This window comes from Alkaliflexus imshenetskii DSM 15055, assembly GCF_000517065.1.
Lineage (GTDB): Bacteria > Bacteroidota > Bacteroidia > Bacteroidales > Marinilabiliaceae > Alkaliflexus > Alkaliflexus imshenetskii.
Window position 1 is genome coordinate 1,041,005 of record NZ_KI912105.1, and the last position, 57,671, is coordinate 1,098,675.

Sequence of the window (57,671 nt, forward strand, 5' to 3'; positions counted from 1 at the left end):
ATGAATTTCCGGTTCATCGGGCACGTTCAAAAACTCCTCAAACACCGGGTCGAACCGCACCACATTTCGCCCATACGCCAGCAACCAGATAAAACCGTACTTATCTTCTGAAATGAAATCAATACGACTGCTGGTTTGTTGAATGTTATCACCGGGTCTGATTTTATAAGACTTAAAGTCGTACCCGTCAAACCGGCTCAATCCATCCCAGGTGGCAAACCACATGTAGCCTTTCTGGTCCTGAAGGATGCTCATAACCGAATTTTGCGACAAGCCATCCTCTGTGGTGTAGCGTGTCCAGATATAGTGCGGCCGGTTGGTTGCAAAAACATCTACCGACAACCACAACAGTGTCATCACCACTATCATCTTGATTTTATCACAAATCTGCATACCTAGTTCTACCTGCTGCGTGATGTGTTTCTTTTAAAATATAGATGTCAGATTATTAGATTTAAGATGGATAAACAGCTCAGATTAGCCAAAGAAGATATCTATTCATCTTTCCATCCCCAATAAACATCTCAAAACCTCTGATATGAAAGCGAAAATCTCACTGCTTTCGCATCATCTCATGCTCTTTTATAAAACAGCAATCTTTTAACCTACAACGATAAAGATAGCATATAGGGTTCAATTCCCGACTCAAAAATCAATTTGTGCCCCATGATAGACCAATTTTTACACATCGCAGGCAGAAAACCTATTACTACACATTTTTAGTTAATTAGTAGCCGATTGATTCTGTTGGTTCATCGTAAATTGCATCAAGATAAATTCCGAAATGGATTTTTAGCTCATTTTCAGAGTAGATATCTATTAACTAAACAACAACCTCAAAACGGGATAAAAAATGAACAGAACAGCAGTTAGCATCACACTATTTCTGGCGATACTGGTCTCAGCCTGCAGCTCCGGTAGTCAGGAAAACAAATATTACTGGGCCGAAAAAATGGCGCAGTCTGACATGCAAAGAAACCCGGAAGCATGGATGATAGATTTCAGGAAAACGCCAAAATGGGAATACACACACGGTCTGATGATGACTTCGATGATGGAACTTTACAGCAAAACCGGAAATGAAATCTATCTGAACTATGTGCAGGAGTTCGCCGATAAGTTTATTCTCGAAAATGGTGAAATCCTCACCTATAAACTTACCGATTACAACATTGACCGCATCAATCCTGGGAAATTCATGATTGACCTCTATCAGGTAACGGGTGACCCAAACTTGCTTGCGGGCATCGAAAAGCTGCGTGAGCAGATGCGCCATCATCCAAGAACCTCAGAAGGAGGTTTCTGGCATAAAAAAGTGTATCCTTATCAGATGTGGCTTGATGGCTTGTACATGGGCGCACCTTTTCTGGCGCAGTATGCACACTATTTTGATGAGCCGGAAATATTTGCCGATGTGGCCCACCAGTTCAGTCTGGTGGATAAAAACATGTATGACGAAGCCACCGGATTGTACCACCATGCCTGGGACGAAAAGCGCGAGCAGCGCTGGGCCGACCCGGTAACCGGTCTCTCACCCGGATTCTGGGGCCGCAGCCTCGGCTGGTTTGCGATGGGACTGGTAGATGCAGCTTCATGGTTTCCGACCAACCATCCCGATTTAAAAGAGATGGTGCGCATCATCAATAAACTGGCCGAAGGCGCTATCAAATATCAGAATCCCGAAACCGGCCTCTGGTCACAAGTGCCAGAGCAGCCCGGACGCGAAGGCAACTACGAAGAGGCTACCGCATCCGCCATGCTCACCTATTTCCTGCTTAAGGGCGTAAGATTGGGATATCTCGACAACAAATACCTGGCATACGGCAAAAAAGGCTATCAGGGCATTCTCGACCACCTGATTCGCGAAGATGCAGATGGCACCATCAGTCTGGAATCGTGCTGCGAAGTTGCAGGATTGGGCGGAAACCCCTTCCGCGATGGCTCTTATGAATACTATATTTCGGAGCCGGTGCGCGACAATGACCCAAAAGGTGTGGGACCGTTTATTCTGGCATCAATCGAAATGGCTGAATTGAGATAGACATATAGATGTTAGATGGTTAGATAATTAGATGTCAGATGGTTAGACATTAGATGAACAGAGGATTAGACATCTATTTAATTGCAACGATGCCTCACAATCGATAAGGCAAAGTGTCACGCATCTAACCAGCAGTATTAAGCAAATGGAATATCAAACTATATAAATTTTTTTGAGATGAAAAAAATCAAAGCATTACTGTTCCTGTTTTCAATGGCGGCAGTGCTCCTGGCACAAAAGCCGTTTGTTTCAAGCGTTTGGGTTGCTGACAATGGCGACGGAACCTATAAAAACCCGATTCTGTACGCCGACTACTCAGACCCTGACCTCGTGCGTGTGGGTGAGGATTTCTACATGACGGCTTCCAGTTTCAACGTAATCCCCGGATTACCCATTCTGCATTCAAAAGACCTGGTTAACTGGCAACTGATAAACCACGCACTGGAGCGTCAACCACCCTACGACCACTACTCCAAGGTTCAGCATGGTGCCGGCGTTTGGGCGCCAAGCATGCGATTCCACAACGGTGAATACTACATCTACTGGGGCGACCCCGATTTTGGCATCTACATGGTTAAAACCGATGACCCTGCTGCCAAATGGAGCAAACCGGTGCTCGTGAAAGCAGGCAAAGGACTTATCGACCCCTCTCCACTTTGGGATGAAGATGGCCGCGCCTATCTGGTGTATGCTTACGCCGGAAGCCGTGCTGGCATCAAAAGCATTTTGGTAGCGGCTGAGATGAGTCCCTGCGGTACACACATGCTCAACGAGGGCAAAATAATTTTCGATGGTCACGATGACCACGAAACTGTGGAAGGGCCAAAATTCTATAAGTACAACGGGTATTATTACATTTTTGCCCCTGCCGGTGGCGTAACGTACGGATGGCAGCTGGTATTGCGTTCAAAAAATGTGTACGGCCCTTATGAGCACAGAATTGTAATGCATCAGGGCAGCACCAACATCAACGGGCCACACCAGGGTGGCTGGGTTGAACTGGAATCGGGCGAACACTGGTTTGTTCACTTCCAGGACCAATTCACCTACGGCAGGGTTACGCACCTAAACCCCATGACATGGAAAAATGGCTGGCCTGTAATTGGTATCGACCGCGAAGGGAAAGGCACCGGCGAACCGGTATCATCCTACAGAAAACCCAACGTGGGAAAAACGCATCCCATAGCAACCCCACCCGATTCTGACGAGTTCGACAACTACGAACTTGGACTACAGTGGCAATGGCATGCCAACCCCAAAAACACATGGGCGTTTATCAATCCGGGCAAAAAGCAGCTGAGACTATTCTCTGACCTCATTCCGGAAGAGGCTGTGAGCTACTATCAGGTACCCAATTTGCTTATGCAAAAATTCCCTTCCAATGAGTTTACTGTAGAAACCAAAATGACTTTCAAGCCTAACGACCGGATGACTGGCGAAAGAGCCGGCATTATTGTGATGGGATACAGCTACGCCTCCCTGGCGCTGGAAGACCGTGAAGATGGCATCTATCTGGTTTACAACATTTGCAACAATGCCAGAAATGGAAATGCAGAAACAGAAGCGTTTGCCACCAAAATAAACAGCAACACCGTGCATTTCAGAATCACAGTGTCGGCCGATAGCATGGTAGAATTCAGCTACAGCACCAACGGACGCAGATTTACCAAAATGGATACCGCCTTCAAAGCCGATAGAGGTCATTGGATTGGTGCCAAGGTAGGTGTTTTCTGCACCCGTCTGCAAACTACCAACGACTCTGGATTTGCCGATTTCGACTATTTCAGGTTTTCGAAAAAGAGATGAGTTCTTAAAACAAAATAGAGTGCTAGATATTAGATGATTAGAGGGAGATATAAGTTGGGGGAGATAATTTAAACACTTAGAGAACGTATCACATCCTCTAAAAAACAACTCAACAATAAAGACAAGATAATCGGGGAGCAACATCAACACTGCTCCCTGATTTTACTAACCGATTTAATCACAATTTGCGCAGAAGGAAATGAAGAAGAGAAATATCAAGAATCTAAAACTGACCCTATGGTCAGCTACCTTGGCAGTGATGCTGTTTACGGCATGTCACTCGCCAAAAAACGCAGGCCCCGATTACTCATGGGTTTATGACAACATTGAGTTTGACATGCCCAAAGTGAAGGAGCCGGTGTTTCCAAACAATAGTATAAACATTACCGATTTAGGCGCCGTGGCCGATGGACAAACACTTAACACCGAAATATTTGCAAAAGCCATTGACATGATGGTGGCCAAAGGTGGTGGACGCGTGATTGTGCCCGCCGGAATCTGGATGACAGGCCCCATTGTGATGAAAAGCAACATCAACATCCACCTTGAAGATGGCGCGATGGTGCGCTTCAGCGACAACTTCGACCTTTATCCGTTAGTGGAGAGCTCATTTGAAGGCATCATGACCTGGCGCTGCCAGTCGCCAATCAGCGGTCGCGACCTGGAAAACATCGCCTTCACCGGAAATGGCGTGTTTGATGGCAACGGACAAGCCTGGCGACCTGTAAAACGCGGCAAAATGACTGCCAACCAATGGAGAAACCTTGTGAAATCCGGTGGCACACTCGAAGACAATGACTCCTACTGGTGGCCTACTGAGCAGGCCGCACGTGGCTACATCATCAGCAACCGCAACAACCTCCCCCAGCTCGAAACCTACGAAGAGTTCCTCGAAATAAAAGACTTTTTGCGTCCGGTAATGGTGAGTCTCATCAACTGCCAGCGTGTTTTACTGGATGGACTTACCTTTCAAAACTCACCGGCATGGAATATTCACCCGCTGATGTGTCAGGATGTAACCATCCGCAATCTCACGGTGCGCAATCCCTGGTATTCGCAAAACGGTGATGGTCTCGATTTGGAATCGTGCAAAAACGTGGTCATCTACAACAACAATTTTGATGTAGGCGATGATGCCATCTGCTTCAAATCAGGACGCGACAAGGAAGGTCGTGACCGTGCCATCCCAACAGAAAATGTCATAGTGAAAAACAACGTGGTGTACCACGGACATGGCGGTTTTGTGGTAGGAAGCGAAATGTCGGGTGGCGTGCGCAATGTGCATGTGTCCGATTGCACCTTCATGGGCACCAACATTGGCATTCGCTTTAAAAGTACGCGCGGTCGCGGTGGCATCGTAGAAAACATCTACATCTCCAACATTAACATGATTGACATCCCCACCGAGCCCATCCGTTTCAACATGTTTTATGGCGGCAAAGCGCCGGTACTCGACAATGGCGAAAGCAGCACATCACTGATAGAATCCGATGCACCGTCAGTGCCGGTTACCGAAGAGACGCCGCTATTTCGCAACATCCATGTGAAAAACATTGTTGCCAACGGATTTGGAAATGCCGCCCTCTTCATGGGATTGCCCGAACTAAAACTTGAAAATGTGGTGCTCGAAAACGCCATCCTTCAGGCGCCCAAAGGCTTCTCAATCATTGATGCGGAGGGTATTGTACTGAAGAATGTGAAAATCATCAGAGACAGCGGTCCGGCACTGACCATTTTCAACAGCAACAACATCACAATCAAAGATTTTGATTTCAACAAAAACGTGGCTGAGCCGGGACTTGCTGTATCAGGAAGAAGTTCAGGAAATATCGACATTCAAAAAACCGATTTTAACAATCCTGACAAAGATATCCTTCTGGTAAATGGAGCCACCAACGAAACCATTGGTTGGTAACAAAACCTGATAAACTTAAGTTGTTTGAGAGAAACCACGGACTTCACCATTTTTAGTGATATCCGTGGTTTCATTTTTATCTAATGATGAAGTGCTTTACTGCGGCCCTTTGATGGTCTCAATCACCACCACACCGTTTGCGCCGCGGCTTCCGTACATCGAAGCAGAAGAGTCCTTCAAAACACTAATTGAGGATATTTGACAAGGACTAATATGTCCAATGGTATTTACAACTACACCATCAACCACATAAAGTGCACAACTAGAGAGTGTAATAGAACCAATACCGCGAATAATCACTTCAGGCTCACGTCCTCCACCCACCACCTGAACACCTGGCAACCTACCCCTAATCAAGTCAAACACATTGCTATACTGGCAAAAATCGTTTCGTTTGCGATCCATCTGAGAGATGGAATTGATGATATCCTTCTCGTTCATATAACCATAACCCACGGCAATCTGACGATTTTCAGGTGAGTCAACAAACTCAATGGCAACCTTCAGGGTATCTGGCAATCGGTTATTAATGCGCACGCGTCGCTTCTTAAACACATCGCTGCTAAATTCCAGCACGTCACGTTCATTTGTTACGATAAAAAAAAAGCCCGTGCTATCAGTGGAAACGGCTGAACCGGCATTGCGCGCACTCACCTTTAAATTGGCTACATGCAAATTGCCAAGTGTGGTCACATATCCATTAACCACGCGGTTTTGACCGATAAGCGCAAAACCATACAATAGCATTAGTATTGCGATAATAAAATGTCTCATACATATTTCCTTTAAATTCAAAAATCATCTATAAGTACCTTCTGATAAAACTGGCATTCATGCGCCGAACTTTAACTGATGGCCAATCTACGCTTAAAAGACAAAAAGTTAACAAAAAACCCTTATCAGAAATCGGTAAAAATGAACTTTAATTTAAGAAATTATCTACATTTATCTGGAAAACATTAAAAACACTTAACCCATGACCACTATTCAAACCTTTGATGATGGCAGTGTTATCACATTTGAAAATGGCTCATTTGACAGCTGGTGTGTGTTACTGAAACGCCCCGGACAAACCAAATATGCACCTACCGACAGACAATATTTCACCAAACTTCAACAACTCGGTGAAATTCATGGACATCAAAGATTATATGGCGATTTTCTGAAATTTTACGCACTCACTTCCGTAAACATTGACCCTTATGTTTTAAATTTGATCCGCCAATTATCATCTGCTTATATTACCGACTCACTCGAAATCGAGATTCTTTTTACGATCCTATATGCAGGTATGATTGCCGAAGAAAACAAACAGTTTGCCATACTTAAAAAACGCATCAAACGTCTGGGAATGCACCAAACCCTCATTGAACTGAAACCACCTGAGTTCGCAGCCAGTTTCAGCAAAGGCCGCAAATGGCAGGAGTTAGACCAGATATGCAAAACAAAAGGATTTTAAAACATGACCATATCTGCTAAACCCTTTTTAAAATGGGCCGGAGGGAAAGGACAGCTGCTGCCTAAATTTCAGGAACTTTATCCTCCACAGCTTAAAGAGCATAAAATCAAAACATTTTATGAGCCATTTCTGGGTAGTGGTGCAGTTTTTTTGATGTTGTGCAAAAATACAATGTCGAAAGCGCAATGCTGTATGACATCAACCCGGAACTAATAATCACCTACAAATCAATCCAAAACAACGTATTCAATCTTATCGAAATACTTCACAGACTTGAAAAAAAATACTTAAAACTAGATAATGAAAAGCGTAAGGTCTTTTTTTATGCACAAAGAGCAGAATACAACTCAACACGATTTGATATTAACGCGCTGACAGAACCAGACAAGTGGTTAAACAGAGCTGCTGCGCTGATATTTCTAAATAGAACCTGTTTCAATGGGTTGTATAGGGTTAACTCAAAAGGTGAATTTAACTCTCCGGCAGGAGAATACAAAAAACCAACAATTTGTGACGAGCCAAATCTGAATAGTGTATTGCAAAACGACTAATAAGAAAGTAAAATTTAAGACTGTAAGCTACGTGTTCTTAATTTCAGCTTTCAAATAGACCATTAATAAGCTACCCTACTAAGGAATTAATTATTAGCTATGAATATTCTATATGAAGGAAAGAATAACTTAAAATTGTAAAAAGAAATAAATCAGAGGTAAATCGGTTAGTAGACAGGTTCAAAATTAAAGGTCAATGCCAAACATAAAATCCAAAATTAAGAGTTCGGTCGGTTTAATACGGAAAGCTTAGGATTTACAATAAGAGGATTTTGAGCTTACTCAACTGGTAACTAATTAAATAAGAAGCAAATAAGTATAAGATTTAAGAAAAAATGCGAAAAACTGTTAATCAAAATAATGGTATAGAAAATGAATTTCTTTGTTTGCATATTGGCTGTATGGTTTTAAATATGCTTAAACTTTGATTCAACAAGATTTCTGCTAGGAGACTACAACGTGCGGTTCAGAGAGAGGCTTGGATTGATATTTATTTTGTCAACTCAACAGGCACAATTACTACAAAAACAACAAAGGTAAGTTGATAAGACTTTAGTATTTTATTAAATTCGCATACTAAAATACAGTGATACTTAGATTGAGAAATGGCAAAAAACAACAAAAATAAACTAATTGCTCCGTTTTTAAAGTGGGTTGGAGGGAAAAGACAACTTTTACCGAAAATTATTGAGCATTTGCCAAAAAATATTCGAGAACTAAGATATTTTGAACCATTTATTGGTGGAGGTGCTGTATTGTTTCATTTACAACCCGAAAACGCAGTAATTAATGACTTTAATAAAGAATTAGTCAACGTATACAATGTTGTCAAAAATAACCTTAGCGATTTAATCTACGATTTAAAAAGACACAAAAACACCTCAGAATATTTCTATCATATTAGAGGTTTAGACAGAACAGACGAGTTTTTAAATTTATCTGAAGTTCAAAGAGCCTCAAGAATAATTTATCTTAACAAGACCTGTTTCAATGGATTATATAGAGTTAATAATGCAGGAGAATTTAACGCTCCATTTGGACGATATAAAAATCCAAATATTGTAAACGAACCTACTTTAAAGGCTGTAAACAAGTTTTTGAACAAAAACAATACCTTAATTAATTGTGGAGACTATTCTGATGTTCTAGAAGCAGTAGACGAAAATTCATTTGTTTATTTAGACCCACCTTATCATCCTATTTCTGAAAATTCAAATTTTACAGGCTACGTTCAAGGAGGATGGGATATGATTGACCAAATTAGACTAAGAGAAGTATGTGATACTCTAAACGAAAAAGGAACAAAATTCTTATTGTCAAATTCATCATCACAATTTATTAAAGACCAATACGATAAATACATAATTACAACTGTAAAAGCCACTCGTGCAATTAATTCTAATGGTTCCGACAGAGGTGAAATTGACGAAGTATTGATAAGGAACTATGAGTAACTCAAAAAACGATATAGCTTGGCAGTCAATCTTTGATAAGCACAAAATCATTGAAAGAATTTTGAAAGAAGGTCATTTTGAAATTACAGCTACGGAAATTAATAAATTCCGCGAAGCAAGATTAATGACAAAATTCGACCATAAATCGCAATTACCTAAATTATTCGTTGAAAACAATCTATCAATCCTACCTACTTCAAGAGGTGGCTATGTAATTGGAACTTTTGAAACATTTTGTGATTTTAACAATGATGAGATTCAAGTTACTCCAATTGAATTTCCTACATTCTTAGAGAGTCTAGATTACAGAGACATAACAAGCGAATCAACAGCAATAAACTGCGCATTTGTTGCTAAAATTTTGCACGATTTCACTGAAGAAGACAATCTACTACCTACTGTTAGTGGCAGAATGAGTTCTTCTACTTTTTCATTTGACATTAATTCAGCTAAAGGGGCATTCACAGTAAATGTTGAAAATTCTCAAGTCGAAATTGATGGAGGTTATGAAGGGGATTATTCTTTAAATCTAATTGAAGCTAAAAATTACATTTCATCTGATTTTCTCGTAAGACAAATTTATTATCCTTATAAACTTTGGATCAATAGAATTCACAAACAAGTTCGTCCCATATTTCTAACTTATTCAAACGGCGTATTCCATTTGCGTGAGTATTCATTTGCTAACATAAACCATTATAACTCTATAGTTTTAGTTAAGCACAAAAAATATTTAATACAAGAAGGCTGTTTCAATTTGGAGATACTTACAGAGATCATTGACAAGACAAAGAAGGTTAATGAGCCTAAAACTCCGTTTCCACAAGCCGACAGTTTTGAAAGAGTTGTGAATTTATGTGAATTATTAAGTCAACGTGATTTTATAACCAAAGAAGAAATTACTGAAAACTATGATTTTGATGCTAGACAAACAGACTACTACTCCAATGCTGGTAAATATCTCGGCTTGATGGAAATTGGTAAAGACCCTGTTTCAAAACAAATTGGTTGTTACTTAACCGATTTAGGGAAAGAAGTTTTTACCTTGAGTTTGTTTGACAGACAAAAAGAATTTATAAGACTAATTGTATCACATTCTGTATTTAAACTAACATTAAAATCCTTACTCGACAATGGAGAAATGCCTGACAGAGATGAAATTGTTCACATTATGCTAAAATCAAATCTTTATAATATAAATTCGACATCAACATATTTTAGACGAGCATCGACAATTGTAGGTTGGATAAATTGGATTATGAACCAAATCGAAGAATAGAACGCCAGTACCTAAAGATCACGCATTGAGCATTGAAATTTATAAGGTTGTATAAATATTTCTGTCACACTTGCGCGTTGATGTCGGCCGATAGTAAATCGTTCGCAATATCCGATTTTCATAGAAATAACTGATGCGTTTGTTTACTTTGATCCCCCATACCGGGCTATTAGTAAAACATCAGCATTTAAAGCCTACAGCAAAAATGGTTTTGAAGATGCAGATCAGGCGAGGCTTGCTCATACTTTTAAAAAACTAGACAAAAAAAATGTCTTCCTAATGTTGAGTAATTCAGACCCCAAAAATCACGATCCGAACGATCACTTTTTTGATGATTTATACAAAGGGTATAACATCCGTAGGGTTCCGGCAAAAAGAATGATAAACTCCAATCCCAGTAAGCGTGGCACCATCAACGAGATAGTAGTGACTAATTACGATGTTTAGGAAACCTCAATTTGAGCATGCGGCAAACATTTTTTCATCTTAGGGAAGCACATTGTTTGTATATTCCGACAAATAGTAATAAATTTGCGGCTCAAATAATTAGACACATTATATTATGTATTTGAATCAGGAAGTAAAAAAAGAAATCTTTGCTAAGTTCGGAAAGTCTAATACTGATACTGGTTCTCCCGAGAGCCAGATTGCATTATTTTCTCACCGTATTCAGCATTTGACTGGTCACCTCAAGTCAAACAAAAAAGATTATAGCACAGAACACGCCTTGGTTAGAATGGTAGGTAAGCGTCGTCGCTTGCTCGATTACCTTAAAAACAAGGACATTGAAAGGTACAGGGCGATTATTAAGGAACTTGGTATCCGTAAATAATCATTCCAAAGCTAATTTTTAGAGGCAGTTCCGCAGAGGAATTGCCTCTTTTGTTTTTTCAAGGCAGACTATAATAAAACCAAATATTGAGTTCCCCACATGATAAATGTGAGGATTGCCATTCAATAATTGCTAAAAAAGCCCTGATAGCCATCAAAAAAACTAACAATCAATTAATATCATTAATCATTCAAAAAAAATAATTGTACACATATATTAACTATCTTTGCGCCGATAAAAATGTTAAGAAAATTATGATTAAGCCAATTGAAAAAGTGATTGATCTTGGCGATGGAAGATCAATCGTACTCGAAACCGGCAAACTGGCCAAACAGGCCGACGGTTCAGTAATGTTAAGAATGGGTAATACTTACCTGCTGGCCACTGTAGTTTCTGCGCAGGACGCCAAACCCGGTACCGACTTTATGCCCTTGTCGGTTGAATACAAAGAAAAATTTTCCGCTATCGGTCGTTTCCCCGGCGGCTTTCAAAAAAGAGAAGCGCGTGCCTCTGATTACGAAATCCTGATTTCACGTCTTGTTGACAGAGCTCTGCGTCCACTTTTCCCCGAGGATTACCATGCCGATACTTTTGTTACCATAACACTCCTCTCTGCTGATAAAGAAAGTACTCCCGATGCATTGGCCGGTTTGGCTGCATCTGCTGCGCTTGCTGTTTCTGATATACCGTTTAACGGCCCCATCTCTGAAGTTCGTGTAGCCCGTATCAACGGCAAACTGATGGTTAACCCCACCGTTTCACAAATTGCCGATGCCGACATGGACATCATTGTTGCTGCATCATACGACAATATATTGATGGTAGAGGGCGAAATGAAAGAAGTATCCGAAGCGGAACTTCTGGAAGCCATGAAGCTGGCCCATGAAGCCATTAAAGTTCAGTGTAAAGCACAGATGGAACTGGCTGAAATGGTAGGCAAATTAAAAAAACGCGAATATTGTCATGAAACCAATGACGAAGAACTTCGCGAAAAAGTATGGAAAGAAACCTACGAAAAAGCATACACCGTAGCTAAAAAAGCCAACCCAAACAAACACGAGCGTATCAACGACTTTGCGCAGGTTCTCAAAGACTTTGTAGCAGCCAACTATTCCGACGTTGACGAAAGTGAAATCCCAATGGAACTCATCAAACGCTACTATCACGATGTGGAGAAAGAAGCCGTGCGCAGATTGATGCTTGATGATGCAATTCGTCTGGATGGTCGTAAAATGGACGAAATCCGCCCCATCTGGAGCGAGATTGACTACCTGCCAGGCCCACACGGTTCGGCAGTATTTACCCGTGGCGAAACCCAGAGCATCACCACAGTAACCCTCGGCACAAAAATGGACGAGAAACTGGTGGACGACGTGCTTAACAGAACCACCGACCGCTTTTTATTGCACTACAACTTCCCCCCGTTCTCTACCAACGAAGCAAAACCTTACAGAGGCGTAGGTCGCAGGGAAGTGGGTCACGGAAACCTTGCATTGCGTGCGCTTAAGCCAATGATGCCTGAGGAAAATCCCTATGTAATCCGTATCGTTTCTGATATTCTTGAGTCAAACGGCTCATCATCAATGGCCACTGTATGCGCCGGAACTTTGGCTCTTATGGATGCAGGGGTGAAAATCAAACGTCCTGTTTCAGGTATCGCCATGGGACTTATCACCGACACAAAATCGGATAAATTTGTGGTGCTTTCAGACATACTTGGCGACGAGGATCACCTTGGCGACATGGACTTCAAAGTAACCGGTACCGAAAAAGGTATCACCGCCACACAGATGGACATTAAAGTTGATGGACTTTCTTATGAAATTCTGGAAAAAGCACTCAACCAGGCAAAAGCCGGTCGTTTGCATATCCTCGGAAAAATCACCGAAACCATTAGCGAACCTCGTGAGGATTACAAACCACATGCACCGCGCATCGTAACCGTTCGTATCCCCAAAGAGATGATTGGCGCCATCATTGGCCCTGGCGGAAAAATCATTCAGGAAATTCAGGCTACTACCGGCACCATCATCACCGTGACCGAAGAAGGGCCTTTTGGAAATGTTGACATTGCTGCTGATAACAAAGAAGCCATCGACAAAGCCCTTGCAAGGGTAAACGCCATTGTTGCAGTTCCCGAACTGGGCAAAGTTTACAAAGGCAAAGTAAAATCGATCATGCCATTTGGCGCATTTATCGAGATTTTGCCCGGTAAAGATGGTCTGCTTCATATTTCTGAAATCGACTGGAAGCGTGTTGAAAAAACCGAAGACGTGCTGAAAGAGGGTCAGGAAGTTGAGGTGAAACTTATAGAAGTGGATGCCAAATCTGGCAAACTAAAACTTTCAAGAAAAGTGTTGCTTCCACGTCCCGGGAACGACCAGACTGAAAAATAGAAGTACATTAAACACCCCCATAAAAACGCCTGCTGATTTTTTCAACAGGCGTTTTTTTTACGACAAAACCTCTAATGGCCATATTCAACAGCATTTGCATACACCTATTATCTGCACTTTCTGGTTTTTCTTAAATAATTAAACTATTTTCGGGACGAATAAACTTTCTGAACCAAAACTCCCCAGTTTCTATCCAAAAAGGATTGAAAAAAGTGGGGAAAAACACAACACATTTACATTAGTCGCATTTTCAAGTGAAAGAGGATAAAAAAACATTGGCAGATTGGTACAGTGATCTGGAAATCAAATTCCGCGGAACTCCGCGTGAAGCAGCCAGATACTATAACCTGCAAATACTACCCCGGTTGATGTTCACCATTGATAAGCAGAAGGGTGAGTGCACACACTGTAGTTCGCGGTTTAGCACCTTGCAGCCAATGTTGGACGATGCCGCACAATGGATAAAAAATGACACGCCAGAAGCCGGAATTTTCCAAAAGGAACTTTCTCAAACCATGAAACACCTCTCATCGGCTCACGGCATTGTGCCCAAAGGACTTAACCTTTCAAAAATGATTGTGGCAGGCCTTATTTTCGGCATAGGAATTGCTTATGTTTTGCATCTGACACTGGCATCAACAGAGTTGCCCGGAACGTTGATGTCGGGGGCAGCTATCGGCATGATGGTTGGTTGGGTGTTGGGTAAGCTGAAAGAAAACAATCTTCGAAAAACCGGCAAGCTGTTTTAAACAAAACAATCAGCCAATAAACAATAAATAATATATCATCTATAAAAATGAAGATTCTTTACACGCCTTTTTTTCTGATTTTAATGTTGGTAGTATTTACCTCAGCCTGCAAACAAAAGGTAAACCCAACATTCTCTTATCCAATTACCACCAAAGTAGATACGGTTGACTTTTATTTTGGCCATGCCGTTGCCGATCCATACCGCTGGCTTGAGGATGACATGGCTGCCGAAACCAAAGCTTGGGTAAATGCGCAGAACAACGTGACTAACAGCTTTCTGAACAGTATCCCCTTTCGCGATGACATAAAAAAACGCCTCGCCGATGTGTGGTCTTACACACGTCAGAATGCGCCTAAACTAAAAGGTGATTACATCTTCTACAGCCGCCATGATGGAGTTAACAACCATGCGGTGTTTTATGCGAAAAACATAAAGGACGGCATCGAACGTGTACTCATTAATCCCAACCTCTTTTCAGAAGATGGCACAACTTCACTGGCTGCTACCTCCATCTCAAACGATGGCAAATATGTAGCCTATGCCATAAGCAAAGGCGGCTCAGACTGGCGCGAAGTATTTATAAGAGAGGTGGCCACCGGCATCGACTTAAATGACCACCTTAAATGGATAAAATTTTCGGGACTTTCATGGGACGAAGAGGGTTTTTACTACAACCGCTACGATGAACCCATGACAGGCAGCGAACTGTCGGCCAGTAACGAAAACCAAAAAGTGTTCTATCACAAGTTGGGACAATCTCAAAGCGAAAACAGATTGGTTTTCGAAGACCCTAAATTCCCACAGCGTAACTTTTCGGCTCAAACCGATGAAACAAACCGCTACCTTCTGCTGTCAACCCGTCAATCCACGCAGGGAAATACGCTTGCCATAAAAGACCTCAAATCTTCAGGTAAATGGATTGAAGCTGACAATGATTTCACTACCAGCAACAGCTACGTTGCCACCGTCAACAACCAGATTTGGGTGCTTACCAATAATGAAGCGCCCCGCTACAGGCTCATGGCAATCAATCCGCGAAATGCGGCAGTTGAAAACTGGACAGAAATCATTCCTGAAACCGGGGATGTGCTGAGCGCAGTGAACACTACAGCCAATTTTATCATTGCCCATTATATTGTTGATGTAGAATCGAAGCTAAAAGTGTTTGACAAAAAAGGCACACACCTGTTTGATGTTGAACTAACAGACTCAGGAACCGTGTCAGGATTGGAAACTTTCACCGATGACGACAAGATATACTTTAACTTTGCCTCCTACACTCTGCCCGACAAAGTGTATGCATACGAACTAAAAAGTCGTGCCTTGTCGGTTGAATTTGAACCGGATGTTGAATTTGATTCTGATTCATTTGAAACCAAAAGAGTTTTTGTGGAAGCGCAGGATGGAGCCCAGGTTCCTTTGTTTATTGTACACAAAAAAGGGATGGTGCTTGATGGCAACAATCCGGCTTTGCTATACGGTTATGGCGGCTTCAATGTGGTGCAGATGCCGAGGTTCGATGCAAGACTCATTCCATGGCTCGAGAATGGCGGCATCTATATAAGTGCCCATATACGTGGTGGTGGAGAGTACGGAGAATCGTGGTATCGCGCCGGCATACGCAAAAACAAACAGCGTGTGTTCGATGACTTTATACTTGCCGCAGAATATCTCATCAAATCAGGATATACAAACAGCACCAAACTGGCCATAATGGGTGGCAGCAATGGCGGTCTGCTTGTAGGAGCAGTGGCCAACCAGCGCCCGGAATTATTCCGCGTGGCACTTCCTGCTGTAGGCGTGATGGATATGTTACGCTATCAGTATTTCACCATTGGTTGGGCTTGGGCCGGCGACTATGGCCGCAGCGACGACAGCGAAGAGATGTTCAAATATCTTTATGCCTATTCGCCGCTGCATAACATTCCGCAAGGCAACATCTATCCTGCAACTATGGTAACAACTGCCGACCATGACGACCGTGTAGTGCCGGCACACTCGTTTAAGTACATTGCCGCGCTGCAGGAAAGCTACAGTGGGACCAATCCGGTAGTGATACGCATCGAAACCAAAGCCGGCCATGGAGCAGGGAAACCAATATCGATGCAAATTGATGAAGTGGCTGACAGATGGGCCTTTACGCTTTACAACATGGGTTTACAGTATAATTTGCCAACAGCAAAATAAAGAGCTTATAATCATCACATTACCCAAAACAACGTCATATTGGTGAAATATATTATTGGATTTTGCACAGATTATGTATTTCATATTCGAAAAAACACGATTTTTGCTGTCGGTAATAGGATTTTAATTAAATAGGCCGCCCTTTCAAACAAAATATCCGATAAGGAAAATTTGAAACGAAAGCCCCGAATCCCTATATTTGCAAATATTATGCTTTGGCTCTTTTATTTTTTGAAAACATTATTATATTTGTGAGAGAGTTCAGAATTAGTTCAAGAACAAATAATTAAGCTAACATTATGAAAAGAACAAGAATTAAACTTTTTGCTTATCTGGCGCTTGCCGCCGTTATGGCTGGTTGCTCCAGTCTTGACAAGATGAGAAAGAATGCTTCTGATGTAAGATATACCGTTACACCAGAGGTACTTGAAGCTCATGGAGGTAAAGTAGATGCCGCCATCAGAGTACAAATTCCGGCTGGCTATTTTGACCGTAAAGCTACGTTGGTTGCTACCCCTGTTTTGGTTTATGAAGGAGGCGAAACCGCTTTCCCAAGCTACAGTGTACAAGGCGACCGTGCTCCCGGCAATGCCCAGGTTATTTCAAGAGCCAATGGCGGCCAGGTAAACTACACCCAAAGTGTACCTTACAACGAAAACATGAGAGTTGCTGACCTTGTAGTGCGTATCAAAGCAACCAAAGGTAACAGCGAAATGGAGTTTGAACCTTTGAAAATTGCTGAAGGTGTAATTTCTACTTCTGCAATGGTTGAAGCAAAAGGTATTAAAGGCACCGTTGGTGCTGACAAATTCCAGAGAATCATCCCAATTTCAAAAACTGCTGAAATCCTTTTCCTTATCCAGCAAGCCAACATCCGTGGCACTGAGTTGACCAAGGAAGAAGTTCGCAAGCTGAACGACTTTGTGAAAGAAGTTAAAGCTGCTGAAAACAAAGAATTCAAAGGTGTTGCCATTTCTGCTTATGCTTCTCCCGACGGTCCTATCGACCTGAACACCCGTCTTGCTTCACAGCGTGAAAATGCTGCAAAAGGATTCATGGCTGGCGAGTTGAGAAAAGCCCGTGTTGCTGAAGCTACCAATGCTGATTTCTTCGACCTGAGAAATACTCCAGAAGACTGGGAAGGTTTCAAAGCACTTATGGAAAAAAGCAACATTCAGGACAAAGATTTGATTCTTCGTGTTCTTGCTATGCATACCGATCCAGAAGTACGTGAGCGTGAAATCAAAAACATGTCTAACACTTTCAAAGTAATTGCTGACGAAATTCTTCCACAATTGCGTCGTTCTAAACTGAGCGTAAACGTTGAAGAAATTGGCAAATCTGACGAAGAGATTTCTGCTCTTGCAGCTAGCAATCCTTCTGCTTTGAACGCTGAAGAACTGCTTTATAGCGCTACTTTGGTTGAAGATCTTGATGCACAACTTGACATTTACAAGAAAGCTGCTGCTCAATTTTCAAACGACTGGAGAACGCACAACAACGTAGGTTATGTACTTTACGCTAAAGGTGACCTGGCAGGTGCAAAAGTAGCTTTCGAGAAAGCCAACTCTGTAAAAGCCAACCAACCTGAAGTAATGAATAACCTTGGTGCTATTGCACTTCGCGAAGGTAACATTGAGAAAGCCGAAGAGTACTTTGGTTCTGCTGCAGGTGCTGGTAGCGCTCTTGACAACAACCTTGGTGTTGTAGCCATCAAAAAAGGTATGTATGACCAAGCTGTTCGTTACTTTGGCAACAGCGTAAGCAACAACGCTGCTTTGGCTAAAATTCTTGCCAAAAACTACGATGCTGCCCTTTCTACCTTGAATGCAAATACTCAGGAAGATGGTTTGAAATACTACCTGAAAGCTGTAGTTGGCGTTCGTACCAACGATAGCGACATGATGTTTGCCAACCTTCGCAGAGCCGTTCAGCTTGACAGCAAATTCAAAAAATATGCTGCTACTGATATGGAGTTTGCTAAATTCTTTGGCGACGCTACTTTCAGATCAATTGTACAGTAATCCTTTCGGATAAGATAATTAAAGAGCTGCTCCGCAAAGGGCAGCTCTTTTTAATTACAGGCTAATTGCTCCTTACTTAAAAAAATCACTATATTTATATATTGAAAACAGATTAGGCTTTTACAAACCGGGAGCCAAATAAACAAAAACATAATAAAACCCAACGTACACTACAACTCCGGTTTGCTTCTCACTACTACCGCGTACCCAAAAAATCCGATAATTTGTCAGAAAATGAAATACAGTTTCTGTTTGATATTGGCTTTTATGGTCGTTGTTTTGCAACCTGCTAAAGCACAACAAAGCAATGTAAAATGCTTCCCATCTGAATGGTGGACGGGGATGCAATACAACAAATTGCTTCTAACTTTTTTCGGGCACGAAATGGCTCTGAATAATGCGTCTGTCGATTATGGCGGAGTATCCATTATCAGGCAATTCCCCGGGGAGAACAAGTCTTATCTTTTTGTTGAAATTGAAATCTCGCCCAGCGCTTCAGCAGGCACGATTCCAATCAGATTTACCCGTGCCAACAGAAATGTCGCCACACACAACTTCAGATTGTTGTCCAGAGCAACTCCACACACTGTATCAAAACTCAACAGCAGCGACATCATCTATCAGATTGTACCAGACAGGTTCATCAATTCTGATATGAGCAATGACAACATACAAGGTTTTTATGAAAGGATGGACCGATTGAATCCATCGGGTATTCATGGAGGCGACATACAAGGCATTACCAACGCCGCCAATTATCTGGAACAACTGGGAGTTACAGCCATTGAACTCACCCCCTTGTACGAATCAAATCAACTGGTACTCTCCTACGAGCGATTTGCTCCAACCAATCACTTTGCTATGGATCCCCGACTTGGCAGCCTGATTCATCTAAACAATCTGATATCGGTTTATCGGAGCAAAAACATCAAAGTGATACTGACCATGGTGCTTCATAAAATTGGAAACCAGCATCCATTTGGCTTGAATCCGCCATTTCAGGATTGGATTCCGCCGCGCGCATCTCACTCATCAGATGGTAGCAATTTTACGGTATTTGCCGACCCTTATGCATCCAAAGAAGACTATAGACGCCATACACTGGCATGGGAAGCTTTTGACACACCTTCGTTGAATCACGAAAACAAAGAGTTGAGAAGATATCTTATTCAACATGTGATTTGGTGGATTGAAACCACTAAACCTGAAGCCATAAAAATAGAGAAGACACACCAGAACCATCCACTCCTTTTGCATGAACTTACAAGTGCCATCATACAGGATTATCCTGAACTAAACATCATTAGTGCGCCAGAAACAGCAACTGCCGCTCTCAATCAATACTGGCTAAAGGGAGATACGCTGCCGTTCTATTTTACCCATGTTACCGACATGCCACTGTACAACTCCTGGGAGGATGTTTTTACCGAATTCAGGAGAAGTGATGCGATACTCAATAACATTTATCAGACATTTGCCAGCGACCGTGTGTATAAGACCGATGTGGCCGACCAACTTATTTTTTATGGAGACAGGCACAATTCAACACGCCTTTTCACTTTGGCTGAGAAAGACTTGAATCTCTTCAAAATGTATATGAGCTTTCTTTTAACAGTGCGCGGCGTTCCGGCCTTTTTGTATGGCACGGAAGTATTGATGGAAGGCTATGCCCCGGAAGGCAATGGTTTTGTGAGAGGTGGATTTCCAGGCGGCTGGCCTGGCGATCAGGTAAATGCGATGAACAGAGCCACCTTATCGGCGAATCAACGTGAGGCAGTTGATTATATCCGAAACCTCCTCACCTGGCGAAAAAACAATCCTGAACTGATGCAGGGTAGAACCATACAGTTTGAACCAACAAACCACGTTTATGCCTTTTTTAGAACCAGTAACAATAAAAAATTAATGGTGCTAATCAATAACCACCCCGATGCACCCCGAAGAATTGAACCATCACGGTTTGCCGAAACGTTAGGCCCAATTGGTCAAACGCTTAATGTGGTAACAGGTGAAACCGCATCAGGATTGGGCAATCTCATCCTTAACCCAAAAGGTATACTGATTCTGGAGATTCAAAATCGTTTACCAGACAGATAATGGCAATTTCGACTAATCAATGGCCGGATGCTAAACTACCTGACCACAATGCATTGTAGATAGCTCCTTCGCGACTTAATACACTCTCATAGTAAACAACTTTGGTAAGCGAGCAATTCACCTTATTGGAAAATCCGATTTGATTAAATGCAGCTTTGAACGATTTCGGATAAATAATATTTCGCACCCGTGCCAGAGTCACATGGGGAACAAATGGCCTTGCCTCCAACACAATTCCCATTCGACGAAGCTCCTCGGCCAATTTGTTGCGTATTGTCTCCAGTTGCTGAGACGACTCAATCCCAATCCAAAAAACCTTGGCCATACCTTTATCTGTGAACCTGCCGAATCCGGATATAGTAAGGTCAATGAGCTCAAATACAGGAATTAAATGAGTGAGAACTTGCTTTATTTCAGCTTCATTTTCAGTTGATGTATCACCAATAAATGCCAAAGTAATATGCCATTGTTCAGGCTCAACCCATTTCATGGCAGCTCCTCAGTCTAAGGTATGCATATCCTTGACTATCTGAAACCACTCATTGTGAGGCTCAAACGGAATAGCAATAAAAGTCCTCTTCAAAACAATGTCAATTACTTTGTTAATAACTACACCAACACACGGAACCTTGTCATTAAACAATCCCGAATAAAACGGTTAGCAGGGCTTATATTCAGGCTCATTTGCGTTTACAGTCCTATTTAGTTAAATTAGCACATAGAAAACCAAAAATCAATATAACGATGACAAAAAAGAAAATTGCCGTTGTTTTAGCTGGATGTGGCGTGTATGATGGCGCTGAAATTCACGAGTCGGTGCTTACGTTGTTGGCCATTGCACAGGCCGGAGCCGACTATGACATTTACGCGCCCGATGTGGATCAGCACCATGTGGTGAATCATCTTACCGGGAACGAGATGCCTGAAAAAAGGAATGTCCTCATTGAGTCTGCCCGGATTGCCAGAGGCCACATCAAACCACTAACCGAATTAAAAGCCACCAAAGCAGATGCGCTGATGCTTCCCGGCGGATTTGGAGTAGCTAAGAACCTCTGTACATTTGCCATTGACGGAGCCGGTTGCAAAGTAAACCCTGACATAGAACGTGTAATAAAAGAGTTCCACTCATCGGCCAAACCGATTGGTGCATTGTGCATCTCACCCGCTTTAATCACCAAAGTTCTGGGCAAAATAGAGGTTACCATTGGCCAGGATGAAGGCACCGCCGCCGGCATTAATCAAATGGGCGGAACACATGTAAAATCAAACCACGGCGAGATAGTTACAGACCATAAAAACAAAATTGTCACCACCCCATGCTACATGCTCGATGCCAATATTATGCAGATTGCAGAAGGTGCCAAAAACATAACTGAGGCCGTTATTAAAATGATATAGAGACTGTTTGAAATTTGTATTAAATCTGCTTTGAAGATTTTTAGATGTTAGATATTTAGATTGACAGATATGATTGCACAGAATATAAGATAAATCTAATCATCTTTCTCAACTACTATATCTGTCTAAAATATAACACTCTTCGCATCTATAGCGTGTTTTACAAACATTATTGTCCGGCAAAAAAACAAACCTTCTTTTAAGTGCTCTAGCCGCACGGGCTTTTACTTTTTTTCAACAGCAAAAAAAAGTAAACAAAAAATGCCGCCGCTACAAGTAATTTCCTAAAAATCAATTCTATTGTCTGAAATTCGGAAACTCGCTACGCTCAAACAGTCCGAATTTCTGACGACAATAAAATTGATTTTCTTAACGGAAATTCCTTGAGGCGGAAAGAAAGCCCCATTGAAGCTTAAAACTCTCTGAAGCTTCATGAATAAAGACTTTTTTGTTTAGTATTAAGTTTTAACAGGACACCAATGTTTTACAAATTAAATTAAAACAGTTATTTAATCGATTATTGAAGTTGGTTTACAAACATGAAAAAGCCGGCAATGAAAAACGCCGGCTTTTGTTATTTATCATTATTAACTGGTAAGAAAAAACAGATCTTTTTAAGGGCTCTGCCGATGAATCGGGATTCCTTTTTGGCTAGAGCCCCAATATAATAAAAAGTTATTAGCAGTGAGAACATTGGCTTAATAACTACAGTGAGTTTATTTTTTTCGAATCATTAAGTATAACTACAAAACGCCCATATCAATTAAACTTATAATATGTTCTATCATTTTATCATTAGTTTCAGCGTCATACTCATCCTTTAAATTTGCGCCGAACAAACGGGCTATTCCTTGCCAGAAAAATGCCGATACGCCCCCTTTATATTCACGTATCAGGTTATAACTGGTATCACCTGTTTCCCTGTCGATAAGTTTTATTAAAAGGCGGCCTTGAGTGAATGAAAGTCGCCGAAGGGGTTGCTCAAACTCGGCAAACAACTGTTTTTCTGCGTCACGCAGATAGCGTCTTCGTTCGCGATCATCCTTAATACGCTCCATTTCGGCATTCATATGCGCCAACCTTTCGGCTGCAATGCGGGCATAAGGCAAAGTAGCTTTGATGTTGCGCACCAGGCGTTGATATTGATTATACTCCCTGCGACTTGTAAAATTCCAGGGCGGGATGATGGTGACTTCGTTAAGCAAAATGTGCGGAACGGTATCGCCATCCATTATTTCAGGCTTCAGATAGTACTGCTTTGGACGGTTGGCGGGTGCCTCCTGAGCCGAGGCAGAACCCGCAGTCAGGATGCCAACCATTACAAAAATGAAGACCCATGCACATTTCATAAATCACATAAAAATAATTCCACATGGATAAGCATCAAAAACCATTCCGCTAAATTAAAGTTTGGCCTCTAAGCCATGCTATCTCACCGGCCCATTTATCTTCATCGGGCGTTTCAAGTACGATGGGCATATTGTCGAATCGGCTGTCCTGAATGAAACGGCTAAAAAATGGTTCACCCATAAGCCCCAAGCCCAGACTATCGTGCCGATCAACTTTTGAGCCAAGCGGCTTTTTACTGTCATTCAAGTGAATGGCCTTCAGATACGAAGCACCCACAATCTCATCAAAAGCTTTCCAGGTCTCAACGTAACCTGCATCGTCCACCAAATCATAACCGGAAGTATAGGCATGGCATGTATCGATACAAACCCCTACCCTGCTCTTATCTTCAACTTTGGAAATGATGTGTGCCAAATGCTCAAACCGATAACCTACATTGGAACCCTGTCCGGCAGTATTCTCAATTACAGCCATCACACCAGATGTTTTATCGAGTGCAATATTAATTGATTCGGCAATTTTGTCAAGACATTCGTCCTCGGAAATTTCGCTGAGGTGGCTTCCGGGATGAAAATTTAACATTACCAACCCCAACTGTTCACAACGCTGCATCTCATCGAGAAAAGCTGCACGCGACTTCTCCACACCGATTTTATCTGGATGCCCAAGATTAATCAGGTAGCTGTCGTGTGGCAGGATATACTCAGGTTTAAATCCATGTAATTCACAATTTTGCTTAAACGCCTCAATACTCTCATCTGAAAGAGGTTTAGCCACCCATTGCCGTTGATTTTTTGTAAACAACGCAAACGCATTGGCACCAATGGCAGCGGCATTGATGGGTGCATTCTCTACCCCACCCGAAGCACTCACATGCGCTCCGAGAAAAATGTTTCTACTCACAAATATGATATTTATCGGTTCCTAATTGAAATAACAGGCATTGTCACAATAAATCACCTTTAGGCCACATGGCGGTTCACAAGATCGGCAGCTTCTTTTAATGTGATGGCCGAATAAACTTTGAGACCTGAGCCATCAATAACGGCCTTTCCTTCTTCGGCATTGGTACCTTGGAGACGCACAATTACCGGCACTTTGATGTTGCCCAGTTTCTTATAAGCCTCTACCACGCCATTGGCCACCCTGTCACAACGCACGATTCCTCCAAAGATATTGATTAAAACCGCTTTCACATTGGGGTCTTCAAGAATAATTTTCAAGCCTGCCTCCACAGTCTGGGCGTTTGCGCCACCACCCACATCCAGGAAGTTGGCAGGTTCACCACCCGATAACTTGATGATATCCATGGTTGCCATTGCCAGACCTGCGCCATTCACCATACAACCCACATTGCCATCCAACTTAACAAAATTCAGATTGTGCTTTCCGGCTTCGATCTCATAAGGATTCTCCTCGCTAAAATCGCGCATGGCAAGAATTTCGGACTGGCGATAAAGGGCATTGTCATCGATATTCACTTTGGCATCAACAGCCAGAATGATGTCATCGGTGGTTTTTAACACCGGATTGATCTCAAACAATGAAGCGTCAACCGAGAGGTATGATTTATAAAGATTTTCGACAAATGAGACCATCTTTAAAGCCACAGAGCCGGTTAGCCCAAGGTTGTATGCAATGCGTCGTCCCTGAAAAGGCAATACGCCGTAGGCCGGGTCAATTTCTTCGCGGAAAATGCGCTCTGGAGTTTTAGCTGCCACCTCTTCGATATCAACCCCACCATCGGGTGAATAAACCACCACGTTACGGCCTGATTTGCGGTCGAGCAGTATGCTCATGTAAAACTCCAATCGGGAAGTAGGTCCGGGATAATAGACATCCTGAGCAATCAGCACTTTGTGTACCCCTTTTCCCTCGAGCCCAGTTTGTGGCGTTACCAGGTTCATACCTATTATTTTCTCGGAGATGGTGCGCACTTCATCGAGACTTTTAGCCACTTTAACGCCACCGCCTTTACCTCTGCCGCCGGCATGAATCTGTGCCTTTATAACCCAGAATTGTGAACCAGTCTGGCCTTGAATGGTTTTTGCTGCTTCAACAGCTTCGGCAGGTGTAGAGGCCACAATGCCTTCCTGAATGATAACGCCGTGACGCTTAAGAATGGACTTTGCTTGATATTCGTGAATGTTCATATGATTTGAATTTAATGTCAGGATATTTTTATGTATCGTTCTAAATTTAAAATCAACATTTTGAAAGACTAAACAGTCTCATTTGGTATTTTTATAAAATAATAACAATAATTCGATGCAATATGTTTTCGGATACATCAAAGTAGTGCACTCTCCAAGATAATCATAATATTCTACTTTCGTAATCATTCTTGTGCGGTAAAAACAGATTCATCTTTAAAGTGATCGCCCGACGAATCGGGATTTCGCGCCAAAGGCTGCCGCTGCAAATAAAATCGTTATAGTTATGGAAGTTTTGGCTATATAAACACCATTCATAATCATTCACCGAACAACGATGTTTCGGAATGAAAAAGATGATTTGTTTTTTGATTATTAACACTCACAAATCAGGTCTATTGTTTATCGATTCTTTTCTATTTTTACAGCCTAATCGTTATGAGATGCGAAAATTAAAGATTACCGAGTTAAACCGCTTATCAGCAGAAGAATTTAAATCCGCAACAAAGAATAAGGTTATAGCGGTGCTTGACAATGTCAGAAGCCTTCACAACGTAGGAAGTGTATTTCGTACTGCGGATGCGTTTTGCATGGAAGCGGTTTATTTGTGCGGCATTACCGCCACCCCACCTCATAACGAGATACACAAAACAGCCTTAGGAGCCGAAGAGAGTATGCATTGGCACTATTTTGAAAACACAGAGGATGCCCTGCTAAAACTTAAAAGTGACGGTTACACGCTAATTGCCATAGAGCAGGTAGAGAAAAGCGTTATGTTAACTGACTTTGTGCCAGATTCAACTCAGAAGTATGCTCTTGTGTTTGGCAATGAAGTTAAAGGTGTGCAGCAAAGCGTAATAAACCTATGTGATTTTTGTTTGGAGATACCTCAATATGGCACAAAACACTCGTTAAATGTTTCGGTATCAGCCGGCATTGTAATTTGGGAAGTTACAAAGCGTATTTCAAAACAGTAGTTTTCATTCTAGTATCCAGCATTTCTATCACCGGAATATAGGTAGGCTAATTAGGGAAGTTTACTCAAATAAGAGAAACATCCCAACAGATAAAAATCGAAAAAGGTCCCGTTAATAAGAGCTATTTATCCTTTTATCTGTGATACTGGCACTTTCATCAACACAAATCAAACACCTGTAACATATTGGTTGACAATTACACAAACCGGTTATAAATTCCGGTGGGAAAAAGCTTTAAAGTCAAAGCAAGGACCTGTTGTAATATTAAAAACAATCCGTATGAATTACAAAACGATAATCCTTAGTTGCATTATGCTGACAGGCATGTCGGCACACACCCTGTATGGTCAGGGAGGGATACTCGAACGTGCTGCCAGACGAGCCTCAGAAAGACTTGAACAAAAGGCAGAGGAGCGCATAGACCGGAAGATAGATGAGAAGATAGACCAAAGTCTCGACAGCATAGAATCGTCCATGGAATCGGAAGCCGGTGAAACTTCTGCAAAACCAGCAGCTGCCCGAGAAAATGCGTCACAAAGAAGAATGGAGAATCTGCTTGGCAGCATAGGAATTTCCACCACACCCGTTGCGCTGGAAGATAAATACACGTTTGACTCTTACGTGAAAATGAACGTAAAGTCGTACGATAAAAAAGGCAAACTCAAAAGCGATGGCGACATGGTTACCTATGTTGCAAACGATGGCAATTGCCTGGGCTACGAATTTATATCAGGAGAGTTTGAGGCCAACAAAACAGGCGACAAAAAGGGTGTTTTTATCATGGACTATAAAAATAAAGCCACCATTGTGCTTTCGGACGATGCAGGTAAACGAACTGGCATAGCCTATGGTTTGGGCGACCTGAACGAGTGGGCTTCTGGAGTAGATGATGAATATGAAAAAGATGAATCAGAAGACACCATGGTTTTAAACCCAAAGTTCACCAAAACGGGCAGAACCAAAACCATATTAGGCTACCGTTGCGAAGAGTATTTATATGAGGATGAAGAAGGGCGAGCAAACATTTGGATAACAAACGAATATAGGGCGCGTACGCACGATGCCTATTCGACCATATTTAACACAATGGTTTTAGCACATGGCGGAACGGGTATGATGCTGGAAAGTGAATCTGTAGACCTTAAGAGTGGCGAAAAAACCGTCATGCGAGTCACCGAACTAGATGCCAACAAAAAGACGACTTTCAACTTAGGTCAATATGAAATAACAAACCTTGGTTCAATTGGACCAAAACAATAGTGGCCATTATAGTTTGCTGATTCTATTTTTTGTTACCTTTCGCGGAATGGTGTTGTAATGCAGCAATCAGAATGAAACATATATGGATTTTAAACAAGTTATGATGAAATTACATGCAATTATCGGCTTAGTATTACTAACAGGGATAACCCTCGTTAATGGTCAAAACCCAATTCAATTATTCAATGGCAAGAATCTGAACAACTGGGAAGTTGTGCTACAGTCGGAAGCCAATCCCGATACGGTATTTTTTATAAAAGATGGTGTGCTGAATGCGGGAGGGGCACCCTTTGGTTACATTCGCACCCGCGAAAGCTTCGAAAACTATGAACTGACTCTGGAGTGGCGATGGACAGGCGAACCCACCAACAGCGGTGTTTTGCTTGCCATATCAGGTGAAGATAAAGTTTGGCCCCATTGCATCGAAGCGCAGCTCAGACACGGCAGTGCAGGCGATCTGGTTCTGATGCATGAAGGTTCCAAAGCCACAGTACACGGTGTGGAATACGCTGTGAATCCCGAAGAGCGATGGGTCACTGTGGTTCCAAAACAGAGTGCTTCAACAGAGAAAGCACCAGGAGAGTGGAACACCTATCGCATCCGCTTTGTAAACGGCGAACTGGAGTTCTGGGTAAACGGCCGACTACAGATGAGTGCCACCAATGCCAAGCCCTCAAAAGGTTTTATTGGTCTGCAAAGTGAAGGCTCCGGCATCCAATTCAGAAATATTGAAGTGACGAAGATGTGAAAAAAAAATCTTTGTGCGTGACTTATAGAATCATCATGCACGCACAAAGACTACCGGATCATTTCTTTAAACATTATTTTATGGGCGGTTTTCGAGACCAACCCCAAAGACATCAGAAGGATGTGAACCCATAAAAAACTCCAGGGTTCCACCTTCTTTGATGGTTTTATGATTGATAAATGATTTGGTGTAATTTTTACCGTTAAGCTTAATACTTTGGATATACATATTCTCGTCGCTGTTGTTATGAGCAACAATTGACAGTTTCTGCCCATCCTTAAGTAGTATATCTGCCTTATTAAACAAAGGTCTGCCAAAAATATACTTACCTCCAGCGGGTTCAACCTGATAGAATCCTAAAGAAGAAAGTACATACCAAGCTGACATCTGTCCCACATCTTCGTTACCACAAAGCCCCGAAGGTGTATCATCATACATGGTGGTAAGAATCTCATGAACTCGCTGAGCCGTTTTCCATGGTTGTCCCACATAGGCGTATAGGTATGCCACATGATGACTTGGCTCATTGCCATGTGCGTACTGACCAATCAACCCAGTAATATCAGCAGAGGCGTCCTCACCCATATCACCATCAACAATAAACAATGAATCTAATTTTGAAACGAACAAAGCTTCGCTTCCGAAGAGATTAACAAGTCCTTTGACATCATGCGGCACCAGCCAAACATATTGCCAGGCATTCCCTTCGCAGAAATCATCGCCCATGTGTACCGTTCTAAAAGGGTCAAACGGTGAACGAAACTCACCTGCCGATGATTTTCCGCGCATAAAACCGGTAGATGTATCGAACAAATATTGATAGGCCTTACTTCTATTCTTAAAATAGTTATAATCATTATCATATCCGAGCTTATATGCAACCTGTGCAGCAGACCAATCTGCAAGAGCGTATTCAAGGGTCATAGCAGCCGTTTCACGCTCTATGTGTTTGTCGAAAGGAATATATCCATATTCTTTATAGAGGTCAAGCCCCCGTTCATCAAGCATTGAGGTATTAAAGATGGCCTTATATGCCTCTTCAGCGTCAATGTTGAAACCTTTAAGAATTGCATCTGCCAGAACAGGAATTGCAGGATTACCAACCATACAATCTGTTTCATTACCCATCAAATGCCACACAGGTAGTTTACCCTGCTGCTTATAGATATTTATCATTGTTTGAGCAACATCTGACACCATTTCAGGATGTATAATAGTCATGAGCGGATGCGCTGCCCTATAAGTATCCCACAAAGAAAGAGTTGTAAAATTCTTATACGACTTATCGTTATGAATCTTGAAATCACTGCCATGATAATCACCATTTACATCCTGAAACACAGAGGGTGCAACCATTGTATGATAAAGAGCTGTATAAAAAACCCTTTTATACTCATCATTATCAGTTTCTATTACAATCTTGTTTAATTGCTTATTCCATTCATCATCAGCCGATTTAACAGCAGCTTCAAAGTCCCAACCTGGGAGTTCAGCGTTAAGATTCATCCTGGCGTTGTCAATACTAACTGGAGAGAGTCCAACTTTAACCAACAAAGATTCACCCTGGGCAATTTCGAAAAAGGCGTGACCGTAAACTTTCTCTGCATTTAAGCTTTCTCCCTCCACTTCCTGAGTACTGTTAAATACTGCAAAGTCTTTCATTGGTTTTGAGAAAACAGCGGTAAAATAAACAACCTGATTACGAGCCCAGCCCATTGACCGTCGATAGCCTGAAACTGTAGAATCATTATCCATTACTATGTAACTATCAATGGAACGATCCCAACCTATACCATGTTCTAAATCGATGATCACACCTGCCTCATCACTCGCAGGGAAAGTATATTTATGAAACCCTACCCGTTTGGTGGTTGTTAGTTCAGCATGAATACCAAAACGATCTAACGTTACAGCATAGTATCCGGGACTGGCTTTTTCAGTCTCCCTTCTAAAATATGAATATATCCCTGAAGCTTCATCGGGCAGTTCACCACGCGTTGTTTTAACACGACCAATCACAGGCATAAAGGACACGTCACCAAGATCTCCAATGCCTGTTCCACTGAGATGTAAATGTCCGAAGCCAATTATAGTTGAATCAGAGTAGTGATAGCCCGAACACCAATCCCAACCTTGACTGTGCTGAGTAGGCCCAAGTTGCACAAAACCAAAAGGAACATTGGCTCCTATAAAAACATGACCATGTTCACCTGTTCCTATATATTGATCTACATATTGCATAAGATTGAGAAGTTTCCCATTTTCGGATGGAGAATCACACCCGGTGTATAGTAATAACGAAAGCGTTATCCCTATAATTAGTCCATATAATCTCTGCATATCAATTAAAAATTTACTATTCAACAACCAACTCATCACTCAATAAAATATTATCAGAAGCTGAACCAATCATTATTGTGAATTTTCCTGGTTCAATTACTTCATTGTAGTTAATATCCACGATGGTTAGATCATCAGGTGAAATACTAAACACAATCTTTTCCTGCTTTCCTTTTTGGATATGAAGCCTTTTGAAATGCTTTAGCTGCATCATCGGCTGTACAGTTGAGGCAAATTGCCTTCTCAGATATAGCTGAGCTACTTCCTCTCCATCATGCTTGCCTTTATTTTTCACAATAAAAGAGACCTCAAAATGATTGTTTCCTTTATCAACTACTTTCACATCAGAATACTCAAACTTAGTATAACTTAACCCATACCCAAAACTATATAGCGGAGACAAAGACATATCCACATAATCATGTCCTTTGGGATTCTGACTATTATAGTAAAGAGGAATTTGTCCTACATGACGGGGAATAGTAACGGGCAAGCGGCCTGCAGGATTATACTTACCAAATATAACATCTGCAATTGCATTACCACCTTGCTGACCTGGATACCAGGCAGTGAGCAAAGCATTGGCATGCTCAGAAGCCCAATTCATATCAAGTGGGCGTCCTTGAATATAAACCACCACTACAGGTGTACCTGTGGCTTTAACGGCTTTAAGCAGTTCCATTTGCTTTCCGAGTAAATCAAGTGTTGCACGATCAAAACCTTCACCAGCATCCATATCGCTCAGGTAGCCATCTTTTACAATAGCAGCACCAGTATCAATATAGCTGGTTTCGAAATCGCGAGCACTTGAACCGCCAACCACAACAATGGCCACATCGGCATTTTTAGCAGCTTCGACCGCCCTGTCAATTTCGTCCCATGAGGTATCCCTAATGGCACAGCCTCTCACATAGTTTACTTTAGATGCCCCCACTATAGAGGTAATACCATCCAGTACTGTAATAACATTACTATCTTCTTGCGGAGCTGTATAGTCACCAAGCATATTATACCGATTGTGGGCATTAGGGCCTATAACAGCAATATTCTTCACCTTTTTGGGTGACAATGGTAAAATATTATCCTTATTCTCCAATAAAATAATAGATTTTCGTGCTGCCTCCAATGCCATATTTATGTGCTCCGGACTCCTTACAACAGCCATAGCTTTGGAAGGGTCTACGTATGGATTATCGAAAAGTCCCATTTCAAACTTTAACCGAAGAACACGACTCACAGCCGTATCAATTACAGACATCTGTAACTCACCAGTATTTACAGCATCAATTAAACGCAAAAAAGCATTTCCGCCCAAATCTACATCAACACCAGCATTTACAGCTAATTTGGCAGCATCATGAATAGTTTCAGCCACATAATGATTGCTTCTCAAACCTTCAATGCTAAATAAGTCAGAAACAACAAAACCCTTAAAACCCCATTGACTACGAAGTACATCAGTAAGTAAATATTTATTTGAGGTACAAGGAATTCCATCCACAGAATTATATGCAGTCATAACTGACAATGCACCAGCCTTGACCGCCTCTCGAAACGGAGGCAAGAAATTAGTGTGTAAGTCCCTCATTCCTATCATGGCAGAACTTCCATTACGACCACCTTCTGGTACTCCATAAGCAACAAAGTGTTTCAAAGTAGAAATCACGCCATTTATGCTATCAATTTTGCCTGCTCCCATGCCACGTACCATTGCAGCACCAAGACGACCAGTGAGTACAGGATCTTCGCCATAAGTTTCTTCTACACGTGACCATCTTGGGTCTCTAACCAAATCCAAAACCGGACCATAAGCAATATGACCACCTTGAACACGTACTTCACGTGAAATAACCGAACCAATCTTTTCAATTAGCTCAGGAGACCAAGTCGCAGCTAAACCAATTCCTGTAGGGAAAACCGTTGTGCCTATGGCCATGTGTCCATGTTGAGCCTCCTCCGCAAGAAACACAGGGATTCCGAGACGAGTGTTTTCAATTACATAGCGTTGAAGTTCGTTACCTGTTTCTGCAGCCAATTTAGGATTCAATCCTGTTTCGAGAGTCTTTTCTGTCCATGGGTCTGCTCGGTAGGCTCCCCACATCATTCCAATTTGACGCTGCTCAACATACTGTTGATATTTATCTGATGGATAAATATTTGCACCTTCTTTAACCCACATTTCCCATCCAAACGGAGATAACATTTGTCCTACTTTCTCTTCCAAAGTCATGTGGTGTAACAAATCTTTCACTCTCTCTTCAACAGGAAGAGCCAGATTGCGAAATCGAAAAACTTCCTGGGCTGACACCATAGAGCTCTTTGTAAAAAGAATCAACAGAAATAAACAAAATCGGAATTTCATATTATTTAATTTTCAAATTATTTGCACTTAAAATCACTCCTTACAAAATCGACACATCAATTACCTGCTCATTTTAATGAGATCATCGATTTCCTGAGTAGCTACAGGAATAAACATAAATCCGTATTCATAATCCCTATTGGGTTTTAGCATGTATTTATCCACTGGTTTAGCATCCCAACTGTTTATACTTCCAAGACCACGCTGACTGTAGTCAATGTTCCATCTTACAAATTCACGTGGTATCACATGCGCTATGTTCTTTTGCTCCAGATGAACCGGCCCATAATCATATCCATCGCGGGCGTCAAAATCAGAGGTAGTATATGGCATAGCAGTCATTTCCAAACCTTCCCCTTCATGTTGAAGATTTACCACCATTAAACCTACGCCATTTGAATTTGTAAGGGACGCCCAACGAATCCCTGTTTTGTTCCCGTTCTCCTGGGGGCGGATGTACGGTACCATTTGATCAGCCACGTTGCTTCTGTATAAATCTACAAATGAAGAAACATTTCTATCAATATAATTTTCCCAAGGGCCACGTCCAAACCAAATAAAATTCTCAAACTCGCGCCCGATTAAAAGATTTAATCCAATTCGAGGAATATCAGACTTCTCCGTTGAGGAAGCCTTAAGGCGATTTAAAACCGAAATGCGGCCATCGCCATAAACAGTATAATCAATTGAGAAAGTTGAATTTACCTCTCCAAGTTTAAAAACCGCATCTACCTTTATAGAAGAAGTGGATAACCGGGTAGATTGAAGTGATAATAACTGGCTATTGTTCGTAGCCTTTTTCCAATTAATATTTTCAGTGTGCATACCTGAACCAAAGTCATTGTCGGTTACAGCCCTCCACAAATCAATTTTTGGACCCTGTCCATTGTAAAGAAACTCCGTATCGTTTACCTCATAACCCACCATTTGACCTGATTCACGGTCAAAAACAACCTTGATTAAGCTATTATATAATGTGATATATTTGGACGTTTCGGTTACGAAAAGTTCATCATTTGAAGATGTTACCCTTTCGGATGATTTATAAAAATTCCCAAGTTTCAATTGCTCATTTGCCACGCTATGACCTTCAGGAACCAAAAAAGTTGATTTTTTTGTATACACCTCAATATGAAGAAAATACTCTACACCAGGGAGAATTTCAATTGGAGTCAACTCGATATCTAAGACCTGTCCAACGTGGGGTTTAGCATTTATATCAGGAATTTTTAATGTTTGTACTATTTTTCCATCAGCTTTAATATGGCCTTTAAATTCGAAATTACTTAAACAGGTAAAGTCATACAGATTCTCTACCAGAACACGTACATTGGTACTGTTATGATGTAACAATTTAAACCTCACAGATTCATGAGCCTTTTTAACTTCATGTAAACCTGGTTGTATGGAACGATCTGGAAAAACAATGCCATTGAGCAGGAAGTTCCCATCGGTAGGCATGTTTTCACCATAATATCCGCCATAAGCAAAAAGTCGCTTGCCTGACTCTTCAACCTTCCACAACCCCTGATCAACCCAGTCCCATATGAATCCACCCTGTAGTTGGGGATACTTATTGATTACATCCCAATAATCCTGAAAGTTTCCGGTACTATTACCCATGGAATGTGCATATTCTGAAGGAATCAATGGTCGATCGAGTTTCATCTGGCCCCAAAACTCAAGCGTTGAAGGGGCTGGATACTGTGGCACAATAAGATCTGAATTCCAATCAAAACCAAGCGCATACCGAGAACCGGTTTCTACCCTTTCATATTGAACAGGACGATTAGAACGATCTGCCTTTTTTGCTTCGTGATAGGCAGTATAAAATATAGGGCCATTCCCCGCTTCGTTACCCATAGACCAGAGTATAACCGAGGCGTGATTTTTTGTTCGTCCAATCATTCGAATAATACGATCCACGTGGGCATTTTCCCATTCGGGATAGTTGGATGGAGAGCGCTCCCCATAATGAAACCCATGCGACTCCACATTGGCTTCATCGAGCACGTATAACCCATGAATATCACAGAGTTCATACCATCTTTCAGGGAATGGATAGTGACTCAGACGTACTGCATTTATGTTGTACTGTTTCATTAATTTAATATCCTGAAGCATCTGCTCTTCGGTAAGGTAGTGGCCTGTTTCAGGGCTATGCTCATGAATATTGACACCCTTTAAAGTAATGGCCACACCGTTTACCAAAAGCTGACCTCTATTTATCTCAACACTTCGAAATCCAATATGAGATGCGGTGCTTTCGAGCACACGTCCACGACGATCCTTCAAAGTTAAAAGAAGAGTGTATAGATTTGGGTTCTCAGCACTCCATGACTTTACCTTTGGTATTTCTGCTTCAAAACTAACCGTTTTCTGTCCGTTAGAAGGCAAATCAACACGAGAGGATCCACCTACAACAATCTGATCTCCCTCTAATATGGAATATTCAACTGATAGCCGCTGACCATGTCGTAAACTATTACTAAGGTCAACAAACAGTGAAAACAGACCATTCTCATAGCCTTTATCCAACGTAGATACTACCTCAAAATCACGAATTCTGCTTTTTGGCTGACTATAAACAAAAACAGACCGTGAAATTCCGCTAATACGCCAAAAATCCTGACATTCAAGATAACTGGCATCACTCCAGCGATACACTTCCACCGCTAACGTATTCTCATGTCCAGGTCTTACGAATCTCGTAATATTAAACTCTGATGGCAATTTGCTGCCCTGACTGTAACCAACCATCTCTCCGTTAATCCAAAGATAAAAGGCTGATTTCACGGAGCCAAAATGAATAAATATCTCTCTATTATCCCAGTTTTGTGGCACAAAAAAGCTGTGTTTGAAAGAGCCAACCGGATTGTATTCTGTGGGTATTCTTGACAAATCAGGTCCATCTTTAAGTTCCGTTATAGGGGTACGTGGATCAGCAAACTCATACGGCAAATTCACGTAGATAGGATAATCGTATCCTTGAACCTCCCAGTTTCCGGGTACATCAATAAGATTCCAAGTACTTACATCATAATCCGTTTTAAAAAAATCAATCGGACGAGTATCAGGATTTGTGGCCAAATTAAACCTCCACTTACCGTCAAGCAAAATATAATAAGGTGATTCAGAGGCATTCATTCTCAAGGCCTGGTCTGAAGACTCGTAACTAAAAAATATTGTTCTTGCCTTTTCCTTATTTCGTTCTATAATCTGTGGCGTTTGCCAGTCGGCTTGAGCCAACACGTTCAGATATAAACCAAAAGACACAAAAGCTAATAGTAATATACTTTTCACAGCCGTTTCATTTTTCAGATTAACAATACAAAGAAGAGACATTCGAGTCTCCAATAAAGTTTACTCTACAACAATCTCATCAACAAACAACCAAGTAGGCTGTCCTTCACCCAAATGACCCGGAGGGCAAACGCCATGATTGGCAGCAGAAACCCTTACAAATTGAGCCTTGCGTGATGAAAACTCAGAAAGATATTCAACCGTCTGATGGTTTTTGTCATTCGGATGAACAGGATTATTCACAACGCCAACATCCACAAAAGAAACCCCATCAACAGATAATTCAAACTTTACCCATTTGGGCAGAAAAATCCAGTCTACTTGTTTTTGTAATGCGCCCAACATTAACCGATTAATACTTTTCACTTCAGCCAGATCGATGGTTGCCACCATATCCCTGCCATTGAAGCCATGCCAATATTTTGAAACAACGAGTGTGCCGCGAACCCCATCGGTTAATGAATTGGGGCCATCGGCCATGTAGTATCTGCTGACTGGATGATCGTAGATTACATCTCTGCCAATGGCTAGATGTACATTGAAGGTTTGCTCAGCGGGAATCAGACCTAACACCTGTCCATCTTTAACAGAAACTGCCTTTAATACTATTGAGCGATTTACTTCGATTGGAGTAGTATATTTAAAGCTGCTGAGAGAAGGCAAAGAGCCATCAATGGTATAATAGATATCGGCGCCAATCACTTCCGTATCTAGTTGCACAAAGAGTTTTCCCTCTCTCGACATGGGAGTGATTACCACTTTTGTATTACCACGGCTGTAGCGCAAGCCCTTTTTATCGAAACAACGGAAATGATAACCACTTAAGCGGCGGTTAAAATCTTCCCAATTTCGATTCTCAGATGGAGACCAAACCACTTCGGCAAGTGCCAACATACGGGGCAAAATCATGTACTCAAGATGCTCAACAGTTGGAATAAACTCAGTCCACACATTGGCCTGAGCACCTAGCACAAAACGCGCCTGCTCCTTTGCAAGTTCGACAGGAATAGGCTCATAGTCATACACATTTTTGAGCGTGTTCATTCCGCCAATTGCCACCGGCTCACCTTCCGGCCCTGCCTGATAGTGGTCAAAGTAACAAGGACTTCCGGGCGTCATCACCACGTCGTGACCCATTTTTGCAGCAGCCACTCCACCTGACTCTCCCCTCCAACTCATCACCGTGGCTCCCGAAGCCAATCCGCCTTCAAGAATTTCGTCCCATCCGATTAAACGGCGGTTATGCGATGCCAGAAAGGCATCCATCCGACGAATCATATAGCTTTGCAGTTCATCCTCATCTTTCAAGCCTTCTGCATTCATCCGTTGATGACAACGGTCGCACTTCTTCCACCAGGATTTGTCTACCTCATCGCCTCCGATGTGGATAAATTCAGACGGAAAAAGCTCCAGAACCTCCAGAAGGATGTTTTGCAGAAAAACAAAAACCTCCTCGTTGCCCGGACAATAGCTTGACTGAATGGTCTCGGGATACACTCCACCAGTATTTACAAACTGCGGTTTTTGCGTACACGAATACTCCGGATAAGCAGCAAGTGCAGCCACAGAGTGTCCTGGCAACTCAATTTCGGGTACAATGGTTACATTGCGTTGACGGGCATAAGCCACAATGTCCCGAATCTGTTCCTGAGTATAATACCCTCCGTAGGTGGCAGGTTCGCCCTCGCGAGCGGGCTCCCTTTCACTCCAAACCTTGTCGAGCCTGTCAACTCGCCAGGCGCCCACTTCGGTTAATTTCGGGTATTTCTTGATTTCAATTCTCCAGCCACCATCATCAACCAAATGCCAATGAAACACATTCAACTTATAGGAAGCCAATAAATCGATGAACTGTTTGATAACTTCCGGCCCAAAAAAGTGCCTGCTTACATCAAGCATCATTCCGCGCCACTTAAAACGAGGGTAATCTAACACCTTCATTCCCGGCACAATGAGCGCTTCATTGGTACGAACAGGCGTCACGGTCTGAAAAACCGACTGCATGCCCCAGAAAATACCCTTGCGGTTGTTTGCACGTATAACTATTTCTGATGACCGAACATTCAACTCATAACCCTCATCGCCCAGACGGGCCTCATTCACAAGTTCAAAACGAATTGTTTTTGCGGTTTTTTTATTATGACTCAGAGAGTATTGAGAAATACTGCTGATATAGGAAGTAAAAAAATCGGCCAACTCTTTTAAATCCTTGTCAGATTTTCGATAGCTGATGGATGTCTGCCCATCAATTACAAACTGCTCATCTGTCAACTGTAAACTTACAGGTATGGGGATGATTGAGGGATTTAAATTGGCAAACAACTTACCAATCCCCAAAAACAATAGCAGAAATAATACTGAATATCTCATAATTAAATAGATTACCTATTGCATGTTAATCTGAATCAGGCGTCTCTGTTAATACGGTTACGGTGCATTAAAACACCATCAACATAAATCTCCACGATATATCTACCGGGATTCAACATCCCAAGATCAAAGTTTACTACTCCTTCCTTAAACTGATTAAAGATATGCCTAGCCATTAATTCACCATCGGCAATAAAACGTACTTCCAGAATAGATTCATTTACAAGCCAAGCGTCAAGCTCAATGTTACGCTTTGTTCTGCGTGGATATAAAAAAAACGCATTTTGAGTATCTGATAAATCCAGCATTGCATTAGCCGTAGCATGAAATGCTAAAAATTGTCCACTACCGCAATCACTTATAAAATTGTGCAATATATTTCTAGAGAAATCTAAAAATCTCAAATAACCATATCCACTTTGAGGTTTAGCCCAGAACTCCAAACCATCTCCGGCGCTGTCGGTTAAGTAAAACTCGTATTTACCAGGTTTCAAGGATAACGTGTCTGAGTATATAGAATTTGGAGACACTGATTCCGGCTTTCGATGATACACAGTATCTTTTTTACTGTCAAGTATGTAGAGCAAATTCTCTTCCGGATGGTTATTTGTTTTATAACGAATGAGAAAATTTAATGGGAGTTCCTTTGGAGAGGTAAACTCAGACTTCATTGAATTATCAAGAACCCACTCATCTTTCTTCCCGTTCGGAGCATCCAAAAAAACTTCAAAAACATTCAAGCCTTTTTTAAAATCTACTTCTCCAGGCAATGAAATAACTATCGACTCACCATGATTTAACAAACCTTGCCATGTGTAGGTACGTTTTTTAAACCCAGCTACACCATAGCTGATTCTGAGACGGCGCAGAGCTTCGGAACCATTATTCTTAAATTGAATCTGAGGTGTAAACGATGCAGGATTCAACCTGGAATATAACTGATTGTCACTAGGAACCAATATCTTCTCAATTGTGACATCATGTTTGTGTGTTGGAGATGCATATTGAATCAAATAAGCACCTATTACCTCTTCAGCTTGAATATTTTCCTCGGCCTCATAAGGCTCCATTTTGAAACGTATGACTTGCTCCCCTTGATAATAAGGAATATCTATAATGTCAGGATCTTGCAATTCGCCAGGACACCAGTATCCCCTATCATACACCCAAGTACCACCCTGCGGATAAAGAGGGTTGGCACCGCATTCTTTCCATAAATCCCGTCGGTCAATCACGTCATTGTTAATCCAAACCTCACGCCAGCGGCTGCAAAACTCACTACAATATGAAGGGCGATCGGCTCCATGACCAGTATGTTGAATTCTTAATCGTCCAAAAGCAGCCTTATCATTAAAAGCGAAAGAATAAGGTTTTAAATGGTTCTCAATGGGATCTCCAGAGCGGCCATAGGGATACTTACCCAGATATACTTCAGAAATAGATATTGGTAAGGCCACTGGTGGGCCAAAAAGAATATCAAACTCTATTGTTAACGACCAGCCCAATTCCTCCGGCTCATACCCTGAATGAAGGTAATCTATCTCAACACTATCACGCAAAAACATGGCAAAATCTGTCACATCTACCTCCCAAGTAAATGACCAGTCATTTTTAAAACTGCTCCCATAAGGAGTTATCATTCGACCAATTTCCACATTAAGCGAATCCGCGTTCTTTCCTCCGACACGTCTCAAATAGATAAAATCCAAGTAGTCCCAATGGGCAATGTCCATTGTGTCGGGGTGTCCAAGTGTCAAAAACATTGTTATATTACGAACATCCGTATCACGGTTAGGGAAAACTGCCCATGACGAAAAAGATTTTATCCCTTCAGATGCATCGGTATTAATGGTTACACGATCGTGGGAACGTATCACATTTCGACTTATCCCTTTGGAGAACAAACAAATGGGCACAAAGAATAAATAACAAAATGAAAGAATGCTTATAACTTTTACCATCTCAGATTAATCAAAACTAAAAGACTCAAATTTTTGAAAGAGATAAAACCTTAGTTTTATTACACCTTCAAGATTACATGCTTAATACGTTTTCTTTGCCAGGTATAGGTAATGTGTACTAATCCTTTAGAATCCTGTACAACGGCAGGGTAACTATACTCTCCCTCCTCGTGATTTTCCAGGGTGTAAATATCGGTCCAAGTGACTCCATCATCAGACACCGCCACTCTTAATACATTTCGACCAAGCCACCATTGCTCTCCACTTTCCGAAGGATTATAAACCAATAATTGCCTTCCATCATGCAATGTTACTGCATCGGTTCCAGAATTTGGATTCCTAACCTCTAAGAGACTCATCGGCTCCCACGTATTGCCTCCATCAATAGACCAGGACTGGGCAATAAAGTCCTGACGGCTACGACACAAAAGTTGCATTCTGCCATCCCGATGTACAACAACAGACGGTTGGATGGCACAAATCTCATTTTTGTGATCAATTTCTATCTTCCGAATAAATAAACCATCGTTCGAGAATATCTCGAGATGCGCAATCCATTTGTTGTCCAATGTTTCAATGCTTGATGGGGCAAGAAAAGTACCATTCTCAAGTGATATGGGTTTGTTTTTTATCGGTCCCAGAACACCATCAGATAACCTGGTGTGGTTACTCCAGTTTTTGCCGCCGTCATCAGAATGCTTGACCATTCCCCACCACTCTCGGGGATTTGGCCCCTGCTTATAAAACAAAAGAAGCCTGCCAGTCTCTGTCAAATAAAGCACAGGATTCCAACAGGGCATCGACACAGTATCACTAACATGAGATTTGGCAATCACAAAAGGCAATCCCCAACTATCTTCAGAGTAAAAAGCTCCCCATATATCCACATCACTGGCACCTTCATAACTTCCGCCAAACCAGGTAATCAGAAAGGTATCTTTATTTAGTTCCACTATAGATGAAGCATGGCATTGGCCGAATAAATCATCATCAAAAACAAAACTTTCGGTGACTAAACCAGTAACTCTGCACGAGGAGAAAATGATTACTGTTAAAATTAAAAGATGGTAATTCTTTAGCATGTGAGAAGAGAATTAATAACCTGACAAAACTTAGAAAACAGTTTTGCCAGGTTTAAAGACAAAAACAGCAGTATCTATTTCACCTGCGAAACCTTAACCACCCATGCATATTTAGATGGCGGGGTTCGACGTAAACGTGAAGGTATGTCGACAACAAATCCATTGCCTTTAGCCTTCCATGAAAGAGGCATATCAGAACCGAGCAATTTCACCTCAGCTCCAGCGGCTGGCTGATGTGTTTCAATAAATATTTGAGAAGGCATACGCACTTCATCCTTATCGGCCATATAAATAAAATACACTTCTTTCTCATTCTTCTGTGTAAGCGCTACCTTATTTTGTTTATAGGGAGCAATGGGGCGTGTTTCATAAATAGCTTCGCCATTTACGCTAAGCCATTCTCCCATTTCTAATAGCAAATCATAGGCTCCTTGTTGCCACTTTCCGTCAGGTCCCGGAGCTACATTCAACAACAGATTACCACCTTTGGCTACAATATCAATTAAAAGGTGAACTCCCTCTTGACCAGATATATATTCGGCATCAGGAGTATAAGACCAACCGCCTCCTGAAATGATGCATGATTCCCATGGATAGGGAAGAATATGCTCAGGGACACGATTCTCAGGGGTCAGATAATTTTGATTTTTTCCGTAGACAGCTCTATCCACTACAATTAGCCCAGGCTGTTCTACCCTGGCCTTATCTACCAGTTCATCCATGCGGATATCCTGATTTATAATCTGAGCTTTGATAAAACCTGATTTATTCTCCTTTAATGCATCATTATACCATTGATGAATAAATTCAGGTGTCTTCTTTGCCACCCATCCGCCATCTAGCCAAAGAATATCGATGTCTCCATAATCGGTCATCAGCTCCATAATCTGATTATGGGTAAATTGCACAAAAGCTTCCCAACGTTCAGGGTATGCTTCAGGATCATAGTTCACGTTTCGGTCGGGTGTTGCAAAATTTGGCCACCAATAGTTCTCATTGTGCCAATCGGGTTTTGAAAAATAAGCACCAGCCCAGAAGCCCTTGGCGCGAAAAGCATCAAAAACCTCTTTGGTGACGTTGGCGCGAGGGTTTGTATGAAAAGGACAATCCGGTGAAGTAATTTTATAATCGGTATATTTACTATCAAACATTGAAAATCCATCATGATGCTTGGTAGTAAACACAACGTACTTCATTCCAGCATTGTGCGCTGCTTCAGCCCATTTTTCCGGATTAAAATATTCAGGGTTAAAAGTGGTCATCAAGTTATGATACTCTTTTTTGTAAGCCATGTAATCTTCGTACGGTCTGCGACACCAATCCTCATCTTCAGCACAGATACTCCATGATTCAACAATTCCCCATTGACTATAATGCCCCCAATGCATCAATAAACCAAATTTTAAATCTTGCCATTGTTCCAGTTTTTCCAACACCAAAGGGTCAGTTTCAGGAACATATCTTTCATCTTCATAGATTGCCTGAGAAAAGGATAATTGACTCAGAATTATTGTGACAAATAAAACAAATAGTCTCTTCAACATAATATATTATTTTTTGAAACTACCTAAATGCATTTATAACCGATGCATGAAAGTTGACATGAAATTAAAAGAGTAATAATTATAAGGGCATCCAATTATGAATGCCCTTATAACAAAAACTTAACTATTTAGGACCTTCCCCGTAATTCGGGTTGTTTTTATCAAACCACAAACGCTCAGTATTCAGCGTTCCCGGGTTGTTTGTACCAGTAGTGAAGCCTTGAGCCTCAATACCTGCCTTACGATTAGCATAGTTCAAATCATCCTCAGTGGCAGCTTGTACAACAAAACGTCGCGGCATAACCATTTCAGCTCCTCCAGCAGTAACAGTTTGCCATGAAAGATAGTTGCTATTTTTCTTTGGCACACCTGAACGACGCACAGTTGCCCATAAATCACCTGGCGTGTTCATGAAATTAATATACTGTTGAAGGTAAACTTTCTCCAAAGCATCAACAGAAAGATCGTATGCCGACTGTGTCAACAAAGCAGCGATTTCACCAGTTCTTAATTTGGTTGCAGCAGCTTCTGCTTCCATGGAATTGGTATAAACTGGATCAGAATTGTAATATGGTAATTGATTGTTGTTTGCCAATGCATCAGCACGACGAATCGACATTTCAACACCCTTATTAAAATAGTCCTGAGCACTCTCTGGAAGGTTAGCACCTAAAAGTTTAAATTCAGCAAAGTACAAATACGTTTCAGCAGCAGTTCCAAAGATCGCTTGTAAACCAGGAGGATTATCTCTAAGTTGCAATACTCTGCCACCCGGACGTGTAGGGTATGTATACACATAACTTGTTCTAACAACTTTCTCATTAAATAAGGAAGTAGACAAATATGTTTTTTGAACACCACCTATGTCAATGCGGTTAAGCACTGCTTGGTTAAAATATATGGCATTTTCTCCAGCTAACACATCGTCAGGTGAAATAGGTGCACCATGATATCTGACCCAAGGCTCACCAGGCGCTTTCCATTCAGAAAAATTACCATCACCATCCAACTCAACAAATTGTTCAACATAAGGAGGTAGATCCTGCCCTGCCTCAATAAATGCCTGAACAACTTCTGCATTGAAATGGTTCTTCTCGAAATGGAAGCGTACACGTGGGTCTTGATTTTCAACCATAAAATCAATCAAGGCTTGGCTTCCATAACCTATCCACATTTCATTACCTGTACCATACCAACGAATACCCCTTTTATAAATAAAATCATCGGCAATATCGTTCATGTAGCCAACCGGAGACGTGGCAACTTCTTCAACAATACTAATTGCCTTTTGACGATTTACATTAACAAGACGTGCTGCAATTTTCAGTTTTAGTAGATTACAGAATTTTGCCCATTTGGTATAATCACCGCCATATACTAAATCCTGGGTTCCAAGGGTGATTTGCCCCGATGTGTTAGATAGAATACCTATCGCCCAGTTTAACTCACTTAGCCACAAATCAAACAATTCTTCTTGACTATCCATCTTTGGGGTCAAAAGATTTGTAAAAGGACCTAATGCTGCCTCTGAATAATAAATTGAGCCAAAAAGGTCGATATTACTAAACGCAGGTTGAATCTGAATTGGATAAGTAATTGCTTTCAAAGCCTGGTAAGCAGCTTTATCTTCAGCACTCATGGCGTCCACACGAAACTGGATATCTCTTGTTTGTCTCATTAGGTCGCGATACAAACCCTGACCTCCACCCCAAGCGCCCATCTCATTGAATCTGGGGCCATTGCCTCCGCTAAGAGAAGACACTTGTGTCCATGGGTAGATATACTGAAAGTTATCGTAGAACCAGTTTGTATACTCATTGTTATACATATTCTCAATAGCCTTAGTGGCTGAGAATCTAAGATCAGGGCTAGAAATTACCGAGGGATCAGTATTTAATTCGGCAAAATCATCTTTATCACAACTCCAGATAAAAAGAAGTGAAAATGCGAGTAATATACTTGATATGTTTTTCATACTACTTCTTGTTTAATGATTAAAAATCAACAGCTACAGAAAAGGTATATGTGGCTGTGTAAGGGGTAAATGATCTCTCGCGGTAACCTGTGCTACTTGCAGTACCCCTGAAACTCTCCGGATGTATATTATTTGGCAACGAATTGTAGAGATACATTAGGTTACGTGCATTAAATGAAACATATACATTCTGTGCACGAATTTGCTGAGCTAATGTACGCGGTAAGTTGTAGCCAACAGTGATGTTCCGCAATGCAATATACTTTACCTCAGAGAACCAGTCATCATTCACTACGCCTGTTCCCCAACTGTTATTAAGGAAGTGGAAATAACTTGCATGAGTAGGCTCAACATAACCTGCTTCGTAAGCTTGCTGGAATGTCATACCACCAACCTCTACACTCTGTCCACCAGGCGTGGTAATTACTTGACCAGCTTCAAAAACGCCATCCGGAATTACACCTTCTCTGAACGTTTGTCCGGCTCTATCAGCATATTGCGACGTCCAAACAATTCCACCATGACCATCTCTTCCCTTTAATGAAGTCTCTAAGAATCCATAAGTAGTACCGTATTTGTTGCTATATGAGGCAAGATGACCACCATAACGAGCATCAATTAAAACTGACAATGTCAGGTTTTTATATTTGAATTCATTATTCCATGAACCTTCAAAATCGGGCTGAAGCTTACCAACCTCCTCAATTTCATAGCTACGGGTATAATAAGCCTGTTTATCAGTATTGTTGAAGGTGAGAATTTTCATGCCATTGCGAGGATCGTTAGGATCATCAGACTTCCATACTTTAGGCTTGCTGTCGCTCATCAAAACACCATACTGACCACCATTATAAGCTACAGAACCAATTCGGTAGTTGCCATAATCAGGATCCCCATCTAATTTCCTATACTCACCATAACTTTCGTGTAGATCTTTTACGAGTGTAGTATTATCCCAATAGTTGAAAGTAGATGTCCATTGGAAATCATTGGTTCTAACAGGCACTACACCTACAGAAAGTTCGAGACCTTTATTTTGTAATGAACCAACATTGGTAATCAGTCCTCCATTTAAACCGCTTTCGTTTGGCAAAGGCACTGAACCGATCTGATTCTTAATGGTTTCATCATACCACGCAAAATCAAAAGTCAAACGACCACTAAATAATCTTGCATCAAGACCTAACTCAATAGAGTTTTTACGTTCTGGTTTGATATCAGGATCTACACTTGAATCGGCCATTGCGTTACCGTAAACATTGCCATTAGATAGTTCATAATTGGTAATTGAATAACCTCTATTAATAAAGTAGGGAGATGTATCATTACCAACCTGAGCCCAAGAAGCTCTAACTTTACCAAATGTTAACCAATGAGGCATTTCAAAGGATTCAGTGAATACCCATGAGCTGCTAACAGAAGGATAAAAATAAGAGTAGTTCCCAGTTCCATTGGTGTAAACAAGAGCAGAAGACCAGTCGTTACGTCCTGTTATGTCAAGATAAAGTTGGTTTCTCCAACCCAAATTGGCCATAAAATAGAGGGAATTAATCTGCTTGGTGCCATTTACGCGGCCTTCAGAACCTCTGGTTTCTTTTGAATTTTCGAGGAAGAATTGACCGGGCACAATTAAGCCACCATTTGTCCAAACACGTGTAAATGAACGTGTCTGATCCCATAACTCACCACCAACAATCAGACCAGTTGATAACTCTTCATTGAAATTCTTCTTAAGATTGAAGACGAGCTTACCGGTTCTACTCACATCCTTTTCGTGTCTTAAAGAATAGTATCCACCTTCATTGGCGTACCCTCTACCCAATTCTTTCTGATCTTGATCGGCAGTAAAGTAATTCATATTACCTTCAGCTGTAACAGAAATCCAATCTGCTAAATCAGCAGTTAACCTTACAACCGGACGTGTTACATATTCTTTTCTAATGTTTTCATCCATGTTATAAATAAACCACAAAGCAGTCATCGGAACATAAGCATATTTATCTCCATATGCTGCACTTGGAGTACCACCGTGTGGTGCTTGCCATACTTCTCTTCTGTTCCACTTTTTAGTGTCATACCAGTTGGGTATAGCACCTGATAGGAAATACTCTCCTATGTCATTACGAGGGTTCTCTGAAGTAGACGTACTGAAAGAAACCGAAGCATCAGCACGCAACCAGCTAGCCAAATCATAAGAACTCGAAAACTGAGTAGAATTACGGGTAAATTCATTACCCGGCATAATACCTGTTCTTTTGTTATAGGAATTAGAAAGATAAAATGACCCTTTATCATAACCACCTGTAATAGCAACAGAGGTATTTGAATTTACACCGGTATTAAATGCATCCTTAAAGTGATTTTTTGCACCGCTATAGGTAGTCATTTCGCCATCGTAACCAATAATAGCGCGATCGTCAAAGCGTGGGCCCCAAGCACGGTTAGCATTTGGATGGCCAATCATAGTTGGAACACCGGCTGAGTTGGTAAAAAATTGACCTGTATCAAATCTGTAGTAGTTTCCATTGGCATCTCTTTCGCCATAACCAATTGCTCCTGCTCTTACGCCAGGACCGAATTGATACTGAATATCTGGTTGCTTATACACATGATCAATACCAATGGATTGTGTAACCTTAACACCCAAACCTTTTTGGCCTACACCACTCTTTGTGGTAATTACAATCGCACCATTTATACCTCGCGAACCATATAGTGCAGTTGCAGCAGCACCCTTTAGAACTGATACTGATTCAAAATCATCAGGGTTCAAGTTCTTAAGCATATTACCAAAATCATTCGATGTGGCATCCCAGTCTGCAGAAGCATTAGAGATGGAATTATCCAGAATCACACCGTCAATAACAAAAATTGGATTGTTATTATCCTGATTCATTACAGACACCCCGCGAAGCTGGATTTTTGTGTTTCCGAATACACTACCGTCAGACATACCAACACTAAGGCCTGCAGACTTCCCCTGTAATGCGGCCATTACATTGACAGTATTTGCAGCGGCAATATCATCACCCTTCACTTCTGTCATGGCATATCCCAGAGCACGTGATTCACGCTTAATACCAAGAGCTGTTACAACAACCTCCTGCATTTCAAACACATCTGGTATAAGAACCATATTTATTAAACTGCGCTCATTAACTGGAACTTCCTCTGTTAAATAGCCAATGAAAGAAAACATCAGCGTGGCATCAGAAGGAGCATTGAGCGAATAGCCACCATTGATATCTGTAATAGTACCAATTGTAGTTCCTTTTATATAAACAGTTACTCCTGGCATTGGCTGGCCATCCGAGTCTAGTACACGGCCTGTAACTGTACGCTGCTCCTGCATCACAATAGAGGACTCCGGAGCGGTATCACTCGGGGTGTGTTTTAAATCCACACCTTCTTTGGCGTAAACGCCTGACCACGCTGCTATTAACAACGCGACCATTAACGATGTCTGTTTTTTAAAACTCATAATTACACTTTTTTTCATAGACAAATAATTAACTTATCATCATTATAAAATTCAGATGCTGAAATGGTCTTGATCCGGTTTTCCGGACTCGGGCTCCCGACAATGGGTTCCCTGACATTCCGCAACGGGAGAGTCAATAAATCGAAATTCCTCATAGGCACTGTATTAATTGGTTAGTTTGCAATGTGTATGTAATTGATTTAATATGTCATCACCAATTCCAATCCGATATCCGGATGATTGAAAAATGAGTTCCCCCTGGTTGTTGATAAGAAATACCACCGGTAACCGCCCTTTAAAATCCTGATTGGCTGTTATCTCCAATTGGTTAATCCATGATTGGTTATCCTTCACAAACAGAGCACGCGCCGGCAGTCCGGAATAAGCTGTGTGTGAAAAGCCGGGTGTGATGTTCTCTGGTGTAATTAACAGGACGAAATGTCCCGTCCATCTATCCAGACTGTTTTTAAGTCGCAACAAATCGTTAATAATATGTCGGGTTGGTTCGCGGGCAGGATCAATCCAAATGAGTGCGATACCTTCTCCAGTGGAGAGATTATTCAGATTGACCAACTCACCGGATGGTATTAACTCCACTACTTTGTTCAAATCGATCTCTATGTCGATATTGGCAGCTTTAACTTCTGCCAGAGGTATTTCAAGCAAAACATTTACTGTTTGATCCTCACCCACAGAAAAATAGTGGCGGCGGGTAGAGAATGAGCCATCGGGTAATCTAAGTCCAGAAACCAGAGAATAGAAACCAGCATCCACAGTAAGAGTGGCCGGGAAGCTGCTAAATTCATCTGAACCGCTGTAATCGAGCGTCACAAAGCGGGCACCATCAAAGCGGGCAAGTGTAAACTGCGAATAATATTTAGGCAGTAATTGTAATGCACTTTGCGACTCAAAATTTAGAATCACTGTACCGGAAGGCTTTTGTTGTACTGCGGCCGTTTCAACATCCACATCAACCCAGAGGCCATCCAAAAAAACCTGCGGTTGCAACCGCACCTGTTCGATGCGGGCAGGCAGCCCAAGGCTGCGCATAACAGCCACAAAAAAGATGTCGCGCGAATTTGTGTCGGTCACTCTCAAATTAAGCACACCAACCGGCGAAATGGGGACATGCCAATAGTTGGCATCATCACGCACTTCAAGATTCTCCTTTATCCAATTAAGCACAGTGGTAATCTTTTCACTTGTGTCTCCTGAAACCTTTGCACCAAAGAAATGGTGTAGATCAGCCTTATAAGCAGTAATCTTTTCATTTCGGATGCGAGGGTTCAGCACGTAATGTTGATACAGGTGCTTCTGGTTTGGGAGGATATCAGAAGTATTGATCCAATGATCTGCTAAAACATCAAAAGGCGTATCGCGTAAGTCCTTGGCCGACACCACTGAGAGCAATGCCAAGGCACGATTATCAAATCTATTTCCGGCATATTGCAAAAATTGTAATACGTTGGGCCAGTTGCCACGCGTTTGCCGTATGATATGCCAGGCAGCAGCAGGATTCAAATCTGCCGATTGAGCCAGTTTAACAACAGCAACAGAATCAATAAAGGTTTGCTCGTAGGCACTACGCAGCGCATCATCATGATGTAGACGGCTCTGATGGGCAGTTCGGTCACCCACTTCGCGGGCAGAAAGCTCTTTTCCGGTTGAGGCGCGCATTACAAATGACTCAACCCTATCAGTTAAATCGGGCACCCCAAGTGTAAGTACTACTTGCTGATTAACCGGTAAGGATACTTTCTGATAGGCAATGCGTCCATCCTTTTCGGCATAAAGCATCAGATCGCCGTTTCCGGTAAGAAGTTTAACCAAGCCATTGTGGTCGGTATTAATATTGGCGATGGAAAAGAACTCTGCAAAATTCACCACCTGGAATAAAACTGTGGCATCTTTTACCGGTAATCCAGCCTCATCAACTACCTTAACCTCTAAACGGTGCGTATCTGCATAATCCTGTAAAACATTCACTTCGGTAAAGCCTGCAGTGCGACAAACCACCTCGGGAACAGAAAGCATGTTGCCATAACTCCGGTTGTGTAACAGCATGGCGCGGGTAGCAGGTCCATCAAACCATCCCATATTTAGTTCAGGTTCAGGTTCGCAGGCGCCGAGGAAATACCATTTGCCATCAATCCAGACTTCCACCCAAGCATGGTTGTCGTCGGTATGAACCCAACGTGGTGTATAGATTTGACGGGCAGGAATACCCACAGCCCGCATGGCAGCAACAGTGAACACGGATTGCTCGCCGCATCGTCCGAAGGCTGTTTTAACTGTACTTAGTGGCGCACTGGTGCGATACTCATCAGTAGAACGATAAGTCACCTTCTCATGACACCAATGGTTTACCTCCAAAGCAGCCTCCATCATGGTGAGGTTCTTAACACGATCTTTCAACTCGTGAAAAAACACCATACGAGCTGTATCCAGATACTCATTGTTAACTCTAACAGGAAGCACATAATGCAGAAAAAGATCCTCAGGCACGCGTGTACCCCATGAGAACTCATTCTTCGCTTTCAAGGCATATTGAGCATGATTAAGATAGAATTTGCCATCATAATCTGCTAGGTCGCTCAAAGGCATGTAGGCATAAAGAAATTTGAGTGCATCAGACTCCATTTCAGTCAACCCTTCATCAAACACATTGAAAAGATCACCGGCGCGATGAGTCGCCAGTGCAACAGTATTGTTGAAAGCGTCATGAACAGATTTTCTTAAGCGCACATCACTAATTAGTTGTTCCGATTGGGAGCAAGCGTAACCCAACAGAGCAATTAGTGTACATGCGAATATTTTAACAATTATTCTCATCTAAAAATGATTAATCAAAAAAACCTGTTATCTCCTTACCCATAGTTGATAAAAAAGATTAATCCACTGTTAAACCATAAAAATCAATCTATGGATTAAACACCGCCTCTTTGGCAGAAAGCGTTAGCGCACCAGCCCCCAAAACAGCGATATGCGGATTATCAGATATTTCTATAACAGTTGTTTCCAAAGCAACTTTATGTGGAAACATGTCCAGCGTATTGAGCATGCCATTCTCGAAATAAGGGAATGCTTTTGAGAGTGAACCACCAATAATGATGGCGTCGGGTCCGTAAGAATAGAGAATGGTCTGTATAAGGCTGCCAACATGCTTGCCGTATTCTCTAAAGATATCGAGGGCAGCTTTATCTCCATTAGCAGCCTTCTGTGACAATTCATAAGCATCCATCTTATACTTATGCAAGAAAAACTTGCCACTGCAGTAGTTCTCAAAATCAGAATCGAGATGGGCAATGCCGCCAAACTCTCCGGCCATGGAGCAGTTACCAACGTGCAGAGCATCGTTTACAATAACCCCAGCTCCTACACCAGTTCCCAGAGTTAATCCAACCACATTTTTATGCCCCCGTGCATGGCCAAAGTACTTTTCGCCAAGCACAAAACAGTTGGCATCATTCCCAATAAATACAGGCACAGTAAAAAACGATTCAAGCTCCTCCTTAATTGGGAAATTGGTCCATGCAGGAATATTTGACACATTGTATATCACGCCGGCCTCCATATCCACAAGTCCTGGCACACCAATACCAATACCAATAACCTCGGGGCTCATAAAACTACCGATTGCATCGACAAGATCTTTAATGATGTGTTCCCTTGCCCTATCTGCACCGGTAGGCACTCGCAGCTCAGCCACCACAGAGTCGTCCTTTATATGTGCCACGTGGATTTTTGTACCACCTACATCAATTCCTATTATACTTCTACTAGTCATAAATAAATTATCAAAAATATTTCACTTATCTGGCCGAGCCTTTGCCTATAAACTCAAACACATCCTCCATCACCACAGCCAACGCCCCGATAACGCCTATCTCATTCCCCATTTTTGAAACTTCAATGATTGCCTGATCGCTTATTTGTGAGATACAATACTTATTCACAGCCTGCCGTATGGGAGTTGTCAGAAACTGCCCGGCCTCAGCCATTTTTCCACCCAGAACAATAAGTTCAGGGTTAAACAACTGAATGAGTATGGCGATGCCTTTACCGAGATTCTCACCGATAGCCGATAAGGCATTTATAGAGTGCTGATCGCCATCGAGGGCAGCATCAATTATCTGATTTAATCCAACTTTCTGTAATTCCGCGGGCTCCATTGTCGATAGAAGGGAGCCTCTTCCTGCAAGGATGCCATCCTTAACCATTTTTACGAGTGTGGTTCCGGCAGCAAGTGTTTGCAAACAACCCAGTTTTCCACAGATACACAAATCACCATTTTCGACGATGGGAATGTGACTGAACTCACCTGCAAAACCTGAAGAACCACGATATAACTTGCCATCGAGAATCATTCCCAAACCAATACCCCAGTCGAGAAACAGCACCAAAACATCCTTTTTAGATTTGGCCAATCCCAGACGCCACACAGCTAATGCTATGGCTTTTGCATCGTTCTCAACAAAAACCGGCAATCCCATTTGCTCTTGTAGCACGTCGCGAACGGCCTTTTTCCCAAAATTGAAATAGGTGTGGTTGACACCCTTTACAGAATCCACCAAACCGGGGAAACTTAGTCCAATACCGAGTATTTCCCCCTGGTTAATGCCCTGTTCGGCTATAAAACTCTTTAGGTGCTGAATCAATACATCCAAAGTACTGATGTTGTTATTCAACTCTATTTCGACAGTCTTTAAACCTGAAACATTCTCATTTGCCGCATTAAACAATGAAATTCGGGTTTGATAAATATCCATATCAACCCCAAGGACGTAAAATGCATTGTTAACTAAGGAATAAAGTTCCGGCTTACGTCCGCCTTTTGAGGCACCACGTCCCTTCTTCTCCACCAAATTACGCGTCATTAAATCGGTAAGAATGGCAAACGCGTTGGGCGAGCTAATTTTGGAATACTTACAGATGGAAGCAATTGGTTGCGGACCATTAAAGTACAGGTACTTAATGATGCGAACCGCTGAAAGAAATTTCTTTCGTTCCAGTCCGTCAAGTTTTTTTACCAAAACATTATCGAAAAGATAAGCCTTCATCTCATTAAATGATAAAATGCGTATAAAAGACAACACAAATTAAATACATTTTTTTATAATTGTCGACACTTTTGCAATATTTTTGCAAAAGAAATTTAAAAAACAACAAATTCCAAAGCAATAAAGAGAACAACCTTCACTTAATGAGGCACTTATCCAAATTCACCACTTTACAATCTTTAACCTGAGAGGGCAACAGCTTCAAATAGCACTTCGTTGCTAAGCAGGTTTCATATCAAAAAATCGGAATTCAACTGTTTGTAGTTACACTGAATTGAAAGAAAAAAAACGCCCCGAAGGCTTTGTGTCTGAATCGACAAAAGGCCTTCGGGGCGCATTTAATATGATTGGATAAATAGAAGAGATTGTTAGATATAAGATAAAAGAGAGATAGAGTAGATAAAAGAATCTTTAATATCCTCATCTATCCATCTAAATATCTAACATCTAAAATTCTATTTATGGTTTTTCAAAAACAGGTCAAAAACATCCTCCATGGCTACGGCCATAGCACCATTCACGCCAATCTCCTTACCCATTTTGGACACTTCCATTTTTACACCATCACTAATTTGAGAAATAGAATAGGTATTTATGGCTTGTTGGATAGGGGTGGTAAGATAATGACCCGCCTCGGCCATGGCTCCACCCAGCACAATCATCTCAGGATTATATAACTGTATTAGTATAGAGATACCCCGACCAAGATTTTTGCCGATGGCCGAAAGCGTGTTGATGCAATACTGATCACCATTTAGTGCAGCTTTTACCACGCTCTTCACATCGATATTACTGTTGCCATTCTCGGCTACCGACGACAATGAACTTTTACCCGATTTAACACCTTCTTCTACCAATTTCACCAGTGCAGTACCCGCAGCGATGGTTTGCAGGCAGCCCAGCTTACCACAAATACATAAGTCGCCATTTTCCACAACGGGGATGTGGCTAAACTCACCTGAAAAGCCGTTGGCTCCGCGATAGAGACGTCCATTTAAAATCATGCCCATACCGATACCCCAATCAAGATATAGCACAAGCACATTTTTTCGGCCTTTGGCAACACCAAAACGCCAGACTGCCAACGATATAGCCTTGGCATCATTTTCAACAAACACCGGTATTTTGAGATGCTCTTGCAATACATCTCTCACATTACGAGCACCAAAATGAAGATAGGTGTAATTAATACCGTTAATTGCATCAACCAAACCTGGAAAGCTGAGACCTACACCTACTATTTTATCACGTTCAATGCCCGATTCCTTAATAAACCTGTCAATCTCTTCGATAAGTTTATTTAAGGTCTTGATATCATTGTTCAAAGGAATCTGACAAGCTTTGATTCCGGTAATGTTTTCACGGGCACCATTAAAGAGAGAGAAACGGGTCTGATAAATGTCCATATCAATACCCACAATATAAAACGCATCGTCCTTTACCCTGTATAGCTCGGGCTTACGACCACCGTTGGATTCTCCATAGCCCCGACGCTCAATCACACCGCGCTCAATTAAATCGGACAGAATGGCAAAGGCATTGGGCGAACTAATTTTTAATTGCTTGCATATATTGGCTATTGGCTGGGGGCCATTAACATACAAGTCTTTAATAATCTTAACAGAAGCAATAAACTTCTTTTGCTCTAAACCTGAAAGCTTTTGGGTTAGTACGTTCTCTAAAAAATCAATTTTCATTATCAATCAAGTTATGTAATCAAGGTTAAGAATTTGTTTTAATAAGATGGTAAGATATAAGATGATTAGATGTTAGATGAACAGATAAGTTAATTTACATATCCGCATCATCGGGCTTCATGCCATATCATTTCGATCTCTACTCAATATATATAAACAGCATCGAAATTTCCATTAATATTTCGCGCGTTTCTTAAACGAGTCAAAAATACTTCTTCAATATTTTTTCAAAAGTAATATCTGTTTATTTATTTTTTCATACATTTGTTTCGTAATTGTATGATATTTGCAAGTTTAACAATTACTTTTGGATTAATCGAATCGTATCTCAAAAAATACAAGAGATTCACCAAAAAAACTTATAATACGAAACAAGCCAACCACCTAAAAACCAAAACGATTGAACGGAGGATAGAGATTTAGACGACAGATAAAGTACCGCACTACAATCTAATCTATCGCCCAAATTATCTTGCATCAGATCATGTTTAATCTTAAACGGGCAGAGGCAATCAGTTACATTACAACTCCGACCAGCTATGAATAGAGTAAAACTTGAAATATGCGCTTTCTCGCTCGAGGCGGCCAAACTGGCAGAGAAAGCTGGCGCCGACCGCATTGAGCTTTGCAGCAACCCGGCCGAAGGCGGAACCACACCACATTATGGCCTAATTGAAATGGCCGCGAATCAGCTCAACATACCGGTTTACCCCATCATCAGGCCTAGAGGTGGTGATTTCACCTATTCCGACGAGGAGTTTGAGATGATGAAAAGAGACATCGAGAAATGTAAAGAACTGGGATGCAAAGGCGTGGCCACAGGCATCCTCACGGCCGACAACCGCGTGGATGTGGAACGGATGCGCATCCTTACAAAACTGGCTTTTCCGCTGGGGGTGACGTTTATCCGTGCATTTGACCTTACGCCTGATGCATCGGAAGCACTCGAAATGGTGATTGATGCAGGATGCGAACGTATTCTGACATCCGGCCAGACCGAAAAAGCCGTTGAGGCCGTTGAGATAATCAAAGCATTGACGCAACAGGCAGGAGAACGCATCATCGTTATGCCGGGTTCGGGTGTGCGGGCAAACAACATAGCCCACATCATCGAAAACACAGGCGTTAAAGAGATTCATGCATCGGCCAGGGTGCTGGTGCCAAATAAGCAACAGCGCGTGACTGAACTGGGATTTGGCCAACCTGTGAGCTGCAATGCCGAAGAGGTGGCCGAAATGAGCCGCATCATCAACAACTGCTAACACAAAACACAACTATAATATTCATCATTATGAAAAAAACTGTATGGCAAAAGTCGATACGCAAAGGATTCAAGCTGCTTCTGGCGGTGAATCTGATGCTGCCGCTTGTATCAGGTTGCACCTCCCCTGACACTGAAACTACCGAAGACCTTGCAAGATACGTGGATCCATATATAGGTACCGATTATCACGGACACGTTTTTATTGGAGCACACGTGCCATTTGGCGCCGTCCAGATTGGTCCAACCAACTACATCTACGGGTGGGACTGGACATCGGGCTATCACTACTCTGACAGTATAATGACCGGCTTTTCGCAACTGCACCTGAGCGGTACCGGCATAGGCGATTTGGGCGATGTGCTGATGACCCCATACACCGGCGACATCCATTTCACGCCTGGCAACATCAACGAACCCCTTAAGGGATATGCTTCACTATATACCCATGAGCAGGAGAAAGCCGAAGCAGGATACTACGCCGTTCGCTTGTTGGATTACGACATTGACGTGGAACTTACGGCCAGCGAGCGCGTGGGATTTCATCGCTACACCTT

General features: G+C 41.8%; 39 protein-coding genes and 1 pseudogene (2 of these 40 running past the window's edge). 21 read left to right on the forward strand and 19 right to left on the reverse strand.

Going from position 1 to position 57,671, the window contains the following annotated elements; translation table 11 throughout:
* Window positions 1–357: the beginning of a hybrid sensor histidine kinase/response regulator transcription factor gene (locus ALKIM_RS0104310; RefSeq protein ID WP_235714375.1), read on the reverse strand. Its footprint begins 4,026 nt before the window's first position; the window shows 357 of its 4,383 coding nt (coding positions 1–357); it begins with the start codon at window positions 355–357; its stop codon lies off the left edge, out of view.
* Between the two features lie 496 nt (window positions 358–853).
* Here ALKIM_RS0104310 and ALKIM_RS0104315 point away from each other — a divergent pair, with 496 nt between their 5' ends.
* The 3 genes from ALKIM_RS0104315 to ALKIM_RS17600 all read left to right on the forward strand — a co-directional run bounded on the left by ALKIM_RS0104315 (window position 854) and on the right by ALKIM_RS17600 (window position 5,762).
* A complete protein-coding gene (locus tag ALKIM_RS0104315; RefSeq protein ID WP_026473570.1) occupies window positions 854–2,041 on the forward strand; it encodes a glycoside hydrolase family 88/105 protein in 1,188 nt (395 codons plus the stop codon).
* A gap of 177 nt (window positions 2,042–2,218) precedes the next feature.
* Entirely contained in the window at window positions 2,219–3,847 is a 1,629-nt protein-coding gene (locus ALKIM_RS0104320) for a glycoside hydrolase family 43 protein (protein WP_026473571.1), read from the forward strand.
* Between the two features lie 199 nt (window positions 3,848–4,046).
* Entirely contained in the window at window positions 4,047–5,762 is a 1,716-nt protein-coding gene (locus ALKIM_RS17600; RefSeq protein WP_052345359.1) for a glycoside hydrolase family 28 protein, read from the forward strand.
* A 96-nt stretch (window positions 5,763–5,858) separates the two neighbouring features.
* Here the strand turns inward: ALKIM_RS17600 and ALKIM_RS0104330 are convergent, their stop codons facing one another.
* Window positions 5,859–6,536 carry a TonB-dependent receptor plug domain-containing protein gene (locus tag ALKIM_RS0104330; RefSeq protein ID WP_026473572.1) on the reverse strand — a complete coding sequence of 226 codons (678 nt, stop codon included), beginning with the start codon at window positions 6,534–6,536 and terminating at the stop codon, window positions 5,859–5,861.
* 202 nt (window positions 6,537–6,738) lie between these two features.
* Between ALKIM_RS0104330 and ALKIM_RS0104335 the strand changes: the two genes are divergently transcribed.
* The 12 genes and pseudogenes from ALKIM_RS0104335 to ALKIM_RS0104395 all read left to right on the forward strand — a co-directional run bounded on the left by ALKIM_RS0104335 (window position 6,739) and on the right by ALKIM_RS0104395 (window position 20,792).
* Complete coding sequence (locus ALKIM_RS0104335) at window positions 6,739–7,221, forward strand: DUF7004 family protein (RefSeq protein WP_026473573.1); 483 nt, start codon at window positions 6,739–6,741, stop codon at window positions 7,219–7,221.
* A gap of 3 nt (window positions 7,222–7,224) precedes the next feature.
* Entirely contained in the window at window positions 7,225–7,434 is a 210-nt protein-coding gene (locus ALKIM_RS20360; protein ID WP_052345365.1) for a DNA adenine methylase, read from the forward strand.
* Window positions 7,374–7,772 (forward strand): annotated as a pseudogene (locus ALKIM_RS17605) (DNA adenine methylase); the annotation flags it as partial. The gene ALKIM_RS20360 and the pseudogene ALKIM_RS17605, both read left to right, overlap by 61 nt.
* A 605-nt stretch (window positions 7,773–8,377) precedes the next feature.
* Window positions 8,378–9,226 (forward strand): DNA adenine methylase, encoded by an 849-nt coding sequence (locus ALKIM_RS0104345; protein WP_026473574.1) that lies wholly within the window; start codon window positions 8,378–8,380, stop codon window positions 9,224–9,226.
* Window positions 9,219–10,505: a type II restriction enzyme gene (locus tag ALKIM_RS0104350; protein WP_026473575.1), complete on the forward strand. Its 1,287-nt coding sequence runs from the start codon at window positions 9,219–9,221 to the stop codon at window positions 10,503–10,505. Before ALKIM_RS0104345 ends, ALKIM_RS0104350 begins: the two co-directional genes overlap by 8 nt.
* 126 nt (window positions 10,506–10,631) lie before the next feature.
* Entirely contained in the window at window positions 10,632–10,952 is a 321-nt protein-coding gene (locus tag ALKIM_RS19525) for a DNA adenine methylase (protein ID WP_262480544.1), read from the forward strand.
* Between the two features lie 115 nt (window positions 10,953–11,067).
* Window positions 11,068–11,337 (forward strand): 30S ribosomal protein S15, encoded by a 270-nt coding sequence (rpsO, locus tag ALKIM_RS0104360; RefSeq protein ID WP_026473576.1) that lies wholly within the window; start codon window positions 11,068–11,070, stop codon window positions 11,335–11,337.
* A gap of 254 nt (window positions 11,338–11,591) precedes the next feature.
* Complete coding sequence (gene pnp / locus ALKIM_RS0104365; RefSeq protein ID WP_026473577.1) at window positions 11,592–13,733, forward strand: polyribonucleotide nucleotidyltransferase; 2,142 nt, start codon at window positions 11,592–11,594, stop codon at window positions 13,731–13,733.
* A gap of 254 nt (window positions 13,734–13,987) precedes the next feature.
* Window positions 13,988–14,482, forward strand: a complete 495-nt coding sequence (locus ALKIM_RS0104375; protein ID WP_026473578.1) for a hypothetical protein — start codon at window positions 13,988–13,990, stop codon at window positions 14,480–14,482.
* A gap of 47 nt (window positions 14,483–14,529) precedes the next feature.
* Entirely contained in the window at window positions 14,530–16,671 is a 2,142-nt protein-coding gene (locus ALKIM_RS0104380; protein ID WP_026473579.1) for a prolyl oligopeptidase family serine peptidase, read from the forward strand.
* Window positions 16,672–16,970: 299 nt separating this feature from the next.
* On the forward strand, window positions 16,971–18,695 hold the full coding sequence (locus ALKIM_RS0104385) for a tetratricopeptide repeat protein (protein WP_026473580.1): 1,725 nt from the start codon (window positions 16,971–16,973) through the stop codon (window positions 18,693–18,695).
* Between the two features lie 234 nt (window positions 18,696–18,929).
* Window positions 18,930–20,792: an alpha-amylase family glycosyl hydrolase gene (locus ALKIM_RS0104395; RefSeq protein ID WP_084555798.1), complete on the forward strand. Its 1,863-nt coding sequence runs from the start codon at window positions 18,930–18,932 to the stop codon at window positions 20,790–20,792.
* A 16-nt stretch (window positions 20,793–20,808) separates the two neighbouring features.
* On the opposite strand, the gene thpR is transcribed toward ALKIM_RS0104395, so the two are convergent.
* Entirely contained in the window at window positions 20,809–21,282 is a 474-nt protein-coding gene (gene thpR, locus ALKIM_RS0104400; protein ID WP_026473583.1) for an RNA 2',3'-cyclic phosphodiesterase, read from the reverse strand.
* A 254-nt stretch (window positions 21,283–21,536) separates the two neighbouring features.
* Between thpR and elbB the strand changes: the two genes are divergently transcribed.
* On the forward strand, window positions 21,537–22,190 hold the full coding sequence (gene elbB / locus ALKIM_RS0104405) for an isoprenoid biosynthesis glyoxalase ElbB (protein WP_026473584.1): 654 nt from the start codon (window positions 21,537–21,539) through the stop codon (window positions 22,188–22,190).
* A 743-nt stretch (window positions 22,191–22,933) separates the two neighbouring features.
* Here the strand turns inward: elbB and ALKIM_RS0104410 are convergent.
* Genes ALKIM_RS0104410 through sucC form a run of 3 tightly spaced genes read right to left on the reverse strand, consistent with a single transcriptional unit; the run spans window position 22,934 to window position 25,693 of the window.
* Complete coding sequence (locus ALKIM_RS0104410; RefSeq protein ID WP_026473585.1) at window positions 22,934–23,539, reverse strand: DUF4294 domain-containing protein; 606 nt, start codon at window positions 23,537–23,539, stop codon at window positions 22,934–22,936.
* 49 nt (window positions 23,540–23,588) lie between these two features.
* Window positions 23,589–24,443 (reverse strand): deoxyribonuclease IV, encoded by an 855-nt coding sequence (nfo, locus tag ALKIM_RS0104415; protein ID WP_235714376.1) that lies wholly within the window; start codon window positions 24,441–24,443, stop codon window positions 23,589–23,591.
* A gap of 59 nt (window positions 24,444–24,502) precedes the next feature.
* Window positions 24,503–25,693 carry an ADP-forming succinate--CoA ligase subunit beta gene (gene sucC, locus ALKIM_RS0104420; RefSeq protein ID WP_026473587.1) on the reverse strand — a complete coding sequence of 397 codons (1,191 nt, stop codon included), beginning with the start codon at window positions 25,691–25,693 and terminating at the stop codon, window positions 24,503–24,505.
* 443 nt (window positions 25,694–26,136) lie between these two features.
* On the opposite strand from sucC, the gene ALKIM_RS0104425 reads away from it, so the two are divergent.
* From ALKIM_RS0104425 to ALKIM_RS0104435, 3 genes are all read left to right on the forward strand, one after another.
* The gene (locus tag ALKIM_RS0104425) at window positions 26,137–26,670 is read left to right on the forward strand and encodes an RNA methyltransferase (RefSeq protein ID WP_026473588.1); all 534 of its coding nucleotides are present in this window, start codon (window positions 26,137–26,139) and stop codon (window positions 26,668–26,670) included.
* A gap of 279 nt (window positions 26,671–26,949) precedes the next feature.
* Window positions 26,950–27,930, forward strand: a complete 981-nt coding sequence (locus ALKIM_RS0104430; RefSeq protein WP_157363770.1) for a DUF4412 domain-containing protein — start codon at window positions 26,950–26,952, stop codon at window positions 27,928–27,930.
* 100 nt (window positions 27,931–28,030) lie between these two features.
* Entirely contained in the window at window positions 28,031–28,678 is a 648-nt protein-coding gene (locus ALKIM_RS0104435; RefSeq protein WP_026473590.1) for a 3-keto-disaccharide hydrolase, read from the forward strand.
* 78 nt (window positions 28,679–28,756) lie between these two features.
* Here ALKIM_RS0104435 and ALKIM_RS0104440 read toward each other — a convergent pair whose 3' ends face one another.
* From ALKIM_RS0104440 to ALKIM_RS0104500, 13 genes are all read right to left on the reverse strand, one after another.
* A complete protein-coding gene (locus tag ALKIM_RS0104440; RefSeq protein ID WP_044118148.1) occupies window positions 28,757–31,018 on the reverse strand; it encodes a GH92 family glycosyl hydrolase in 2,262 nt (753 codons plus the stop codon).
* Window positions 31,019–31,034: 16 nt separating this feature from the next.
* On the reverse strand, window positions 31,035–33,329 hold the full coding sequence (locus tag ALKIM_RS0104445) for a glycoside hydrolase family 3 N-terminal domain-containing protein (RefSeq protein ID WP_235714377.1): 2,295 nt from the start codon (window positions 33,327–33,329) through the stop codon (window positions 31,035–31,037).
* A gap of 111 nt (window positions 33,330–33,440) precedes the next feature.
* Complete coding sequence (locus tag ALKIM_RS17610) at window positions 33,441–36,683, reverse strand: glycoside hydrolase family 2 TIM barrel-domain containing protein (protein ID WP_162148796.1); 3,243 nt, start codon at window positions 36,681–36,683, stop codon at window positions 33,441–33,443.
* Window positions 36,684–36,743: 60 nt separating this feature from the next.
* Window positions 36,744–39,053 (reverse strand): glycoside hydrolase family 20 protein, encoded by a 2,310-nt coding sequence (locus tag ALKIM_RS0104455; protein WP_026473593.1) that lies wholly within the window; start codon window positions 39,051–39,053, stop codon window positions 36,744–36,746.
* 35 nt (window positions 39,054–39,088) lie between these two features.
* Window positions 39,089–41,014, reverse strand: coding sequence for a peptide-N-glycosidase F-related protein (locus tag ALKIM_RS0104460; protein ID WP_026473594.1), 1,926 nt, complete (start codon window positions 41,012–41,014; stop codon window positions 39,089–39,091).
* A 59-nt stretch (window positions 41,015–41,073) separates the two neighbouring features.
* Window positions 41,074–42,096 (reverse strand): sialidase family protein, encoded by a 1,023-nt coding sequence (locus ALKIM_RS17615; RefSeq protein WP_044117742.1) that lies wholly within the window; start codon window positions 42,094–42,096, stop codon window positions 41,074–41,076.
* A gap of 74 nt (window positions 42,097–42,170) precedes the next feature.
* Window positions 42,171–43,640, reverse strand: coding sequence for an alpha-L-fucosidase (locus ALKIM_RS0104470; RefSeq protein WP_044117743.1), 1,470 nt, complete (start codon window positions 43,638–43,640; stop codon window positions 42,171–42,173).
* 124 nt (window positions 43,641–43,764) lie between these two features.
* Window positions 43,765–45,615: a SusD/RagB family nutrient-binding outer membrane lipoprotein gene (locus ALKIM_RS0104475; RefSeq protein ID WP_026473596.1), complete on the reverse strand. Its 1,851-nt coding sequence runs from the start codon at window positions 45,613–45,615 to the stop codon at window positions 43,765–43,767.
* Window positions 45,616–45,634: 19 nt separating this feature from the next.
* Window positions 45,635–49,096: a SusC/RagA family TonB-linked outer membrane protein gene (locus ALKIM_RS0104480; protein WP_235714378.1), complete on the reverse strand. Its 3,462-nt coding sequence runs from the start codon at window positions 49,094–49,096 to the stop codon at window positions 45,635–45,637.
* Window positions 49,097–49,261: 165 nt separating this feature from the next.
* The gene (locus ALKIM_RS0104485) at window positions 49,262–51,928 is read right to left on the reverse strand and encodes a transglutaminase domain-containing protein (RefSeq protein WP_026473598.1); all 2,667 of its coding nucleotides are present in this window, start codon (window positions 51,926–51,928) and stop codon (window positions 49,262–49,264) included.
* An 88-nt stretch (window positions 51,929–52,016) separates the two neighbouring features.
* Entirely contained in the window at window positions 52,017–52,883 is an 867-nt protein-coding gene (locus tag ALKIM_RS0104490) for an ROK family protein (protein ID WP_026473599.1), read from the reverse strand.
* 25 nt (window positions 52,884–52,908) lie between these two features.
* A complete protein-coding gene (locus ALKIM_RS0104495; protein WP_026473600.1) occupies window positions 52,909–54,156 on the reverse strand; it encodes an ROK family protein in 1,248 nt (415 codons plus the stop codon).
* Between the two features lie 455 nt (window positions 54,157–54,611).
* A complete protein-coding gene (locus ALKIM_RS0104500; protein ID WP_026473601.1) occupies window positions 54,612–55,853 on the reverse strand; it encodes an ROK family transcriptional regulator in 1,242 nt (413 codons plus the stop codon).
* A 539-nt stretch (window positions 55,854–56,392) separates the two neighbouring features.
* Here ALKIM_RS0104500 and ALKIM_RS0104510 point away from each other — a divergent pair.
* Window positions 56,393–57,115 carry a copper homeostasis protein CutC gene (locus ALKIM_RS0104510; protein WP_026473602.1) on the forward strand — a complete coding sequence of 241 codons (723 nt, stop codon included), beginning with the start codon at window positions 56,393–56,395 and terminating at the stop codon, window positions 57,113–57,115.
* Window positions 57,116–57,144: 29 nt separating this feature from the next.
* A protein-coding gene (locus tag ALKIM_RS0104515) for a GH92 family glycosyl hydrolase (protein ID WP_084555800.1) crosses the window boundary here: on the forward strand, window positions 57,145–57,671 show its start. It continues 1,783 nt past the right edge of the window; 527 of the gene's 2,310 nt are visible here — the first part of the coding sequence; it begins with the start codon at window positions 57,145–57,147; its stop codon lies beyond the right edge, outside the window.

Bases quoted from the DNA above. Each gene is read 5' to 3' on its own strand.
- ALKIM_RS0104315 (WP_026473570.1), top strand. From the start codon at position 854: ATGAACAGAACAGCAGTTAGCATCACACTATTTCTGGCGATACTGGTC.
- ALKIM_RS0104320 (WP_026473571.1), top strand. From the start codon at position 2,219: ATGAAAAAAATCAAAGCATTACTGTTCCTGTTTTCAATGGCGGCAGTG.
- ALKIM_RS17600 (WP_052345359.1), top strand. From the start codon at position 4,047: ATGAAGAAGAGAAATATCAAGAATCTAAAACTGACCCTATGGTCAGCT.
- ALKIM_RS0104330 (WP_026473572.1), bottom strand. From the start codon at position 6,536: ATGAGACATTTTATTATCGCAATACTAATGCTATTGTATGGTTTTGCG.
- ALKIM_RS0104335 (WP_026473573.1), top strand. From the start codon at position 6,739: ATGACCACTATTCAAACCTTTGATGATGGCAGTGTTATCACATTTGAA.
- ALKIM_RS20360 (WP_052345365.1), top strand. From the start codon at position 7,225: ATGACCATATCTGCTAAACCCTTTTTAAAATGGGCCGGAGGGAAAGGA.
- ALKIM_RS0104345 (WP_026473574.1), top strand. From the start codon at position 8,378: ATGGCAAAAAACAACAAAAATAAACTAATTGCTCCGTTTTTAAAGTGG.
- ALKIM_RS0104350 (WP_026473575.1), top strand. From the start codon at position 9,219: ATGAGTAACTCAAAAAACGATATAGCTTGGCAGTCAATCTTTGATAAG.
- rpsO (WP_026473576.1), top strand. From the start codon at position 11,068: ATGTATTTGAATCAGGAAGTAAAAAAAGAAATCTTTGCTAAGTTCGGA.
- pnp (WP_026473577.1), top strand. From the start codon at position 11,592: ATGATTAAGCCAATTGAAAAAGTGATTGATCTTGGCGATGGAAGATCA.
- ALKIM_RS0104380 (WP_026473579.1), top strand. From the start codon at position 14,530: ATGAAGATTCTTTACACGCCTTTTTTTCTGATTTTAATGTTGGTAGTA.
- ALKIM_RS0104385 (WP_026473580.1), top strand. From the start codon at position 16,971: ATGAAAAGAACAAGAATTAAACTTTTTGCTTATCTGGCGCTTGCCGCC.
- ALKIM_RS0104395 (WP_084555798.1), top strand. From the start codon at position 18,930: ATGAAATACAGTTTCTGTTTGATATTGGCTTTTATGGTCGTTGTTTTG.
- thpR (WP_026473583.1), bottom strand. From the start codon at position 21,282: ATGAAATGGGTTGAGCCTGAACAATGGCATATTACTTTGGCATTTATT.
- elbB (WP_026473584.1), top strand. From the start codon at position 21,537: ATGACAAAAAAGAAAATTGCCGTTGTTTTAGCTGGATGTGGCGTGTAT.
- ALKIM_RS0104410 (WP_026473585.1), bottom strand. From the start codon at position 23,539: ATGAAATGTGCATGGGTCTTCATTTTTGTAATGGTTGGCATCCTGACT.
- sucC (WP_026473587.1), bottom strand. From the start codon at position 25,693: ATGAACATTCACGAATATCAAGCAAAGTCCATTCTTAAGCGTCACGGC.
- ALKIM_RS0104425 (WP_026473588.1), top strand. From the start codon at position 26,137: ATGCGAAAATTAAAGATTACCGAGTTAAACCGCTTATCAGCAGAAGAA.
- ALKIM_RS0104430 (WP_157363770.1), top strand. From the start codon at position 26,950: ATGAATTACAAAACGATAATCCTTAGTTGCATTATGCTGACAGGCATG.
- ALKIM_RS0104435 (WP_026473590.1), top strand. From the start codon at position 28,031: ATGATGAAATTACATGCAATTATCGGCTTAGTATTACTAACAGGGATA.
- ALKIM_RS0104440 (WP_044118148.1), bottom strand. From the start codon at position 31,018: ATGCAGAGATTATATGGACTAATTATAGGGATAACGCTTTCGTTATTA.
- ALKIM_RS0104445 (WP_235714377.1), bottom strand. From the start codon at position 33,329: ATGGTGTCAGCCCAGGAAGTTTTTCGATTTCGCAATCTGGCTCTTCCT.
- ALKIM_RS0104455 (WP_026473593.1), bottom strand. From the start codon at position 39,053: ATGAGATATTCAGTATTATTTCTGCTATTGTTTTTGGGGATTGGTAAG.
- ALKIM_RS0104460 (WP_026473594.1), bottom strand. From the start codon at position 41,014: ATGGTAAAAGTTATAAGCATTCTTTCATTTTGTTATTTATTCTTTGTG.
- ALKIM_RS17615 (WP_044117742.1), bottom strand. From the start codon at position 42,096: ATGCTAAAGAATTACCATCTTTTAATTTTAACAGTAATCATTTTCTCC.
- ALKIM_RS0104470 (WP_044117743.1), bottom strand. From the start codon at position 43,640: ATGTTGAAGAGACTATTTGTTTTATTTGTCACAATAATTCTGAGTCAA.
- ALKIM_RS0104475 (WP_026473596.1), bottom strand. From the start codon at position 45,615: ATGAAAAACATATCAAGTATATTACTCGCATTTTCACTTCTTTTTATC.
- ALKIM_RS0104480 (WP_235714378.1), bottom strand. From the start codon at position 49,096: ATGAGTTTTAAAAAACAGACATCGTTAATGGTCGCGTTGTTAATAGCA.
- ALKIM_RS0104485 (WP_026473598.1), bottom strand. From the start codon at position 51,928: ATGAGAATAATTGTTAAAATATTCGCATGTACACTAATTGCTCTGTTG.
- ALKIM_RS0104490 (WP_026473599.1), bottom strand. From the start codon at position 52,883: ATGACTAGTAGAAGTATAATAGGAATTGATGTAGGTGGTACAAAAATC.
- ALKIM_RS0104495 (WP_026473600.1), bottom strand. From the start codon at position 54,156: ATGAAGGCTTATCTTTTCGATAATGTTTTGGTAAAAAAACTTGACGGA.
- ALKIM_RS0104500 (WP_026473601.1), bottom strand. From the start codon at position 55,853: ATGAAAATTGATTTTTTAGAGAACGTACTAACCCAAAAGCTTTCAGGT.
- ALKIM_RS0104510 (WP_026473602.1), top strand. From the start codon at position 56,393: ATGAATAGAGTAAAACTTGAAATATGCGCTTTCTCGCTCGAGGCGGCC.